Annotated in this window: 48 protein-coding genes (2 of these 48 running past the window's edge); 39 read left to right on the top strand and 9 right to left on the bottom strand. The window is 61.4% G+C overall.

The window, feature by feature from the left end; all coding sequences use genetic code 11:
* A protein-coding gene (locus tag D3P04_RS13120) for an ABC transporter permease (RefSeq protein ID WP_119749589.1) crosses the window boundary here: on the top strand, positions 1-915 show its 3' portion. It extends 186 nt beyond the left edge of the window; the window shows 915 of its 1,101 coding nt (coding positions 187-1,101); its start codon lies beyond the left edge, outside the window; its stop codon occupies positions 913-915.
* 180 nt (positions 916-1,095) lie between these two features.
* Here D3P04_RS13120 and D3P04_RS13115 read toward each other — a convergent pair whose 3' ends face one another.
* Positions 1,096-1,749, bottom strand: coding sequence for a hydrolase (locus tag D3P04_RS13115; RefSeq protein ID WP_119749587.1), 654 nt, complete (start codon positions 1,747-1,749; stop codon positions 1,096-1,098).
* A gap of 153 nt (positions 1,750-1,902) precedes the next feature.
* Here D3P04_RS13115 and D3P04_RS13110 point away from each other — a divergent pair, with 153 nt between their 5' ends.
* The 4 genes from D3P04_RS13110 to D3P04_RS13095 all read left to right on the top strand — a co-directional run bounded on the left by D3P04_RS13110 (position 1,903) and on the right by D3P04_RS13095 (position 5,635).
* On the top strand, positions 1,903-2,796 hold the full coding sequence (locus D3P04_RS13110; protein ID WP_119749585.1) for a LysR family transcriptional regulator: 894 nt from the start codon (positions 1,903-1,905) through the stop codon (positions 2,794-2,796).
* A gap of 115 nt (positions 2,797-2,911) precedes the next feature.
* Positions 2,912-3,253 (top strand): ArsR/SmtB family transcription factor, encoded by a 342-nt coding sequence (locus D3P04_RS13105; protein WP_119749583.1) that lies wholly within the window; start codon positions 2,912-2,914, stop codon positions 3,251-3,253.
* On the top strand, positions 3,250-4,176 hold the full coding sequence (locus D3P04_RS13100) for an SRPBCC family protein (RefSeq protein WP_119749581.1): 927 nt from the start codon (positions 3,250-3,252) through the stop codon (positions 4,174-4,176). The genes D3P04_RS13105 and D3P04_RS13100 overlap by 4 nt, the downstream gene beginning before the upstream one ends.
* Before the next feature lie 268 nt (positions 4,177-4,444).
* The gene (locus D3P04_RS13095) at positions 4,445-5,635 is read left to right on the top strand and encodes an OpgC family protein (RefSeq protein WP_119749579.1); all 1,191 of its coding nucleotides are present in this window, start codon (positions 4,445-4,447) and stop codon (positions 5,633-5,635) included.
* Between the two features lie 57 nt (positions 5,636-5,692).
* Here the strand turns inward: D3P04_RS13095 and D3P04_RS13090 are convergent, their stop codons facing one another.
* The 4 genes from D3P04_RS13090 to D3P04_RS13075 form a co-directional block, all read right to left on the bottom strand.
* Positions 5,693-7,210, bottom strand: a complete 1,518-nt coding sequence (locus D3P04_RS13090; RefSeq protein ID WP_119749577.1) for a tripartite tricarboxylate transporter permease — start codon at positions 7,208-7,210, stop codon at positions 5,693-5,695.
* A 3-nt stretch (positions 7,211-7,213) separates the two neighbouring features.
* Entirely contained in the window at positions 7,214-7,708 is a 495-nt protein-coding gene (locus D3P04_RS13085; protein ID WP_119749575.1) for a tripartite tricarboxylate transporter TctB family protein, read from the bottom strand.
* Complete coding sequence (locus tag D3P04_RS13080) at positions 7,705-8,646, bottom strand: Bug family tripartite tricarboxylate transporter substrate binding protein (protein WP_119749573.1); 942 nt, start codon at positions 8,644-8,646, stop codon at positions 7,705-7,707. The genes D3P04_RS13085 and D3P04_RS13080 overlap by 4 nt, the downstream gene beginning before the upstream one ends.
* A 205-nt stretch (positions 8,647-8,851) precedes the next feature.
* Positions 8,852-9,943 carry an ABC transporter substrate-binding protein gene (locus tag D3P04_RS13075; RefSeq protein WP_119749571.1) on the bottom strand — a complete coding sequence of 364 codons (1,092 nt, stop codon included), beginning with the start codon at positions 9,941-9,943 and terminating at the stop codon, positions 8,852-8,854.
* Between the two features lie 79 nt (positions 9,944-10,022).
* Between D3P04_RS13075 and D3P04_RS13070 the strand changes: the two genes are divergently transcribed.
* From D3P04_RS13070 to D3P04_RS12985, 18 genes are all read left to right on the top strand, one after another.
* Positions 10,023-10,694, top strand: a complete 672-nt coding sequence (locus D3P04_RS13070; RefSeq protein WP_119749569.1) for a response regulator transcription factor — start codon at positions 10,023-10,025, stop codon at positions 10,692-10,694.
* Positions 10,691-12,088 carry a sensor histidine kinase gene (locus D3P04_RS13065; protein WP_119749567.1) on the top strand — a complete coding sequence of 466 codons (1,398 nt, stop codon included), beginning with the start codon at positions 10,691-10,693 and terminating at the stop codon, positions 12,086-12,088. Before D3P04_RS13070 ends, D3P04_RS13065 begins: the two co-directional genes overlap by 4 nt.
* Before the next feature lie 261 nt (positions 12,089-12,349).
* Positions 12,350-13,603 carry a DUF4123 domain-containing protein gene (locus D3P04_RS13060; protein WP_119749565.1) on the top strand — a complete coding sequence of 418 codons (1,254 nt, stop codon included), beginning with the start codon at positions 12,350-12,352 and terminating at the stop codon, positions 13,601-13,603.
* The gene (locus tag D3P04_RS13055) at positions 13,596-16,268 is read left to right on the top strand and encodes a toxin VasX (protein ID WP_119749563.1); all 2,673 of its coding nucleotides are present in this window, start codon (positions 13,596-13,598) and stop codon (positions 16,266-16,268) included. The genes D3P04_RS13060 and D3P04_RS13055 overlap by 8 nt, the downstream gene beginning before the upstream one ends.
* Positions 16,268-17,107, top strand: a complete 840-nt coding sequence (locus D3P04_RS13050; protein WP_119749561.1) for a hypothetical protein — start codon at positions 16,268-16,270, stop codon at positions 17,105-17,107. The genes D3P04_RS13055 and D3P04_RS13050 overlap by 1 nt, the downstream gene beginning before the upstream one ends.
* Before the next feature lie 391 nt (positions 17,108-17,498).
* Positions 17,499-18,017: a hypothetical protein gene (locus tag D3P04_RS23365; RefSeq protein ID WP_182912843.1), complete on the top strand. Its 519-nt coding sequence runs from the start codon at positions 17,499-17,501 to the stop codon at positions 18,015-18,017.
* 154 nt (positions 18,018-18,171) lie between these two features.
* Entirely contained in the window at positions 18,172-19,677 is a 1,506-nt protein-coding gene (locus D3P04_RS13040; RefSeq protein ID WP_220475328.1) for a M81 family metallopeptidase, read from the top strand.
* A 121-nt stretch (positions 19,678-19,798) separates the two neighbouring features.
* The gene (locus D3P04_RS13035; protein WP_220475327.1) at positions 19,799-20,566 is read left to right on the top strand and encodes a 5'-nucleotidase, lipoprotein e(P4) family; all 768 of its coding nucleotides are present in this window, start codon (positions 19,799-19,801) and stop codon (positions 20,564-20,566) included.
* Positions 20,567-20,847: 281 nt separating this feature from the next.
* Complete coding sequence (gene pip, locus D3P04_RS13030; RefSeq protein WP_119749556.1) at positions 20,848-21,825, top strand: prolyl aminopeptidase; 978 nt, start codon at positions 20,848-20,850, stop codon at positions 21,823-21,825.
* The gene (locus D3P04_RS13025; protein WP_119749554.1) at positions 21,818-23,596 is read left to right on the top strand and encodes a S9 family peptidase; all 1,779 of its coding nucleotides are present in this window, start codon (positions 21,818-21,820) and stop codon (positions 23,594-23,596) included. The genes pip and D3P04_RS13025 overlap by 8 nt, the downstream gene beginning before the upstream one ends.
* A gap of 9 nt (positions 23,597-23,605) precedes the next feature.
* Positions 23,606-25,030, top strand: a complete 1,425-nt coding sequence (locus D3P04_RS13020) for a M20 family metallopeptidase (RefSeq protein WP_119749552.1) — start codon at positions 23,606-23,608, stop codon at positions 25,028-25,030.
* A gap of 35 nt (positions 25,031-25,065) precedes the next feature.
* Positions 25,066-26,670, top strand: coding sequence for an ABC transporter substrate-binding protein (locus D3P04_RS13015; protein ID WP_119749550.1), 1,605 nt, complete (start codon positions 25,066-25,068; stop codon positions 26,668-26,670).
* Between the two features lie 76 nt (positions 26,671-26,746).
* Positions 26,747-27,799: an ABC transporter permease gene (locus D3P04_RS13010; RefSeq protein WP_119749548.1), complete on the top strand. Its 1,053-nt coding sequence runs from the start codon at positions 26,747-26,749 to the stop codon at positions 27,797-27,799.
* A gap of 8 nt (positions 27,800-27,807) precedes the next feature.
* Positions 27,808-28,719 carry a nickel transporter permease gene (gene nikC / locus D3P04_RS13005; protein ID WP_119749546.1) on the top strand — a complete coding sequence of 304 codons (912 nt, stop codon included), beginning with the start codon at positions 27,808-27,810 and terminating at the stop codon, positions 28,717-28,719.
* The gene (locus tag D3P04_RS13000; RefSeq protein WP_119749672.1) at positions 28,712-29,578 is read left to right on the top strand and encodes an ABC transporter ATP-binding protein; all 867 of its coding nucleotides are present in this window, start codon (positions 28,712-28,714) and stop codon (positions 29,576-29,578) included. The genes nikC and D3P04_RS13000 overlap by 8 nt, the downstream gene beginning before the upstream one ends.
* Complete coding sequence (locus D3P04_RS12995; RefSeq protein ID WP_119749544.1) at positions 29,575-30,357, top strand: ABC transporter ATP-binding protein; 783 nt, start codon at positions 29,575-29,577, stop codon at positions 30,355-30,357. Before D3P04_RS13000 ends, D3P04_RS12995 begins: the two co-directional genes overlap by 4 nt.
* On the top strand, positions 30,354-31,268 hold the full coding sequence (locus D3P04_RS12990) for a serine hydrolase domain-containing protein (RefSeq protein ID WP_119749542.1): 915 nt from the start codon (positions 30,354-30,356) through the stop codon (positions 31,266-31,268). Before D3P04_RS12995 ends, D3P04_RS12990 begins: the two co-directional genes overlap by 4 nt.
* A 3-nt stretch (positions 31,269-31,271) precedes the next feature.
* On the top strand, positions 31,272-32,651 hold the full coding sequence (locus D3P04_RS12985; protein WP_232844997.1) for an MmgE/PrpD family protein: 1,380 nt from the start codon (positions 31,272-31,274) through the stop codon (positions 32,649-32,651).
* Here D3P04_RS12985 and D3P04_RS12980 read toward each other — a convergent pair.
* Both D3P04_RS12980 and pdxR read right to left on the bottom strand, forming a co-directional pair.
* Positions 32,605-33,528, bottom strand: coding sequence for a LysR family transcriptional regulator (locus tag D3P04_RS12980; RefSeq protein WP_119749540.1), 924 nt, complete (start codon positions 33,526-33,528; stop codon positions 32,605-32,607). The two genes, D3P04_RS12985 and D3P04_RS12980, sit on opposite strands and share 47 nt — an antisense overlap.
* A gap of 144 nt (positions 33,529-33,672) precedes the next feature.
* Complete coding sequence (gene pdxR, locus D3P04_RS12975) at positions 33,673-35,142, bottom strand: MocR-like pyridoxine biosynthesis transcription factor PdxR (protein ID WP_119749538.1); 1,470 nt, start codon at positions 35,140-35,142, stop codon at positions 33,673-33,675.
* 113 nt (positions 35,143-35,255) lie between these two features.
* On the opposite strand from pdxR, the gene D3P04_RS12970 reads away from it, so the two are divergent.
* The 7 genes from D3P04_RS12970 to D3P04_RS12940 all read left to right on the top strand — a co-directional run bounded on the left by D3P04_RS12970 (position 35,256) and on the right by D3P04_RS12940 (position 43,164).
* Entirely contained in the window at positions 35,256-36,266 is a 1,011-nt protein-coding gene (locus tag D3P04_RS12970) for a TRAP transporter substrate-binding protein (RefSeq protein ID WP_119749536.1), read from the top strand.
* A gap of 93 nt (positions 36,267-36,359) precedes the next feature.
* Positions 36,360-36,920, top strand: coding sequence for a TRAP transporter small permease (locus D3P04_RS12965; RefSeq protein ID WP_119749534.1), 561 nt, complete (start codon positions 36,360-36,362; stop codon positions 36,918-36,920).
* Positions 36,917-38,257 (top strand): TRAP transporter large permease, encoded by a 1,341-nt coding sequence (locus D3P04_RS12960; RefSeq protein ID WP_119749532.1) that lies wholly within the window; start codon positions 36,917-36,919, stop codon positions 38,255-38,257. The genes D3P04_RS12965 and D3P04_RS12960 overlap by 4 nt, the downstream gene beginning before the upstream one ends.
* Positions 38,258-38,272: 15 nt before the next feature.
* Complete coding sequence (locus D3P04_RS12955; protein WP_119749530.1) at positions 38,273-38,683, top strand: nuclear transport factor 2 family protein; 411 nt, start codon at positions 38,273-38,275, stop codon at positions 38,681-38,683.
* A 7-nt stretch (positions 38,684-38,690) separates the two neighbouring features.
* The gene (locus tag D3P04_RS12950) at positions 38,691-40,082 is read left to right on the top strand and encodes an NAD(P)/FAD-dependent oxidoreductase (protein WP_119749528.1); all 1,392 of its coding nucleotides are present in this window, start codon (positions 38,691-38,693) and stop codon (positions 40,080-40,082) included.
* Between the two features lie 12 nt (positions 40,083-40,094).
* Positions 40,095-41,876: a sulfoacetaldehyde acetyltransferase gene (xsc, locus tag D3P04_RS12945; protein WP_119749526.1), complete on the top strand. Its 1,782-nt coding sequence runs from the start codon at positions 40,095-40,097 to the stop codon at positions 41,874-41,876.
* Positions 41,877-42,147: 271 nt separating this feature from the next.
* Positions 42,148-43,164, top strand: coding sequence for a phosphate acetyltransferase (locus D3P04_RS12940; RefSeq protein ID WP_119749524.1), 1,017 nt, complete (start codon positions 42,148-42,150; stop codon positions 43,162-43,164).
* Positions 43,165-43,204: 40 nt separating this feature from the next.
* On the opposite strand, the gene D3P04_RS12935 is transcribed toward D3P04_RS12940, so the two are convergent.
* A complete protein-coding gene (locus tag D3P04_RS12935) occupies positions 43,205-44,005 on the bottom strand; it encodes an endonuclease/exonuclease/phosphatase family protein (RefSeq protein WP_119749522.1) in 801 nt (266 codons plus the stop codon).
* 228 nt (positions 44,006-44,233) lie between these two features.
* On the opposite strand from D3P04_RS12935, the gene D3P04_RS12930 reads away from it, so the two are divergent.
* Entirely contained in the window at positions 44,234-46,339 is a 2,106-nt protein-coding gene (locus D3P04_RS12930) for a TonB-dependent siderophore receptor (protein ID WP_119749520.1), read from the top strand.
* A gap of 26 nt (positions 46,340-46,365) precedes the next feature.
* Complete coding sequence (locus D3P04_RS12925) at positions 46,366-47,571, top strand: MFS transporter (protein ID WP_119749518.1); 1,206 nt, start codon at positions 46,366-46,368, stop codon at positions 47,569-47,571.
* Positions 47,572-47,666: 95 nt separating this feature from the next.
* Here the strand turns inward: D3P04_RS12925 and D3P04_RS12920 are convergent, their stop codons facing one another.
* Positions 47,667-48,698, bottom strand: a complete 1,032-nt coding sequence (locus D3P04_RS12920) for a LacI family DNA-binding transcriptional regulator (protein WP_119749516.1) — start codon at positions 48,696-48,698, stop codon at positions 47,667-47,669.
* 171 nt (positions 48,699-48,869) lie between these two features.
* On the opposite strand from D3P04_RS12920, the gene sauS reads away from it, so the two are divergent.
* The 7 genes from sauS to pta form a co-directional block, all read left to right on the top strand.
* Positions 48,870-50,279 (top strand): acylating sulfoacetaldehyde dehydrogenase, encoded by a 1,410-nt coding sequence (gene sauS / locus D3P04_RS12915; RefSeq protein WP_119749668.1) that lies wholly within the window; start codon positions 48,870-48,872, stop codon positions 50,277-50,279.
* Entirely contained in the window at positions 50,276-51,805 is a 1,530-nt protein-coding gene (locus tag D3P04_RS12910) for an AMP-binding protein (protein ID WP_119749514.1), read from the top strand. Before sauS ends, D3P04_RS12910 begins: the two co-directional genes overlap by 4 nt.
* 77 nt (positions 51,806-51,882) lie before the next feature.
* Positions 51,883-52,833 carry a tripartite tricarboxylate transporter substrate binding protein gene (locus D3P04_RS12905; RefSeq protein ID WP_119749512.1) on the top strand — a complete coding sequence of 317 codons (951 nt, stop codon included), beginning with the start codon at positions 51,883-51,885 and terminating at the stop codon, positions 52,831-52,833.
* A gap of 17 nt (positions 52,834-52,850) precedes the next feature.
* Positions 52,851-53,453 (top strand): tripartite tricarboxylate transporter TctB family protein, encoded by a 603-nt coding sequence (locus tag D3P04_RS12900; RefSeq protein ID WP_119749511.1) that lies wholly within the window; start codon positions 52,851-52,853, stop codon positions 53,451-53,453.
* A 16-nt stretch (positions 53,454-53,469) separates the two neighbouring features.
* On the top strand, positions 53,470-54,972 hold the full coding sequence (locus tag D3P04_RS12895; RefSeq protein WP_119749509.1) for a tripartite tricarboxylate transporter permease: 1,503 nt from the start codon (positions 53,470-53,472) through the stop codon (positions 54,970-54,972).
* 98 nt (positions 54,973-55,070) lie between these two features.
* A complete protein-coding gene (xsc, locus tag D3P04_RS12890) occupies positions 55,071-56,849 on the top strand; it encodes a sulfoacetaldehyde acetyltransferase (protein ID WP_119749507.1) in 1,779 nt (592 codons plus the stop codon).
* Positions 56,849-57,671, top strand: the 5' portion of a protein-coding gene (pta, locus tag D3P04_RS12885; protein WP_119749505.1) for a phosphate acetyltransferase. Its footprint extends 224 nt past the window's final position; the window shows 823 of its 1,047 coding nt (coding positions 1-823); the start codon lies at positions 56,849-56,851; its stop codon lies beyond the right edge, outside the window. The genes xsc (D3P04_RS12890) and pta overlap by 1 nt, the downstream gene beginning before the upstream one ends.

Here is a 57,671-nt window from a genome sequence, read left to right as displayed (position 1 = left end):
TCGACCGAGATCATTGCCCGGCTGGACGGTACTGGCGTGTTTCAGCGGATCGCAACGCTCGACAATACCAGCCAGATCGCCGAGCAGATCGAAAGCGGAGATGCGCTGCTGGTGCTGCAATTTCAGCCGGATTTTGCCGCCAGGTTGTCGGCTGGGGCCGAGGCGCCGGTGCAGGTTATCCTTGATGGGCGCAATTCGTCGACGGCGGGTCTGGCCTCGGCCTATGTGTCTTCCATTGTTGCGGCCTATAATGCCGATCAGGGGGCGACGACTCCGCTGACTATCGTCAGGCGGGCCTGGTTCAACCCGAATTTCGAATCCCGCTGGAACCTGATGCCCGCGTTGATCGCTTCGCTTTCCATGCTGCAGACGCTGATGCTGGCGGCCCTGTCGGTCGCGCGGGAACGCGAACAGGGCACCTTCGATCAGCTTCAGGTCACGCCACTGACGCCGACCCAGATCCTGATCGGAAAAGCGCTGCCCTCGATCCTTGTCGGGTTGCTGCAATCGACGATCATCTATCTGATCATCCGCTACTGGTTCGGCATTCCGATGAACGGTCAGGTCTGGCTGATGTATCTGGGGCTGATCACCTTCACCACGGCGGCGGTCGGGCTGGGGCTGTCGATTTCGGCCGTGGCGCTGACCATGCAGCAGGCGATGCTGTATACCTTCATCCTGATCATGCCGCTGATGCTGCTGTCCGGACTGCTGACCCCGGTGCGCAACATGCCCGACATTCTGCAATGGGTCACCTATGCCAATCCGCTGCGTTTCGGGATCGATCTGGTTCGCCGGGTCTATCTGGAGGGCGCGGGTTTTCGCGACGTGTCTTTCGACTTCGTGCCATTGCTTGCGGTCGCGGCCGTGACATTGCCGCTGGCGGCCTGGCTGTTCCGGAATAGGTTAAGCTGAGCCCCCGAAAGCCGCGACAACTCGCATATGATGGGATTCTGCCTCGTCATTCCGGTGCGCATGGCAGGATTTTAACAGCTTCCGGAAACACGAAGTCTTGCCTGCAAAATCGGAATGACGAGGCTTTATCAAGGCCAAGCTTTCGAAAGGCCCTTTCTCGCGCCGTCATCCCGACCCCGATCAGCCCTCGGCGCTTGGAACCGGCGTGTTAAGCAGCTGCTGTTCCCACAGGAATGCAATGCCGCTGCCACCGGCATGCTGTACAAGCAATTCCGCCAATTCGGCGGCATGCTCTGTCCGGGCCCAGTCACGCTGCCATTCGGACGCCACGGCCAGCCAGGTCAACATGTTTGCGCCAGCCGCGATCATGCGCTGGATGGCGACCTCATGGGCTTCAACCGACGTGCCGCCGGACGCATCGGTGACGACCGTTACGTCCCAGCCTTCGCCAAGCGCGTGGATCGTCGGCATCGCGACGCATACCTCGGTCCACAGACCGGCGATGATCAGCTGCTTGCGGCCTGTCGCCTTGACCGCGTCCACCACCTTCTGATCTTCCCAGGTGTTGATGAATGTCCTGTCGATCACCTCCTGGTCAGGGAAAACATCGGTGATCTGCGGGAAGATGAGACCGCCCCGGTCAGCGATTACGCTGGTCAGAATGGTGGGCACACCGAAAGCCTTGGCAGCCTTGGCCAAAGCCGTCGAGTTGTTGACCACCATATGCGGATCGTGGCTGTTCAGATTCGCGAGCTGGTAAGGCTGGTGGTCGATCAGAACGAGGACCGAGTCTTCGGGCCGAAGCAGTGACGAAAGTCCGTTACGAAGGGTCATGGATACATCCTTTGCTGCCGTTGTGAGCGGCATTGGTTTCTTTGCGAGGCAGGCGCGGTGGCGACACCGGCTGGAAACTGTATTGCCGTTCCCCTGCGCGATGCGATAGTGCCGCCTTGTGATAAGCTGTGTCGCGAAATGGGGAACGGGAAAGTGGATATCGAAGAGCTGCAGACATTCGTGGAAGTCGCCGATACCGGAGGGGTCTCGGCTGCCGCCCGCCGGCTTGGCGTCTCGAAATCGATCGTCAGCCGACGGCTTTTCAAGCTCGAGGCGGAACTCGACGTCCAGCTTCTTGTCCGGACGACCCGCGGTGCCGCTCTCACGGAAGCCGGAGCCACGTTCAGGGATCATGCAGCCCGGATCGGCGCCGAGATCGAAGCTGCGAGAGAGACGATACTTCCCACCGGCGACCTGCGCGGCCGCCTGAGAGTTGCCGTGCCGCTGACTTTCGGCCCGACCCACTTCGCCCCGGTGCTGACCGAGCTGGCGCAACGCCATCCGCAGCTTCGGGTCCATGCTTCCTACAGCGATCGCTTTGTCGATCTTATCGCCGAGGGCTTTGATTGTGCGATCCGGGTTGGCTATCTCGCGGATTCCAGCCTGATCGCGAAACGCATCGGGCCGATCGCTGGCAAGCTTGTCGCAAGTCCGGACTACATCAGGACCCACGGCTCCCCCGAGACTCCGGAAGAGCTCGTCACCCATCAGGCTCTCATGCAGGGAACCGAATCCTGGCAGCTTCTGGATGGCAACAAGATTATCACGGTTCAGCCGCAGGGGCGTTTCAAGGCCGACAACGGCACAGCCCTTACCGCTGCGGCGGCGGCAGGGTTGGGGATTGGCTATCTTCCGGATTGTCTTACCCATGAACTGGTGTCGACTGGCGTACTTGTTCCGGTCATGACGCGCTTTCCGCCCCCACCGGCGGGCGCATATGTCATCCGTCCCCCGGGCCAGCATCCTGCGCGGAAGGTGCGGATCCTGACCGAGATGCTGATCGAACATTTCAAGGAGAATCCGCAACTTTGGGGTCGCGATCCCTGAGTGACACATATTGAAAAGCGGTCCGCCTGCGACCGCCGCCCGGCTGAAGCGAAAACTTAGCAACTTGACGAAGTTTTCACTTGCGTCGCCGGTAAATTCGTGAATAGTTAGCGATATGGCTAAGCATGATCCTGATCTTTCGCTGCTCTTCCACGCGCTTGCCGATCCGACCCGCAGGTCGATCCTGACCCGGCTTGCCGAAACACCGGCGCGGGTAACGGATCTGGCCGGGCCTACGGGACTGCGGCTGCCCACGGTGATGCGGCATCTCTCCGTACTGGAGCAGGCAGGGTTGATCACCACGTCCAAGGACGGGCGGATACGCACCTGCGCCATCGTGCCCCAGGCTCTGGATCCGGTGCGGACATGGCTTGATGAGCAGCGGGCCATCTGGGATGCCCGACTCGACAGGCTGGATGCATTTGTGATGAATGTGATGAAGGAAAGCAAAGAATGACACGGAACCCCGCGACAAACATTGCGTCCCGCGTGATGTCTGATGACAGGAAGGGCCGCTTTGCGACGCTTACCTTTGACAGGGAGGTGGCCGCGCCATTGGCCGTGCTGTGGGAGGCATGGACGGCTCCGGCGGCGCGGGCGATCTGGGCTGCGCCATCGCCTTCGGTCACCGTGGAGTTCCTGGAGGCCGATACCAGAGTGGGTGGGCGCGAGCTGTCGCTTTGCAAGGTGGCGGGCCAGCCGGATATAAGCTGCGAGTGCGGCTGGCTGGAGTTGCAGCCCATGCTGCGCAGCGTGAATTACGAGGTGATCTCATCCGAAGGCGTGACGCAATCGGTCGCGCTGGTGACAGCGGATATTTCGGGAACGCAGGAACGTAGCCGGCTGGCCCTGACGGTGCAGCTTTCCTCGCTGGCAGAGGACATGGAGGCGGGCTATCAGGAAGGCTTCGGCGCCGGACTGGACAATCTCGCGGGCACGGCTGAACGGACCATGGTGCTGCAGCGGCGGATTCAGGCGCCGCGATCCGTCGTTTGGGGAGCGTGGATGAACGCTGAAACGCTGCCGCAATGGTGGGGGCCTGATGGCTTCTCTTGTCGGACGCAGAGGATCGATCTGCGAACGGGCGGTGATTGGGTGTTCGACATGATCGCGCCTGACGGCACGGTTTTCCCGAACCATCATCGCTATCACGAGATCCGTCCCGAGGAGAGGATCGGCTATACGTTGCATTGGGGCGAAAACGGGCCGAAACATGCCGACGCTTGGGTCTCGTTCGAGGAGCAGGATGGGGCGACGAAGGTAACGTTGGGCATGGTGTTCAGCACGGCTGCCGAGTTCCAGGAGGCGAAAGGATTCGGTGCGGTGGAACTGGGCCTGCAAACGCTGGGCAAGCTGGAGCGCTTCGTTACATCCGGTTGAAATATTGCGATTTCCCGTCAGCCTGAACAAGCGCCTGAATCAGCGGTTGCGGCTATCCACCTTTCGGTAACGAAGCCTGATGCGCTACCGGCCCAAGGCCCGGAATGCCGAGAGCTGCCGGTCCCTTGATGCAATGGAGACCGCGCGGGACCGGTCTGAGGATGACGGTGACCCACGGAAATGCGCTGTACAGATTGCCATGCAACTGATCCTGTGCGAGCTGCGTTGATCCCCAGATCACGAAACAACATAGCGCCGAAAGGGCATTATGCAGCGGCTGGAAATACTGGATGGCATGCGAGGGTATTTCCTCGTTTTCATGATGCTGAATCACCTGACCTTTGCCGGCGGCTATCTGCTGGTCAAGTTCAATCACGGCGAATTGGGCTATGTGCAGGACGCGCAGGGCTTCGTGTTCCTTTCCGGCATGCTGGTCGGCATGGTCTATGCGCGCCGCATGCTGAAAGCGGGCTACGAGACGGGTGCCCGCCAGATCCGCAAACGAGCCCTCGACATTTACCAATATGCGGCGGGTTCCCTGCTGCTGATCATGGTGCTTGGCCTGTTCCTGAAGGAATCCTCCGCCTATTGGGAGCCCTGGCTTTGGGATCTTGCGAACCATGATCCCGTTTATGCGGTGGCGTCCCTGCTGCTGATCTATCAGCCGACCTATATGGACATCCTGCCGCAATATATCGTTTACATGCTGGTATCGCCGCCGCTGGTGTGGCTGTGTGTCACCGGCCGCTGGTCCTGGGTCATTGCTTTCTCTGTCGTGACATGGGTCGCGGTGCAGCTTACCCTGCATTTTCCGCTGGCGGACGGGATCCGCATGATGCTTGACCAGCTTTACGATGGCAAATTGATGCGGGCCGCCTTCAACGTTCTTGCCTGGCAGATCGTCTTCATGACCGGTCTTGTGCTGGGCTCGGTGACAGCGACGCAGAAGATCGACTGGCGCGAGGTTTTCGCGCGGGACGGCGCGGTCGCTCTGGCATGGGCGGCTTTCGTCCTTGTGCTTTGCTTCCTGTCCATACGCATGGGCTTCACCTTCAAGTTCATGCCCGAGAACATGGCCGAGGCGATCAGAAGTCTGGATAACCGGACCCGGTTCAGCTTCATCTATCTCGTGAATTTCATGGCAACCGGATATCTGGTGTCCTGGATGGTCATCGCCGGTCCATATGCGCGCCCCCGGATCGTAAGGGCGCTGGGGAACGGGCTGCGCTGGATCTTCACCCTGTCCTTCCTGCGCCTGATCGGCCGGCATTCACTTCAGGTTTATGCATGGCATGTGGTCGTGATCTATCTGCTGAAGGGCTTCGAGCATCATAACGGCCCCTATAACGAACTGACCAAGACCGCGATCGCGCTTTCGGCGGTTGCCTCACTTGCCATCCCCGCCATTTACCGGGAACGGGCAAGGTTCTTCGGAAAATCCCCTTCTTCCGCAGCGTGAACAGGCAGCAAGGATAAAAGACAGATCCCGCCCCAGTCAGGGGGGCGGGATCTTCGTTCAGTCCTCGTCTCCGGCCATCTGCGACAGCATCTCGCCCTTGCCGCGTGCGCGCATGATCAGCGGCACGATAAAGGCCAGTGCCGCCAGGCCCAGCAGAACAGCGGCAATCGGCGACTGCACCAGCGTCGTCCAGTCGCCCTGGCTGATCGACAACGCCCGGCGCAATTGTTGCTCGGCCATCGGGCCAAGGATCAGGCCGACCACGATCGGTGCGATCGGATAACCGAAAAGACGCATCACATAGCCAAGAACACCGAAGGCCAGCAGCATGCCAAGCTCGAAGCTGGAAGGATTGGCGCCAATAGTGCCAAGCGTGGCGAATAGGAGGATCCCCGCATAAAGCCAATGGCGCGGAATGGTCAGCAGCTTCACCCACAACCCGATCAGTGGCAGGTTCAGCACAAGCAGCATCGCATTGGCGATCAACAGTGATGCAATCAATCCCCAGACCAATGTCGGGTTGGTCGCGAATAGCAGCGGACCGGGTTGCAGGCCGAATTGCTGGAACCCTGCCAGCATGATCGCCGCAGTGGCCGAAGTCGGCAGACCCAGCGTCAGAAGCGGCACCAATGTCCCCGCCGCGCTGGCGTTATTGGCAGCTTCGGGACCGGCGACTCCCTCAATCGCGCCCTCGCCGAACTCTTCGGGATGCCTGGTCAGCTTCTTTTCGGCGGCATAGGACAGGAAAGTGCCGATCTCGGCCCCGCCCGCGGGCATGGCGCCGATGGGAAATCCGATGGCGGTGCCGCGAAGCCACGGTTTCCACGACCTCATCCAGTCCAGCCGGTTCATCCAGACCGATCCCTTGACCGCCGTCACCTGATCATCGTGCTGTATGCTCTGTCCGGCGATATACAGGGCTTCGCCCACCGCGAACATGGCGACGGCCATCGTGGTGACCTCGATCCCGTCCAGCAGATCGGGCACTCCGAAAGACAGACGTGCCTGTCCGGTAAGCTGATCGATGCCGATACAGGCGAGGGCAAGGCCCAGAAACAGCGATGTCAGCCCCCGCAGCGCGGAATCTCCGAAGGCGGCGGATACCGTGACGAAGGCCAGCACCATCAGCGCGAAATATTCGCGGGGCCCGAAAACCAGTGCAATCTTGACGATCCACGGCGCAAGGAACGCCAGCAGAAGCGTCGCGATCAGCCCGGCGATGAACGAGCCGATGGCGGCGGTGGCCAGCGCCGGTCCCCCGCGCCCTTTGCGGGCCATCTTGTTGCCTTCGAGCGCAGTGATGATCGAGGCGCTTTCTCCCGGCGTATTCAGCAGGATCGAGGTGGTCGATCCGCCATACATGCCGCCGTAATAGATGCCCGCGAACATGATCAGCGAACCGGCCGGATCCAGCCGGTAGGTAACGGGCAGAAGCAGCGCCACGGTCAGCGCCGGGCCGATGCCGGGCAGCACGCCGACTGCCGTGCCAAGCGTCACCCCAATCAGCGCGTAAAACAGCATCATCGGATCCGACGCCGTCACAAGGCCCTGCAAAAGGAATGAATAAGCGTCCATGTGCTAACCTCTTGGGAAGATCAGCTGCTCGACCGGCCCGGCGGGCAGATGCAGCATCAGAAGTTGCGAGAAAACGCACCAGACCGCGAAGGACAGCACGATGCCGATCGGAATCGTCATTGCCAGGTTCCGCTTGCCGAAGCCTCTTGCGGTGAAGGCGAACAGAATTCCCGTTGCGATTGAAAAGCCGGCTGCGTGCAGCAGCAACAGCTGCGCGGCAAGCCCCGCGACGATCCACAGGACCGGCGCCGCTTGCTGCGGGGGGCGCTCGGGAAATTCGCCGCGCAGCGCCGCAGTCGCCGTCCACAATGCCAGCAAGATCAGGCAAAAGCCCACGACACGAGGCATGCTGGCCGGACCCAGCCCGGAATAGCCGCCCAGATCGGCAAGCCGCGCGCTGTCCCAGATTATCACCAATCCAAGGATGACAAGGCCGGCCGCGATGAAAAGCGCAGCCGTATCCCGGCTGCGCTTCCTGTTCTGCGTTGCGGGTCTCATTTGATCAGACCGATATCCCTGAGCACCGCATCGGTCGCGGTGGTGTCGCTTTCCAGCTGGGCGTCGAATTCCTCGCCGGCCAGATAAGTGTCGGCCCAGCCCTTGTCGGACAGTTGTTTCTGCCAGCTGTCAGAAGTCACCATCGCCTCGATATCGGCTGAAACCTTCGCTTTCTGCTCATCCGTCAGGTCCGGAGCGGCGGCCACCATGCGCCAGTTCTCCAGTACGACATCCAGCCCGGCCTCTTTCAGGGTCGGCGCATCCGCGCCCTCGATGGGTTCCGGGGCCGAGGTCGCCAGAAGCCGCAGCGTTCCCGCCTCGATTTGCGCCTCGAACTCACCCAGGGACGAGATTCCCGCTGTCACCTGATTGCCCAGAATCGCGGCAAGCGCTTCGCCGCCACCCGAATAGGCGATGTAGTTGATCGTCGTCGGATCGACTTCCGTGGCCTTGGCGATCAGCCCGACCGCGATATGGTCCGCCCCTCCGGCCGAACCCCCGGCCCAGCTGACCGAGCCGGGATCGGCCTTCAGCTGCTCGATCAGATCCTCGATCGATTCGATGGGCGAGGCGGCGGGAACGACGATGGCCTCATATTCCCCGGTGAGCCGTGCGATCGGGGTGACGTCCTGCAGGGTGACGGGTGAATTGTTGGTCAGGATCGCTCCGACCATGACATAACCGCCAACGATCAGCGCATCGGGATTGCCCCGGTTCTGGCTTGCGAATTGCGCGAGCCCGATGGTGCCCCCTGCGCCCGGTACGTTCTGGACCTGCGCCGAAGGCGAGATCCCTTCCTCCTGCATGACCGTCTGCATCGCACGCGCGGTCTGATCCCAGCCACCCCCGGGATTGGCGGGCGCGATAATTGTGTAATCGGCCGCCGCAGGCAGCGCCATGGCACCCGCAAACAGGCTGGCCAGTATAAAAGTCTTCATGATATTCCTCCGTCGAGTCCGGGATTGCAGCTCTGCCCCGGTTCTGATTGCTATTGTCGGTCTGAACGCCGCGCCTCTCCCAAAGCACTGCAACCTTAAGGAAGGGTTTATTGCTTCATGACCCGTTCCGCGCGTTATTCCAGCATAGAAAGCTGTCATCCACCTGACATCGGACCAGTTTTTTTCATGAATCGGGAGATTGCGGTCAATCGCCCCGCAGGGCCTCGTTCCATCGCTTCAGCAGACGTGCCCGCGTGGCCTGGTCAAGATATGCCAGCAGTCCCGGGCTGACCGGAACTGGCTTTAATCGCAGCCCCGCCAGATCCTGCATTCCCCCGGCTGGGCCGGTCTGGCCCGCGACCTCCAGGCTGACGGCGGATAGTCGCAAAGTGCGCGACAACAGCACCTGACCTTCGGGCGACATCAGGAAGGCAAGGAATGTCTCTCCTGCGCGGGGCGAGCGTGCCGCTGCGGGGACAAGTCCGATGCGCGAGACGACGACCGTGAAGTCGCGCGGCAGGATCAGACCGACTTTCTCGGGATGTTGGCGCGCGAATTCGGCCACATAGGAGCCCAGCAGATTATAGCCCAGGACCAGTTCGCCATCGGCGATGCGCTGCAGGATTTCGGCCGAGGTCGGGAATTGCTTTACGCCTGCCTTGCCCATTGCGGATACGACCGACCAGATATCCGGGTACAGATCCTGATCGCGGGCCATGAACAGGTAGCCCACGCCCGAACGCGCGACGTCATAGGTGCCGATCCGGCCTTGCGCCTGAGCGGGATGTTCGGCCATCCAGCGCAGCAGTCCCGCGCGGGTGGTCGGCAATTCCTGTCCGGCGAAACTGGGTTTGTGATAGGCAAAGACTGCGGGTTCATATGTCAGCGCATAAGCCGTGTCGCGCCAATTCGCCCAATTCGGCCAGCCAGCCGTGTCGGGCGTTCTGACAGGCCGGGCAAAACCGTCATTGGCCAGTTTTACCTGAAGGTCCATCGCCGAAGAGAAAGCGAAATCCGCCGTACCAGTGCCCGCCTCGCTTTCAGCGACGATGCGGTCATGCACCTCGTCTGTCAGCAGGGTTTCGTATTGCACGCTCATCCGGGGGTAGCGGACCTGAAATGCCTTGATCAGAGGCTGGGCAAGTTCGATATCGAGCGAGGAATAGATCCGCACCGATCCCTCGACCTGATCGGCGGGCGCGGGAAATTCCGCAAGCTCGGCCCGCGCAGTCCCGGACAGCGACAGGATGATGATAGCGATCATCGGGGCAAACAGGCGTGAAACGGGTAACTGCATGGTGAGGATATTGAAACAGCCATAACCCGTTCACAAGCCTGACGGCGAAGGTTAGATTCCATGCCGGGGAGAATGGGCCATGCGCATCTTGCTTGTGGAGGATAATCTGTCTTTGGCCGAAAGCCTGGCTGCGCTGCTGCGTCAGTCCGGCTATGCCGTGGACATGGTTCAGGACGGCGCCACGGCCGAGACGCTGGCGGCGGCGGTGGATTTCGATCTGGTCATTCTGGACCTGAACCTGCCGAAAATGGACGGGCTTGATGTGCTACGCAAAATGCGGGCGCGGCGAAATTCGGCGCCGGTGATGATCCTGACTGCCCGCGGCAGCCCTGAAGAACGGGTCCGGGGGCTGGATCTGGGCGCCGATGATTATCTGATCAAACCCTTCGATATCGGCGAATTCGAAGCGCGTATCAGGTCGATTCTTCGCAGGCAGGCCGGGCTGCGCAGTTCTGTCGTCAGTTTCGGCCCACTCGAATTCGACCTGATCGCGCGCAGCTTCTCGGCCTCGGGTCTGCCGCTGGAACTGCCGGCCCGCGAACGCGACCTGCTGGAACTGCTGATGCTGCGCGCAGGCAAGGTGGTGGCGCGCGAATCGATCATCGCCTCCTTGACGACGCTTGATGCGGATCTGTCTTCCAATGCGGTCGAACAATATGTCAGCCGATTGCGCAAGCGGTTGGCCGAACTGGGGCTGACTGTCCGCACGGCGCGGGGCATCGGCTATTTCCTTGACCGGGTTCACGAATGAAGCTGCGCTGGCCCGCAGGGGAATCCTTCTCGCTTCGGCGCAGGCTGCTGGTCTGGCTTCTGGTTGCGACCGCAGTTCTTGGCGTGGGCGCCTTGATCGATACCTGGCGCGAATCGGTCCGCATGGCGAATGCGCTGGCCGACCGTTTGCTGGTGGGGTCGGCCATGATCATCGCCGAGCGCGTCTCATTGGACGAGGAGGGGACGATCGCGATCGAAATCCCTTATGGGGCGCTCGAAATGCTCAGTTCGGCCGCGCAGGATCGGGTGTTCTACCGGGTCGACGGTCCGCCCGGTCATCTGGTCACGGGTTATGACGATCTGCCCGTGGCGCATGCCGAAGGTCAGGGGCCGGCCTTCGCGGACGCCACATTTCGCAGCGCGCCCGTTCGCGTGGCCAGCGTTTCCGGCGCGGCCTCGACCGGCATCGATGAGATCCCCTTTACCGTTACCCTTGCGGAAACCACCATTGCCCGGCAGGAACTGACGCGGGCCATCATGATCCGTTCCGCGCTTCGGCTTCTGGCCATGATATTGGGCGCAGCTGCTATCGTCTGGATCGCCGTCACCGTGTCGCTGCGGCCGCTTTACCGTCTAAGCGATGCCATCGCAGAACGTAACCCGGCCGATATGAGCCCGATCGAAACACATGTTCCGTCAGAGGTCCGCAACCTGGTTCAAACGATCAATTCTTTCATGCGGCGACTGAAATCGTCGATGGACGGGTTGCGTAATTTCACCGGCAATGCCGGACATCAGTTGCGTACGCCGCTTTCCGTGGTGCGCACCCAGCTTGCCTTGATGGCGCGCGCATCGAGCTTGTCCGAGGCGCAACTGGCCGCGCAGAAAGGCGATGCCGCGGTCGGCCATGCCGAGCGCGTGCTGGCGCAGCTTCTTCTGCTGGCAAGGGTGGACGCGGCTGCCGGAGCAGGGCCCGACAGCGCGATCGTCGACCTGACCGCGCTGGCGCGCGACCTGACGGCCGAGCATATCCCCGCCGCCGCCGAAGCCGGCATCGATCTGGGCTTCGAAGGTGTCGAAGCCCTGTCGGTCCATGCCAATCCCATCCTGCTGGGCGAAGCGCTGCGCAATCTGATCTCGAACGCCATTCTGCATGGCGGCCGCGATACGGTCGTGACCATACGTGTGCGGCGCGACGATAATCTGGTCCTGCTGGAGGTCGAGGATAATGGCCCCGGTATTCCTGCCGACGCGCATGCGGCCGCTATCAGCCGCTTTTCCCGGGGCCGGGCCATCGGCGCAGGCATGGGGCTGGGCCTGCCGGTGGTCGAGGAAATCGCAAATCTGTTCGGCGGCCGGCTGACATTGTCCGAGGGCGCGGAAGGCCGCGGTCTTCTGGCGGTTGTCGCGTTACCTATGCTGCCGGAACGCTGATCGGATGATCTTGCTGAAACCTTCGGGCGTCAGGTGGCGCGGCAGGGGGCGGTCGCGACGCGGATGGATATGAGCGTCGGCTATGGCGCCCCGCTAACCCTATCATGGCATCTTCGCGTTTGAGTTGTGCCGTTGCAAAATACTGAACGAAGCAGTACGGGTTTCAGGGACCATGTGGTCATAGACGGGATCGACGTCCTCCGATCCCTATTTTCAGGGTGAACGCCACCATATTTCTTCATTATCCTATGAGCCACAATCATGAAGGATATCTTCCTTGGTCCGGTCAGGCTGCAGTCAGACCAGATTTCCGTTCCCATCGACTGCTCGGTCGCGATACTGGCATCAAGGCCAGCCGCGATCGAAGCGCAATTGGCCGATGCGTTTCCCGGATTGGGCCGGATCGTTTCTTCCGGACGCCTCATGTCCGCCGACATGGTGCTGGACAACAGGACAGACATTCCTGCGGAGCTGACGGAGCCCCTGCTGCGGCTTTCGCCGGAGCATCCGGTTGCCCTGGTCAGGCACGATACGGGAGAGGTTTTTTCACACGATCCCCAGGGGGCGGTGAGCGCCCGCGATCTGGGCAGGATCCCACCCTTCGGCGGCAAAGGAAGCATCCGCAATGACGCAACCGTTCCTGCCGGACTGGAAGAGGCATTCCTTGCCGGGTTGAAAACAAAGACCGGGCAGGGGGAAAGCCTTTATGCCGTGATCGATGCTGCCGCTTGTCCGGGCCTGCCCGAGCGGCTTGCCTCATCCGGCCTGCGCCACAACAATCTGTTCAAGGGAGAGGCGGCCAAGTCTCTGGCAGATGTCTCGCCATATCTTGTTGAGTTTTCCGGGCATGAAAGCTTCCTGCGCAGATTGTTCAGCACGCGCCGGACCGAGGCGGACTGGATCAATCTGTATGATCTGGACGCGTGTCTTTTCCTGCGCAGCACTGCCGATTTCGACAGTATTCGAAGCCATTTCCGCCGTTATACAAAGTTCAGGGACGAGACAGGGCGCTGGATGTTCCTGCGTTTCTGGTCGTCGTATTTCCGGGCCTATCTCTGCTCGACGGATCTGCGGGCTTTGCCGCGCGGTTTCCTGAGCCCTTTCAGCGCCGTATTGTGCCGCCTTCAGCAAGACCGATGGCAGATGGCCGCACTGCGCCCCGATCGGACAGTTCCCCCCGACGGGTTTACGCAAGAGTTCCGCTGGTTCTGTCGTACGCGGATTCGCCTGCGGTTCCTGGCGAAGGTTCGTGATCATTTGCAGGAAATCCATGGACAGGCACCGGGGCAGGAACGGCTTGCACTTTTCTATCTGCGCGCCCGTACCCGTGGCTATCGCAGTGAGCGGGCGGTTGCACGCTACATGGAAACCTTGTGGCTGAACGAACGGCGCGGGTGGAAAGAGGTGGATTTGCTTGCACTGGATGCGGCGCGTGCGACCCATAGCCTAAGCGATACGCATCGTGCGGCGGAACTGTTGAAACTGGTGCAAAATGAGGGGGAACGTCATGTCTGAACACGGTAATTTTTCCGCCAATGCGGATGCCGAGGCCGATGCCTGGCATTGTACGCCCGGCCTGATCCCGATCTTTCCGGTGCGGTTCTCCCAGCAGCCCTTCGATCTTGGCAATGTCGTCCCGCCCAGTTCGATCAGCAATCCGGGCAGTTCAATCATCAGAACGCTGCGTCAGGGCTATGTCTATATCTTCATCGAATCCCCCGAGGATCGGGAAGATGCCACGGCGCGCGACGGCAGATGGTACGTGTTCCGGCACAGCACCGCGTCCGAGGACGTCAATTCCGATGTCGCCCCCGAAGGAACGGACACGCGAAATGCCGGCCAGTTCATGTTTTCCAAATATGAATGGACCGATAATTACGGGCGCGGGGACTGGACTTATAGCGGCGAGCGGCATCCCTATTGCTGGGTTCCCCGATGGGCCAGCACGATCTGGATCGCCTATAGCGAATATCGCTGGCCCCCGGCCTTTTTCGAAAAGGGTCACGGTCAGGCGTTCCGTTCGCAGATCATGCAGAAGATCGACCTGCGCGGCCAGAATCAATGGGCGGCATATATCGGCGAAGCCCCTGAGCTGGTGGAAGAATTCAAACCGGAATCGGCGCGCAATATGGTCGTGAAGGCGCGGCTCAACCTGTCGCAGACCGGCTTCGAGCCACGTCAGAACTTTCCCATCAGCCAGAACGCCCAGTCCGAGCAATGCGTGGCGATGGCGGCCCTGTTCGATCCGATGGGCGATATCGCCGAGCTGCGCTACCGGCTTGAATTGCTGAATGATCACCAGACGCGTTTCAGCTCGGAGAACACCTATCCGCTGACGATCGGCGCCTTTTGCGAGCAATTGGAGACGGTTCTGCCCAAGCGTGACGGATTGCTGAATGTGTTCAACAAATTCGCCCTGCGCGAAGGTTGGCAGGCATCTTATCTGGGATTACGCAGCATTCTGGATGCTCTGGTCATTCAAACGAGGGATACTGTGCGGGCCGCGCAGAACATGATCGGCAACGAGGCCGATCACCAGCTTGGCAAACATCTTGCGCTGGCCAGCCAGGAAGCCGAAGCCGGTGATCTCGATGCGCTTGAATATTATAGCGTGCTTCTTGGACGTGCGGTCGAGACGCTTTGCTTCACCGCTCAGGGATCGGGCGCGATACGCGAAGGTCTTGGCGGCGATGTCGGGACTGCGGGCCAGTCACTCCGGGCATGGCTTGGAAAGTTCCGGAGCCTTTGGAACGGTGTCAGCAAGCGACCCTTCGAGCTGTACAAGCAAAAGCAATACTCCTTCCAGATCGTCTTCGAGGCCATCGGGGTAGAACTTGCACAGGAATTGTCCGCGGGCACCCAGTCAATCGAAAGCTGGGAAGCCGCGCTCGACGCGGGATACAAGCGCAACGGATCAGAGGCGCTAAGATTCTCGCGAAGATCCATGAACCTTGAAGATGCCGTCAAATTCGTCACCGGCAATCTTGATCAGACCTCCTACCGGGCAAGCAGCGTCTCCGGCGCGCTTGACCACGGCGGAAACGTATTGGCCACCCGAAGAGTCATCGATGCAGGCCAGACCGCCGATATTCCGTTCATCGAGACGAATACGACGGCAAGTTTCGTCGGAGGAATTGACGCCCATCGCCGGATCGCGATGGCCGATATGACCAGCGCGGGCTTCGGGTTGTTTCTGGCCACCTGGGCATTGGTAGAGACGACGAAGGCAAGCGCCAAGGCCCAGACCCCCGAACTGATCGAGCGGGGTATGTTCACGAGCTTTGCCGCAAGAAACGATTTCAAGCTTGGTGTGGCTGCGGTCGGCATGGCAGAGGCGCTCAACTCGACCTACACCAAGTTTCGCGCGACCCGGCATACGGTGTCCCAGATCTCTTCGGAAGCATTGTCGACCCTATACGAAGGGGTGGCCAACAGAAATGCGCTTGTCGACATCGCCAAACCGACGCAAGGCGCAATCGGGCGCGCAGTCGGCTATTGGCTGCCACGGGTGAGCGTGGCGGTCGGATCCGTGGTTGCGGTCGCCGGTATTACGCGGGGCTACGAAAGGCAGGATAATAACGAGATCGTCGGGAACATCGCCATGCTGATCGGCGGCCTGCTGCTGTTTCCGGGGCTTGGCTGGGTCGCCGCATTGGTGGGGGGTGTTCTGCTGTTCATCGGCTTCCTGTTCACGCTGGGAACCTATACACCGATGGAAGATGTCGTCCGGTTGAGTTTCTGGGGGTGGGCTGTGCCGTATTGGGAGGAGCCGCAAAGATCTGACTTAGACGTGCAGATCATGCGATCTCGAGGCTTGCCGGGTCAGATCAAGGACTATTTCACAGAAGAAGTTGCCCGTTTCGCCGAATTCGGCTGGGCACCCGAGATTGTTAACCTTGAAAGCGGAGACGGCAGTTTCCTTGTGCGCAGCGAAGCCATCACCGAAATGGGCGCGGATGCGATATCCATCAAGGTCGAACAGGAAATGTCGGGGCCGCAGTTCAGCACCTATTGGCGTGATTTACGCACGGCCAAAACCGCAATACCTGGGGCGAACACCATACGCATTACCTTGACGGATCAAATCGCGACGGCAAAACCGATCAGGGTAACCGCGACTGTCACAGGAAAACGAACCGGAATGGAGCTGAAAACCGTCGAAATGCTGGAGAACCCCTGATGTCAACCAATCGGGACGACGATCCTCGTTATCATGTGGAAGGCTCGGCATGGTCTGGGCCGGATAGTGTGGATTTGAAGCCCTATTTCGGCAAGATGAAGATCGTCCTTGGTTTCCTTGTCTTGGTCATGATCGGGGTTCAGGCTTGGCAACTTTGGAGTAATCCGGTTTATCGGGAAATCCAATTTGGTCTGTTCGGACAGGGTATTCTCTGGGGAGAAAATGCAATGTGGGAGAAGTCATACCAAACGTGTCTCGAATGGTATGATCCTTCTCGTGGCTGTACAGCCGATATCACTCCATGGAGATTTATGCTTACGATCGTTGATTCCTATTGGATGAATTATCTTCTCTATTTAGTGACATTAATTATATTGCCCTCGATATTCCTGTTCTGGCGTCGCCCCGCCCCGATACGTTGCAACAAAGCGCTTAAGGCGATCTACTCCTGGCGTCGGCGCAGGCTGTTCATTCATTCGGGCCACTATATCGAATTCAAACAGAAGAATTTTTACGACGCGATCGCGCAAAGTTCACGTCGCGGCCCTGCGGTGATCGAACTGACTGACAGCCGGAATCCTGCGCGGAAAGGAAAATTCAAGGTCGGTCCCTATGTCAGCCGACTGGAATCCCAGCCCGCGCGATTGCTGGGGCAGATGCGGAATTTTCTGCTGGGCTACGAAGGCCCGACGCTGTCAGAGGCGCGGCCCCGGCGGCTGAGCTATCCGTTCTGGGAATGGTCGCTGCTGCCTCCCCGTCGCCTGCCGGCCGATATCGACGCGCAGGCGGAACGCTGGCTTCGTGAGCATGGCCTGCATCCGGACGATGCTGAAGGTTAGCTGAGCGGGTTCGGTAGCAGGGAAGCGGGCCTGCATGTGTTTGGAATGGTGAAATGTTGGAGAACCCCTGATGTCAACCAATCGGGACGACGATCCTCGTTATCTTGTAGAAGGCTCGGCCTGGTCTGGTCCGGATAGTGTCGATCTGAAATATTATTTCGGCAAGATGAAGATCGTCTTCGGCTCTTTGGCAATCATAATGATTGGGGTCTGGATCTGGTTTATCATGACCAGCCCCCTGACTCATGATCGTTTTTGGGGATTATTAGGAGAGGGGGTCTTATGGGGTGAAAATGAATTAATGAGCAATACCTATAAAGGCTGTCAAACATGGGCAGATTTCTTTCCGGTATGCGGCCCGGATGTAACTCCGCAAGAATTTATGCTTGCCATGGCCACGGAAAGAATTTGGCATTATGTATTCTACATGGGCGTTTTTCTTGGCCTGCCCTCGATATTCCTGTTCTGGCGCCGCCCCGCTCCGATACGTTGCAACAAAGCGCTTAAGGCGATCTATTCCTGGCGTAGGGGCAGGCTGTTTATTCATTCTGGCCACTATATCGAATTCAAACAGAAGAACTTTTACGACGCGATAGCGCAAAGTTCACGCCGCGGCCCGGCGGTGATCGAACTGACGGACAGCCGGAATCCTGCGCGGAAAGGAAAATTCAAGGTTGGTCCCTATGTCAGCCGTCTGGAATCCCAGCCCGCGCGATTGCTGGGGCAGATGCGGAATTTTCTGCTGGGCTACGAAGGCCCGGCGCTGTCAGAGGCGCGGCCCAGACGGCTGAGCTATCCGTTCTGGGAATGGTCGCTGCTGCCTCCCCGTCGCCTGCCGGCCGATATCGATGCGCAGGCGGAACGCTGGCTTCGTGAACATGGCCTGCATCCGGACGACGCTGACGGCTAGCTGAGCGGGCTTGGTCGCAAGTCTTGGCGCGAAAGGAAGCCTGTCGCCTGCGCCGGATTATGCGGCCATCCGCTTCGACCCTTGCCGGCATCGAGATCACAGGCATAATCTGCGCAGGCCGGACCATGACGGCCGGCAGATCAGAGAAGCTCGAATGCCTATGAACCCTACTGTCCTCAGCGCCGAATTCATGCATGAAAGCAACACGTTTTCGCGCTACCGCACCGACCTGCCGCAATTCGGTGCGGATACGTTGCTTTACGGAGAGGACGCGATACGCGCGCGGCGGCAGGCGAATACCGAGCTGGCCGGTTTCATGGATGTGGCGGATGCGTCCGGCTGGTCCTTGCTGCACAGTATCTCGGCCCATGCGGTCCCGGGGGGGCAGGTGGCGCGGGCGGCGTTCGATCACATCGCCGACGTCATTCTAAAGACCGCGCGGCGGCATCGCGAAGAAATCGACGGGGTGCTTCTGGGCCTGCATGGCGCGATGGTGCCCGAGTTCTGTCAGGATGGCGAAGGTCATCTGCTTGGACTGCTGCGGGCAGAGCTGGGTTCGGAAATCCCCATCGCCGTCACGCTGGATCTGCACGCGATGGTATCCGCGGATATGGTGCGCGATGCGCAGATCCTGGTTTCGTACAAGACCTATCCGCATGTGGATATGCGCGAGACCGGCGCACATGCCGCCCGGCTTCTCGACAGGGCGATGAAAGGCCAGATCGCGCCGCGGACGCTACGCAGCCATGTTCCGATGCTGGACGAGGCGAATTCCGGCCGGACGGATATTCCCGAAACCCTTGCGCTGTATAAGCGTGCGCGCGAAGCAGAGGCCGACGGGCTGCTGGCGGTGTCCGTCAATGCCGCGTTCACCGGGGCGGATGTCTTTTGCGTCGGGCCGACCGTGCTGGCCACCTATGACAGCGGCGATCCCGCGGCGGAAGCGGCGGCGCAGGCGATAACCGAAGAACTTGCCACGGCGATCTGGAACGGCCGTAACCGGAATGACCGTGATTTCCTGGAGGTGCGTGATGCCTGCGCCGAGGCGCTGGCCCATGATGGGGCGAACGGTCCACTGGTCATTGCGGATTATGCCGACAATCCCGGCGCGGGCGCCTATGGCGATGCGACCGCGCTGTTGAAGGGCCTGCTGGATGCCGGTGTCGAAGCTGCCGTTTTCGCGCCGATGATCGATCCCGGGGCGGCGGCGGAACTTCATTCCCATCGCGAAGGGGAGACCGTGACCGTCACCATCGGAGGCAAGGGCGATCCGCAATTCGGAGGCGCGCCGCTGAAGGTAACCGGGACGATCCGCAGGCTGTCGGATGGGAATTATATAGGCGACGGGCCAATTCAGGGCGGGCTTGCGCATACATTCGGTCCGGTTGCGGTGATCGATCTTGGTGGCGTCGAGGTTCTGATCGTGTCCGAGGCACAACAGATGGTCGATCTGCAGCAATTGCGCGCCTTTGGGATCGAACCGACGGAGCGGCGCGTATTGGCGTTGAAATCAATGCAACATTTCCGCGCCGCCTTTGAGCCGATCGCGGACCGGGTCATCATATGCGATTCGGGCGCACTCGCGACGCCTTGCGTGGATCGTCGTTCCTATACCCGCGTTCCACGGCCTCTCTGGCCCCTGGATCGCGATTTCGAATAGCTCTTCCTGACGGCGCCCCGTGTCGCGAAGAAGCGAATTATTTCGGCAAGCAATATTGATTGACTAGTCAATCAATATTTACAATGGTTATATGAAAATCATTACCAGCAGGGGGAACAACATGAAGAAACTTATGCTGACCTGTGCCTTTCTGGCATTCACCGCCCAGGGCGCTTTCGCGCAAGACGCCGGGGCGGAACCCGCGGATTGCCCGGTGGCCGAATTCACCATGGGCCTGCGTTATCAGCAGCAATCGGCCGAGGTGCGGGCATTGCAATTGCAGGCCTATAATATCGCGACTGAACGGCTGAATTCCGCGGTCGAGGGCGCCGAGGATCCATCGAAACTGGCCGTGGTGACCGATCTGGATGAAACGGTGATCGACAACACCCCGCTACTGGCCCGCGACTTGGGCAATTGCCATATGTACGACGCCTGGGACACCTGGCTTCCGTGGGAGCGCGACGGCAAGCCGACGCTGATTCCCGGCGCCAAGGAATTTCTGGATCATGCGGATAGTCTTGGCGTGACGATCCGCTATGTCTCGGACCGGTCGGATGAGCAGAAAGAGCATACGATCGCCACATTGACCGAGCTTGGCCTGCCGCAGGTCGGCCCGGAATCGGTGCTGCTTCTTGGCCCGCCCAAGGTCGAGCGGCGCGATATCGTCAGTGCGGATCACCAGATCGTCCTGCTGATCGGAGATACGCTGCATGATTTCGACGGACGCTTCCGCAAGACGCCACTGGAAGACCAGAAGGCGACCGTGGCCGAGGAAGCGGCGAAATGGGGCGCCGAATGGATCGTCCTGCCCAATGCCAGCTACGGCCCCTGGTCCGAGGCGCCGCTGACCGCATGGGATGCCGAACCCGTCATCGAAGAATGGTGAATCCGTAAGGCCGGGAATAGCTCTTCCGGAAGAGGTGACCCTGTTCGCGGGTGGCTTCTGCCCGCGCAGGAAGCTTTGCGCTTTGCGAGGGTTTTCGACGTGATGCTCAATTCGTAATCATGTGTCCGGTGCCGCGGCATCTGTCGAAATTCCGGAAAGCAAGCCGGGCGGCAGCAAAACATGGGCCTGGGCGGGCCGGTGCGCGGTGCCATCCTTAAAACGGATAGTCCATGCGAATTTCGCATTTGACGGGCCAGACTTCAGGTCCCTAGAAATTTCATATGGAATCCACAAGTTCTTTGCCGGCCGGCACCGATGCGGACAGTTTTTCTGCGCATCGTCTTAAGGTCGATGACCAGCATGATCTGTACCTTGAGCGGCATGGCACACGCGGCGCTATCCCGACAGTGATCCTGCATGGAGGGCCGGGTGGCGGGCTGAATCGGGCGGCGCTGCGCAGCTTTGCTTTGGCACGCCACGACATCGTGCTGTTCGATCAGCGTGGTGCGGGCCGTTCGACTCCTCTGGCAGAGATCCGGGGCAATACCACGGTGGATCTGGTGCATGATCTGGAAAGGATCCGGGCACATTTCGGCTTCGAGCGCTGGATGGTCGCTGGCGGGTCATGGGGAAGCTGCCTCGCATTGGCCTATGCGCAGGCGCATCCCGAACGGGTATCGGCATTGCGGCTGCATGGCATCTTTCTTGGCGGACAGGCAGAAATCCAGTGGTGGTTTCACGGCGTCCGGCAGGTCTTTCCCGATCACTGGGAGCGTTTCGCGAATTTTGTCGCCGCCGAGGAACGGGGCGATCTGCTGCAGGCATATTACCGGCGGCTGATATCCACGGATATGACAGTCGCGCAAGAGGCCGCGTGGCATTTAAGGAACTTCTCGGCCCGGACCCAGACGCTTTGCCCGGATGAGGCGCATGTCGCCCAGCTTCTGGAAAGCCCCCGCAAATACCTGCCCGTCGCGCGGCTGTTCACCCATTACTGCATCAACCATGCCTTCATGGCGGAAGGCGCATTGCTGGCCGGTATCGACCGGATTCGCCATATCCCGGCAGAGATCCTGCAGGGGCGCTATGACATGGTGACGCCGATGGCATCGGCCTGGGCGCTGCATCGGGCCTGGCCCGAGGCCCGGTTCGAAACCGTTACCCTTGCAAATCATACCAGCTCCCCGGCGATGCTGGCGGCGCAGCGCGCGGCCTCGGACCGGCTGGCGGACAGGATCGGGAACCTTGCCGATGATTGACCCGCAGACCATTCTTCCACTGCTGGAAATCCCGTCCTATTGCGCCCCCTCCCGATCACCGGGCGACGGAAGATTGGCCTTCATCCATGATGCCAGCGGGATGCCGCAGCTTTGGATCGAGAACACGACCGGCATCCGCCAGCTGACCGATCATGCCGAACCGGTCAACAGTTTTACCTGGCATCCGGCAGGGCATTCCATCCTGTTCACCGCTGATTGCGGAGGGGACGAGCGATGGCAGTTTCACCTGCTGGACGTGAAGACGGGCGCGATCCACGCGCTGACGAACGATCCGATGACGGTCCATATGTGGGGGGCGTTTTCCCCGGATGGCAACCGGATTGCCTATTCCGCGAACCATCGGCAAAAGGACCGGCTGGATCTTTGCGTGATGGATATCCCGACCGGAGCCGTGACCTCGGTCGCCGATCCTTCGGGTTATCAGGAAGTGCTGGGTTTTGCCGCCGATGGCGCCAGTTTGCTGGTGCGCCGCACCCTGGGCGCCGCAAGCGACCAGAAGCTGGAACTGGTCGAAATCGCCTCGGGGCGGCGGGTGCCGGTGCTGGATGCTGCCCATCGCGTCAAGTTCGTGGCGGCGCGGTTGCTGAAAGCGGGTGGCGGGCTGGCATTATGCGATCTGGAAGGCGACCGGATCGCGCTTTGGCGCTTTGCTGCTGATGGCGGTTCCTCGGGCTGTCTTCATCAGGTTGCGGGCCGCGATCTGGATGCCTTTGCACTGGCGCCGGATCAGCAAAGCGCGGTGATTGCCGTGAACGAGGACGGTTATAGCCGTCTTGCAGGTCTTGATCTGGCCTCCGGGCAGGTCTCATCCATTGAAATGCCTGTGCCGGGTGTCGTCAGCGGGGTAAGCGTTCCGGGTGGTGGGAACGCCGTGCTTTGTTCGGTAAGTTCGGCCGGTTCCGCCCCCGCGATATGGGAAATTCCGTTCGGCGGTCAGGCAGCTGCCTGCCTTCATGGATCGCCTGCGCTGGGCGAGGGGGTGGCGCCTTCAATCGCGACATTCGACAGCTTTGACGGGCTGAAGGTCCCCTATTTTCTTTATACGCCCCGGGGGCCGCGCCCACCGGAAGGCTGGCCGGCGGTGTTCATCATCCATGGCGGCCCCGAGATGCAGTGGCGGCCGGAATGGCGTGCCGATGTGCAATGGATGCTGTCGCAGGGCGTGATGGTCGTGGCGCCGAACATACGCGGCTCGACCGGCTATGGACGGGTCTTTCATTCGCTGGACGATCACGAGAAAAGGCTGGACAGTCTGGCGGACCTGACCGCTTTGCGCGCCTCGCTGACCGATCGGCATCTGGTGGATGCCGGCCGCTGTGCGGTCTTCGGACGATCCTATGGCGGCTATATGGTCATGGCCGCGTTGACCGAGAATCCCGAATTGTGGCGATGCGGCGTCAATTTCTACGGAATCGGGAATTTCTTCACCCATCTGATGGCAACCGGCCCCTGGGCGCGGTTGATCCGGGTGGCGGAATACGGGGATCCCGACACGCAGGCGGATTTGCTGCGGCGCATTTCGCCGATCAACCGGATCGACAGGGTGCGGGCGCCTTTGATGATGGTCCATGCCGACCGCGACCCCCGCGTTCCGCCCTGCGAAAGCGAGATTATCCACTCGCTGATGTTCGGACTGGGGAAGCGCTGCGATTTCATGCGCATCTCGCATGAGGGGCATGGCTTCAAACGTATCGAGAACATTCGCCGCGTGTTTCAGGCGCTGGCCGGCTTCATCGCAAAAGAACTTTGAGGAAAAACCATGAAGAACGAACCCGATATCTGGAACAGCGTCGACCAGCACGCATCCGACCTGATCGGTCTGTCCGACCGCGTCTGGGGAATGCCCGAGATCTGCTATACCGAATACCGCTCGGTTGCCGAACATACGGCAATGCTGAAGGAAAAGGGGTTCCGCGTCACCGAGAACGTCGCGGGCATTCCCACGGCAGTCATCGGCGAAGCGGGCGAGGGCGGTCCGATCATCGCCTTTCTTGGGGAATATGACGCATTGCCCGGCCTTAGTCAGGAGGCCGGCGTGGCTGAACCACGTCCCTTGCCGGGCAACGGGCAGGGGCATGGTTGCGGGCATAATCTGCTGGGCTCGGCCGCGATGCTGGCGGCCTGCGCTCTCAAGGACTGGCTGGCCGAAACGGGAACGCCGGGGCGGGTGCGCTATTACGGCTGCCCGGCCGAGGAAGGCGGCGCTGCCAAATCCTTCATGGCCCGCGAAGGGGCTTTCGACGGCGTGGCCGCCGCGATCACCTGGCATCCGCATTGTTTCAACGAAGTGGCGCCCGCAAAGTCGCTTGCCAATACGCGGATGGATTTCGAATTCACCGGACGGGCCAGCCATGCGGCGGCGGCTCCGCATCTGGGCCGTTCCGCGCTGGACGCCGCGCAACTGATGTGCACCGGGGTGCAATATCTGCGGGAACATGTGCCGCAGGAAAGCCGCATCCATTATTCGTTCCTGGATGCAGGCGGCGTCGCCCCGAATGTCGTGCAGGCCAAGGCCAAGCTGCGCTTTGCCATCCGCGCGCCCGATCTGCCGGGCATGTTCGAACTGAACGAGCGGGTCAAGCGGATTGCCCAGGGGGCCGCGATGATGACCGATACCAGCGTCGACATTTCCATCATGAGCGCCGTGTCGAACCTGCTGCCGAACGACTCGCTTGAAGAGGCGATGCAGGCCAATTTCGAACGCCTTGGCCCGCCGCCATTCGATGAGAGGGACCGCGCATTCGCCGCTGAGATACAGGCGACCCTGTCCCCCACCGATATCGCCAGCGCCTATCGTGGCATCGGGATGGCGCCCCGGAACACGCCGCTTTGCGATTTCATCGTGCCGCGGGACACCACGCGTGACCTGATGATCGGTTCTACCGATGTCGGCGATGTCAGCTGGATCGTGCCCACCGTTCAGGCTCATGCGGCCACCTTGGCGATCGGGACGCCCGGACATAGCTGGCAGGTGACCGCGCAGGGCAAGACGCCTTCGGCACATAAGGCCATGACCCATGTGGCCAAGGTGATGGCGGCGACCGCGCAGGACTGCCTGACGGATCCCGACCTGATCGCCCGTGCGCGTGCCGATCTTGATCGCAGGCTGGCGGATGCGCCCTATATCTGCCCCATCCCGTCCGAGGTCACGCCGCCGCTTCAGCCCCGCCCGGAACCGGCCTGATACACCATCAAAAAAACAACAGGGAAACCAAAGAGATGAAACTGAAACACATGATGCTGTCCTCGGCGTTTGCGGCGGCTGTGGCTGCGGCTGTTCCGCTGCAAACCGCCGCCGAGACACCGCCCGACGTCATGGCGATGGCCTGGAATATCGACGCCATATCGACCTTCGATCCGGCTCAGGTGGGCGAGGTCGTCACAATCGAGTTGCTGGCCAATACCTGTGACCGGCTGATGGAATATGATCCCGAGGACGAGACCAATATCGTCCCCGGCCTTGCTGAAAGCTATGAGGTTTCCGAGGATGGCACCACCATCACCTTCAAGATTCGCGAGGGCCTGACCTTTCCTTCCGGCAACCCGGCCACCGCGCAGGAGATGGCATGGTCGCTGCATCGCGTTCTGAAAATCGGCCTGGGCGCCGCGGCCGCGTTGACCGAATACGGGTTCACCGCCGAAAACGCGGAAGAGCGGATCACCGCGCCCGATGACACCACACTGGTGATGCAGTTCGATCAGGCCTATCCGATCTCGTTGGTATTGCAGGCCATCGCGGCTTATCCGGTGGCGACGCTTATGGACCGCGATACGATCATGGCCAATGAGGTCGATGGCGATATGGGCAACAAATATCTGGCCACGCGGACCGAATGCGTGGGCCCCTATCATCTGGCGCGCTGGAACCCCGGCGAGGTCGTCATCCTCGAACGCAACGAGGAATATTGGGGCGAGCAGCCGGCGATGAAGACAATCCTGATCCGCCATGTGGCAGAGGCCGCCACGCAGCGCCTGATGCTGACCAGTGGCGATATCGACGTCGCCCGCGACCTGACCCCCGAGGATATTGCGGATGTGTCGCAGATCGAGGGCATCGAGATCGCCACGGCCCTGAAGCCGCAATTGACCTATCTTGCCCTGAACAACGAATTCGGGCCTTTCACTGATCCCCGGGCACGTCTCGCGCTGCGCTATCTGCTGGACTATGATGCGATGGGCCAGTCGTTCCTGCGCGATATCGGCGTGATCCGGCAAAGCCCTGTGCAACTCGGCGCCTTCGGGGCGCTGAGCGAGGAAGAGGGGCGGGCATTCTCTCTGGATGTCGAGCGTGCCCGCGAATTGCTGGCCGAGGCCGGCGTCGAACCGGGAACGAAGTTCTCGCTGATTCTGGGAACGCATCCCTATTCGATGCCTATCGGCCAGCACTTTCAGGAAAATGCAGCCGAAGCGGGGCTGGATGTCACGGTCGAGCGGATGGCCAACGCCCAGCTGTTCGCGCGCGTGCGCGGCCGCGAATTCGAGATGGCGGTGATGAGCTGGCAGACCTCGGTCGGTGACGCGCATGGAATGGCCTCGCGCCAGATCTACAATCCCGACAATGCCGCCGAAGCCAAGCTGACCCAATATCCAAGCTGGCGTTCGGCCTATTTCTCGGAAGAATACAATCAGCGTGTCATGGACGCCTTGCTGGAGCCCGACACCGCCAAGCGCGAAGAACTCTATCACCAATTGCAACTGGACCAGATGCAAGAGGGTCCGCAGGTCTTCATCTTCCAGACAAGCCAGAACGTCGCCTATCGGACAGCGCTGAAGGGCTGGACCTTCCACGGATTCAGGACCTTCTACAACATGGTCTCGAAATAGGCCTCCATGCGCATGATGCCCGCCTGCGGTTTCAGGCGGGCATCGGACAACTTTCAGCAAGACGGAGGACCGGACCATGCGAGTGGCAGCGCAAGGAGGATATCTGACGCCCCGGCGCAGGCGGCGATTGAGGGAGGCGCTGGTCGCCATCGCCTCGATCGGCGTGACGCTTCTGGGCCTTGTGGCGCTGACCTTCTTCATCGGCAGGATGCTTCCGCTGGATCCGGTCATCAAGATCGTGGGCGAGAACGCCCCGCAGGCGGCCTATGACCGGGTCTATCGCGAATTGGGGCTGGACCAGCCGCTGATCGTCCAGTTCCTTGGCTATCTCAAAAGCGCCGTGACTCTGGATCTCGGTAACTCCCTGACCTCGGGGCGCCCCGTTCTGGAGGATATCGGCCGCGTCTTTCCCGCCACGATCGAGCTTGCGACCGTGGCGATGGTCATCGGCACCGGGCTTGGCGTGCCGCTGGGCGTGTTGTCGGCTATGTATGCCAACAGCTGGATCGACCATGTCGTGCGCACCGTCTGCCTGATCGGGTATTCGGCACCGAACTTCTGGCTGGGACTGATGGGGCTGATGATCTTCTACGCGGGTCTGGGCTGGGTGTCCGGCCCGGGGCGGATCGATTTTGTCTACGAATACGGATTCGAGCAGCGCACGGGCCTTTTGCTGATCGACACGATCATGGCGGGCAATTGGGACGCCTTTCGCAATGCGGTGTCGCATATCGTGCTGCCGGCGGCGATCCTTGCCTTCAGCGCGATGACCTATATCAGCCGGATGACGCGCAGTTTCATGGCCGCGCAACTGACGCAGGAATATATCATCACCGCGCGGGTCAAGGGCCTGTCCTGGCGCCGCACCGTCTGGCGCCATGCGTTCCGCAACATTGCGGTGCAGGTGCTGACCGTCATCGCGCTGTCCTATGCCTTCCTGCTGGAAGGGGCCGTGCTGACCGAAACGGTTTTCGCATGGCCGGGTTTTGGCCGCTATCTGACCAGCGCGCTGCTGGCGGGCGACATGAATGCCGTGGTGGGCTGCACGCTGATCATCGGCCTCATCTTCGTGACGATCAACCTGATCTGCGACGTGCTCTATCGCGTCCTTGATCCCAGAACCCGGTAGGTGCGGCGATGGATGATATGTATCAGCACGGTGTTCGCGGCTGGCTTGCTGCGCCGGTCCCGGCCTCGGCGGCGCAAGCGAGGGCGCAGCAGATCTGGTTGGGCTGCAAACGGTTCGCGGCCAACCGTTCGGCGCTGGCGGGCCTTGTTTTCCTGTTGCTGCTGGTGATCGTGGCCTGGCTGGCGCCGCTTATCGCGCCCTACAATCCCTTTCAGCAATCACTGGCCGCACGGCTCATGCCACCCTCGGCCGCGCATTGGTTCGGCACTGACGAATTGGGGCGCGACATCCTTTCGCGGATCATCTACGGGACGCGGATCACTCTTTATATCGCTGTCCTGACGGCCGGGATCGTTGCCCCCGTCGGGCTGATCGTCGGCACCATTGCAGGCTATTTCGGCGGCTGGATCGATCTGGTGCTGATGCGGATCGTGGATGTCTTTCTGGCCTTCCCTTCGCTGATCCTTGCCCTGGCCTTCGTCACCGCATTGGGTCCGGGAATCGAGAATGCCGTGATCGCATTGTCGCTTGCCGCCTGGCCGCCAATCGCGCGTCTTGCCCGGGCGGAAACCCTGACCATCCGCAAATCCGACTATGTGGCAGCCATGCGCATGCAGGGCGCATCGCATCTGCGGATCATCTGGTCGGATGTGATCCCGATGTGCCTGCCCTCGGTCGTCGTTCGGGTGACGCTGAACATGGCCATCGTGATCCTGACGGCTGCGGGTCTGGGCTTTCTGGGTCTGGGCGCGCAACCGCCCAGCCCGGAATGGGGCGCGATGCTGTCCACAGGCCGGGAATTCATGATGAACGCATGGTGGGTTGCCGCCATGCCGGGCATCGCCATCCTTCTGACCAGCCTTGCCGTCAATCTGGCCGGCGATGGGCTTCGCGATGTATTGGATCCCCGCCATGACTGAACCATTGCTGGAGGTTGAAAACCTGCGCGTCCGCTTTGCGGGCAACCGCACCGGGCGGGACGCGGTTCGCGGCGTGTCCTTTCGGGTCGGGCGCGAAAAGCTGGGAATCGTGGGCGAATCCGGTTCCGGCAAGTCGCAGACCGGGCGCGCGCTTTTGAAGCTGACGCCACGATCGGCGCAGGTTACCGCCACCCGGATGCGATTTCGCGGAGAGGATCTGCTGACCGCGTCCGAGCGGCGGATGCGCGAGATCCGCGGTCGCTCGATCTCGATGATCCTGCAGGATCCGAAATTCTCGCTGAACCCCCTGATGAAAGTGGGCGAGCAGATCGTCGAAGCCTATCGCGTGCATCATCAGGCGGATCAGAAAACCGCAAGGGAACGGGCCCTGAAGATGCTGGAGGCGGTGCATATCCGCGATGCCGAGCGGGTGTTTTCGCTGCTTCCGCATGAAGTGTCGGGCGGGATGGGCCAACGTATCATGATCGCGATGATGCTGATCCCCGAACCCGACATCATCATCGCGGACGAGCCGACCTCGGCACTGGACGTCACGGTGCGCAGACAGGTGCTTTCCGTGCTGAACGAGTTGGTCGAGGCGCGGGATACGGGGTTGATTCTGATCAGTCACGACCTGAACCTTGTCGCCAGCTTCTGCGACCGCATTCTGGTGATGTATGCAGGGCGCGTGCTGGAAGAGATCGAGGCCAGGAATCTGCGAAATGCGCGCCATCCCTATACGCGCGCGCTTCTGGACAGCCTGCCGCGCCTTGACCGGCATGTCGATCCGCTGCATGTGCCGCAACGCGATCCAGGCTGGCTGGATGGCCCGGTTTTCGGTCCGGAGGAAAGATCATGAGGCAATCGCTGTTGGAGGTGGCGGATCTCAATGTGTCCTTCGGAGAAGAGGACGAGCGTCATCATGTCGTGAAGGATGTCGGCTTTCACATCGGGCGCGGCGAATGCTATGGGCTGATCGGAGAATCCGGCTGCGGCAAAACCACGGTGCTGCGCGCAATCGCCGGTTTGAATTCCGATTATGACGGCTCGATTTTGCTGGACGCTCAAAAGCAGCCAAAGGCAAGACGCGGCGCCGGTTTCCTGCGCCGTGTGCAGATGGTGTTCCAGGATCCCTATGCGTCGCTGCATCCCCGAAAAATGGTCGAGAAAGTGCTGCGCGAACCGTTGCAGATCCATGGGTTCGACCGCCAGCGGCAACGGATCGATGAAGTGCTGGTGCAGGTAGGACTGGATCCCTCGTTCCGCTACCGTTACCCGCATGAGCTGTCAGGTGGGCAGCGTCAGCGGGTCGTCGTCGCCCGCGCCCTGATCATGGAGCCCGAGATTCTGCTGCTGGACGAGCCGACCTCGGCACTGGATGTCTCGGTGCAGGCCGAGATCCTGAATCTGCTGACCCGGGTGCAGCGCGAGCGGGGTCTGACCTATCTTCTGGTGTCGCATGACATGGCGGTGATCGCGCATGTCTGCCAGCGCATCGGTATGATGCAGCACGGCCGTATCATCGAAGAGATGACATCCGAAGCCGTTCGCAACGGACAGGCGCAAGAGCAATATACACGCGAATTTCTGGACGCCAGCGCGGCCTTTGCCGCTGCGCTGGAAGGGGACGCCACATGATCGAGCATTTGACACCGCATATCGAAAGACAGCCAACCGCCGCGCTTCTGGTTTGGCAGAACGGCCGATTGGCCGGTCAGTTCGGTCCTCAGGATCGCAAGTTTCTGTGCCATTCAATCCGCAAAAGCATTCTGGCCGCCCTGATCGGGATCGAAGTCGATGCCGGACGTCTGGATCTGGCCGCGACGATGGAGCAGTTGGGTATCGACGATCACGATCCCCTGTCGGCCGTCGAGCGTCAGGCGACGGTCTATGACCTGCTGACTGCCCGATCGGGCATTTATCATCCGGCCGGCTATGAAACCGAATGGATGCGGATGATCAAGGAAAAGCGCCATTCCCACGCGCCCGGCACATTCTGGTGCTATAATAACTGGGATTTCAACGCGCTCGGGACGATCTATGTCCAGTCCAGCGGTCACAGCGTGGCCGAAGGCTTTACCCGCCATCTTGCCGATCCTTTGGGCATGCAGGATTTCCAGCCGGAAGGTCCCACGCCCGACGCCTGGGTCGAGCCCTTTACCGAATCCCGGCACGCCGCCTATCCGTTCCGGCTGTCCAATCGCGACCTTCTCCGGTTCTGTCAGCTTTATCTGCAAGGTGGCGTCTGGGAAAAGCGCCAGCTTCTGCCGGCAGGCTGGACACGGCTTTGCACCTTGCGCAACAGCGAGGCCGGGACGCATGGCGCCTATGGGTATATGTGGTGGCTGGAGCGTGCAGGCTGCGGAATTCCCAATGTGGTGCTGCCCGAAGGCAGCTATTTCGCGATGGGGGCGGGCGGGCATTATGCGCTGGTCATGCCTGCCCGGAATGCCATCGTCCTGCATCGAGTGGATACCGAAAAGGGCGACAGGGTATCGGATTTTCAATTCGGCGCATTGCTGGCCGCAATCCTTCAACATCTGGACTGATCCGTGAAACATGAAGAGACGATTGCCGGCCGGATGGCGCGCTGGTTCCATGCATCCCATGACCGAGGCCCCTTTGCGGCCGGACCGCAGGGGCGCGCGCTGGCGCAGATGGCCGTCGCCGACACCTTGGGCTGCATGTATGCCAGTCGCAATGATAACGTTGTCCGTGCCGTTGCAAGCGTTGCCGGGGCGCCGGGCGATGCCTGGCTGGTGACCGGCGGCACTGCCGATTCGGCCATGGCGGCGATGGTCAACGGCACCGCCGCGCATGCGTTGGATTACGACGACAATTTCGGACCGGGAATGTCCCATGCTTCCGCCGTGATCCTTCCCGCGCTGCTGGCGGTCTGCGACATCTCGCGACCCGGGCGCGATCTGATCGATGCCTATCTGGTGGCGCTGCAGGCGCAGGCATTCGTGGGGGCAGGGATGGGCCCCGGGCATTATGCCGCGGGTTGGCACGGCACATCCACGGTCGGATCGGTCGGCACAGCCGCCGGGGTTGCGCATCTTCTGGGCGCAGATACCGACGGTCTGCGCCGCGCCCTGACTTTGGCCTGCAGCTTCGCCTGTGGGACCAAGGGGCAGTTCGGCACGCCGGCCAAGCCTTTTCACGCGGGTCTTGCCGCGCGCAACGCTGTCGAGGCCGCCCGGCTTGCGCTTGCCGGGATCGAGGGAAGCCCCATAGCCCTCGAAGGCCCACAGGGCTTTTCCCACATGTTCCGCGGCCCGAATATGCCCGGCTATGACCCGCATGAAATCGAGGCGACCGATCGCAATGTCATCGAGACCGACGGGGTGGTGCCCAAGCTGCATCCCTGTTGCGGTTCGACCCATCTGATCATCGATGCCATCGCCGATCTGCGCGGGCAACATGACTTCTGCGCCGACGCGGTGCGTTCCATCGATGTCAGGGTCGGGATCGCGAATTTGCGCAACCTGCCATATACCCTTCCCGAAAACGAAATGCAGGCCCGCTTTTCAATGAATTATTGCGTTGCTGTGGCATTGCGGGAAGGGCATCTGACCTTGCAGGATTTCACGCCCGAGGCCGTGCGCGCCCGTCGCGGCGATCCTTTGCTGTCCTGTTTGACCATGACCTCCTGGACCGCCGAGGAGGAAGCCGCCGCCGATGGCGCGCGGCTGCCCCATCAGGTCACGCTGCGTCTGGCATCCGGCCAGACATATCGGGCCGAACGCCTTTTTGCCCGCGGGGACCTGCGCGATCCGTTCCCGGATGACGCGATGCGTGCCAAATTCATGGCCTGTTGCGACGAAGCGCCCTGGGCCAAAGGATTGCATGACTGGCTGATGGTGCTGGATCTGGCTCCCGATCTCAGGCAATTCGCACTGCTTTTCGGCAGATCTGATGGCCCTCGCTGACCGCGTTCCAGACGCTTTGGGCATAGCGGTCCATGTTGTGGCTTCGATAAAGGCGTATCTCGGTTTCAAGGTCGAATTCCGTTCCGCCGGCTCTGACGAGAATGCCGGATTTCAGGTCGTCGCCGATCATCATGCGGGGCAGCCAGCACATTCCGTGCCCCTGCCGGACCAAACCGTGGATCACCGCCGCCATCGAGTTGTCGCGGACCTTGCGGAGCCGGGGTCCAAGCCTGTCGAAGAACGGTGACAGGGCCTGCTGAAAAAAACTGCCCTTGGTATAGCCGCAATAGGCGATCTCGTCTTTGCTTTCAAATGACCACAGTGGCCCCCCATACCCGTCGGAACGGGTGACCGGCACCGCGGTTTCATGTCCCAGAACGATATACCGGTGGTGGCGCAGCGCCTGCAGGTCGGGCACGCGGTCATGGGCGAAGGTCAGCAGGAATTCGGCCTGTCCTCTCAGGAAGTTCCTGATATTGGCCGCCAGCAACGGTTCCGTGTTCAGCAGGTCTACCTGCCAGACCCGATCGGTTTCGTATTGCGCAAGCCAGCCCGGAAAGAAATGCAGCGCCAATGTGCTGAGCGCGATGAGATGGCATTTTTGGTCGGGGCGCCGGGCGTTGGGATGGCCGATGCCGTGAACCGTATCCATCTTTTCCAGAATGTCCTGCGCCAGTGGCAACAGCGCTTCGCCTGCCTCGGTCAGCGAGACTGGCTGGATGGCCCGGTCGAACAGGGCGGAGCCGACAAAGGCTTCCAAAGTGGCGATGCGGCGCGACAGAGTGGATTGTGACATGCTACGATCCCGTGCCGTGGTCGAGAAGTTACGGCTTTGCACGAGATGCAGAAAGTCCTTGAACAGGTCGGTATTTATCATTCTCCCGCCTTCGGTCTGACCCGGCGTTACCGCATTAAGGGCTCTGTCGGGCTTTGGTATCGATCAAGGCGGTGTTCGGCAAGAAGAGCGTTCCGGGAAGCCTTGCGCAGCAGGATGAACGTCGCCGCCCTGCTCGCGCAGGCGTCATATGTCCAGCGCGCGGCGAGCGATAATCCCGATACCCGCTTCGATATTGGCATCCTGGATCGAGGAATAGCCGAGACGGAAGAATGGGCAGGGATCGGGCGGGGTTTCGAAGAACACGTCCCCCGGCTCGATCAGCACGCCGTCTTCCTGCAGCCGCAGCGCCAGAAGGCGACTATCGATGCCGGACGGAGCCTCGATCCACATGCTGGATCCGCCGGACCGCGATGCCCCGGCGATCCGCAGTGATGTGCGCGCAAGAGCGGTCTTCATCAGTTCGCGCCGGTGTTTCAATGCGCCGCGCAGTCGCACGATATGCGCGTCGTAATGCCCCAGTGCCAGAAAATAGGCGGTGATGCGCTGCAAATGGTTCGGCGGATGGCGCAGCATGATCGAGCGCAGGCTGCGCGCCCGCGTGATCAGCGGGGCAGGCGCGACCATGTAGCCGATGCGCAACCCCGGGAACAGCGATTTCGAAAAGCTGCCGATATAGATGACCCGCCCCGCCTGATCCAGCGATTTCAACGCCGGGGCAGGTGGCGCCAGATAGGACATTTCGAAATCATAATCGTCCTCGACGATCAGGAAATCATGGCTGGCGGCGCGGGCCAGCAAATCGTGCCGCCTCTCCAGCGGCATGGTGGCGCCGGTCGGGATGTTGTGGCTGGGGGTGACGATGACCAGCCGGGTCCTCTCGGGCAGCATCTCGGGGTTCAGGCCGCCCTCATCCACGTTCAGGAAGGTGGTCGGGCTTTGCGCCCGGCGCAGGGTTTCGGCGAAGTCGGGATAGCCGGGTTCCTCGGTCACCGCCAGCCGGTCGCGGCGGGCCAGCAATTCGATGGCCAGAAACAATGCGTTCTGCGCCCCAAGCGTCACCAGAACCTCGTCTGGCTGCGCATGAATACCCCGGCGCGGCAAAGTGTTGGAGCAGATGAAATCGATCAGCAGAGGATCGTCGATTCCGTATTGATCCACCGCCAGATCGGAAAAATCCCGCGTCCCCCAGGCCCGCCGCGCGCAGTCGCGCCAGGCGTTGTGATCGAACAGGCTGGGATCGGGCTGCCCGTAGATGAACGGGTAGCGGTATTCGCGCCAGTTCGCGGGCTTGCGGATGACCCGTTGCTGCGGGTGATGATCCGCCAGCCAGCTTTCCCAGTCCAGCGTGGTGCCACCCCGCTGCGGCCGCTGAACCCGAAGCCTTCGATGCGGTACCGTTCCCGCCACCATGATCCCCGACCGGGCGCGGGTTTCCAGATAGCCCTGTCCGACAAGCTCTTGATAGACCAGCGTGACCGTCATCCGCGATAAGCCCAGCGCGGCGGCCAGACTGCGGCTTGACGGCAGCCGCATGCCGGGCCGGGCGCGGGTTTCCAGGATCGCGCGCACGATCGCGGCGGCCAGCCGGCCCTGCAGAGTCGGCGCATCCTTGTCGCGCAGGAAGATCATCTCGACGGGAATGCGAGCGCTCATCTGGACCTATCTTTGTTTCCAACTGGACCTATCCTGACGCGCCGTCACCTGCAACATCTTGCCACATCGGCGACCGCGAATAATGCGGCGCGACACACAACAAGGAGGTCTTCATGTCATTCATCACCCGGATCCTCGGTGGAACCGTGCTTGCCCTGTCTTTGGGCCTGCCTGCTCTTCCCGCCGCAGCGACCGAATACCGCATCGCCGTCGGTGACGGCGCCGGCGGTACGCAAGAGGCGCTTGGCAAGGCCTTTGCCGAAGCGCTTCAGGAAAAATCCGGCGGCGAGATGACCGGCCGATTGTTCCTCAACGGTCAGCTGGGTGACGAACAGGACACCGTCACCGCCGCTGCGACCGGCACGCTGGATTTCTCGATCCTCGCGATCAACAACGTCATGCCGTTTTCCCCCAGTGTCGGCACGCTGACCCTGCCTTATGTCATCCTGAGCCAGGACGATGCCGAGACCCTGACCCAGGGCGAGATCGGCCAGCAGATGATCGAGCAGACCATCAATGACGCCGGGGTGCGTATCATTGCCTGGGGCTATTCGGGCTTTCGCGTGCTGACTAATTCCAAGCGCCCGGTGGCAAGCGTGGCCGATATGCAGGGGCTGGTGGTCCGTGTGCCGCGCAACGAGATCATGATCGAAAGCTACAAGTCATGGGGTATCAACCCGACCCCGATGGCATGGGGCGAAACCTTTGCCGCGCTGCAACAGGGCGTCGTGGACGGGCAGGACAACCCCTACATGACCATCAATGCGATGAAATTCGACGAGGTTCAGAAGCATATCACGAACCTGCGCTATATCTTCTCGATCGAGCCGCTGATCGTCTCGGAAAGCCTGTTCCAAAGCCTGTCGCCGGAACAGCAGCAGCAGGTATTGGAGGCCGGGCAGGAGGCGACGCAGTTCTCGGCGTCGTTCCTGCGCGAGGAAGAAGACAAGATCAAGGCCGATCTGGTCGAGCGCGGCATGGAAATCACCGAGCCCGCAGATGACGAACAGGAATTCATCGAGCTGGCCACAACGACCGTATGGCCGAAATTCTATGACCAGATCGGCGGCAAGGACGTGCTGAATGGTGTGCTGGCCGCGCTGGGACGCGATCCGGTCGAATAGGAACAGGCCGGCAGCAGCAGCGGGCGCCGCCATGTCGCCCGTCGCTGCCATTTCCCGCCCGTCACTCTTTTGAACCTTCAGCGGAGGGCAGTCATGTCTACGCTCTGGACACATCTGGACAAGCTTGAAAGCTATATATGCCGTGCTTTGCTGGCGGTTTTCGTGACGCTGTTATTCGCGCAGATCGTTGCCCGGCAACTGTTCGGCTTCTCGGTCACCTGGATCGAGGAACTCTCGGTGATCCTGTTCGTCTGGTTCGCCTATTTCGGCGCTTCCTACGCCGCGCGGGTATCGGCGCATAACCGGGTCCTGTTTCATCTGAAGGCCATGCCGCGCCGGACCGCCCGGATCATCGAGGCGATCGGCGACCTGATCTGGGTCGGCTTCAACATTGTCTTCATCTGGCAGGCCACCATCTTCATCAGCCGGTTGCGGCCCTTCGTGAAGGCCCAGACCCTGGGCTGGGAGATGCGCTATGTCTATCTGGTGCTGCCCATCGCATTCGCGTTGATGACCATCCGTATCCTGCAGGTGAATTATCTCAAGCTTGTCATGGGGAAGGATCCGCATGACCCGGACAAGGTCGAGATCGAGGAAATGCTTGAACTGGCCGAGGACGAGCAGAGAGCCTACGAGCGGGAGCGCAGGAAATGAACGACTACCTTCTAGAGGTCCTGTTCGGCGCCTTCGTCCTGCTGATGGCGCTGGGCGCGCCGATTACCGTGGCCCTGGGCGTCGCGGCGCTGGCCGCCATGCTTTATCTGGGCGACAGTCCGATCAAGATGGTGCAGATGGCCTGGTCCTCGGTGGGGACCTTCCCGCTGATGGCGCTGCCCTCCTTCATCCTTGCCGGCGCATTGATGGAGGCCGCGGGCCTGTCGCGGCGGCTGATCAACGTGGCCGAAAGCCTTGCGGGGCCCTTTACCGGCGGTCTTTCCGCCGCCACGGTCCTGGCCTGCCTTTTCTTCGGCGCGATTTCGGGTTCGGGCCCCGCGACAACGGCCGCCGTCGGGATGCTGATGATCCCGGCCATGGTCCGTTCCGGCTACGGCAAGGATTACGCCGGGTCGGTGACCGCGGCGGCGGGCGGTCTGGGCATCGTCATCCCGCCCTCGATCCCGATGGTCATCTTCGGCATCTCGGCCATGGGCATCGCGCCCGCACCCGAAGCGGTCGAGGCGCATGGCCAGTTCCAGTCCGTCTCGATCTCGAAACTGTTCATCGCCGGATTTCTGCCGGGCGTGGTGATGGCGGGCGGATTGCTGATCATGAACTATATCCGTTGCCGGATGCAGGGCTTCCGCGGCTCGGCCGAGCCCTTGTCGCTGCGCAAGTTCTTTTGCGCGTGCTATCAGGGCTTCTGGGCGCTGCTTGCCCCGGTGATTATCCTGGGCGGCATCTATGGCGGTTTCTTCACCCCGACCGAGGCCGCGATCATCGCCATTTTCTACACGCTGTTCATCGGCGCGGTGATCTATCGTGAGCTTGACCTGCACGAGATCGGCAAGGCGCTGGAGGCAACCACATGGCTTTCCGGCCGTGTGCTGCTGGTGCTGTTCTCGGCGACGATCTTCGGCCGGGTCCTGGTCGAGAACGGCGTTCCCGACATGATCGCCGGAAGCGTGCTTGCCCTGACGACAAATATCTATGCCATCTGGGCATTGATCATCGGGTTGCTGCTGATCGTCGGTATGTTCATGGAGACGCTGGCCGCAATCATGATCCTTGTGCCGGTGATGTTGCCGGTCGCCTATATGGTCGGCATCGATCCGATCCATTTCGGCATCGTCATGATCTGCACGCTGTCGGTCGGATTCCAGACCCCCCCGCTGGGCGAGAACCTGTTCATCGCCTCGGGCATTTCCGGGGCCTCGATCGAGCGGCTCAGCATGCGCGCACTGCCCTTCGCCCTCGCCTCTACCGGCGCGATCTTCGTCATTGCCTGTTTCCCCCAGATTGCCCTGTGGCTGCCACGGGTGCTGGGCTACTGACCCAAGGAGAATTTCATGTCCCATAAACTGACAGCCAAGGATTTGCAGGCCACCTTCGATGCCTTCAACCGCCATGACATCACCGGGGTGATGACCCATTTTGCCGAGGATTGCGTGTTCTATACCGTCGCGGGCGACCACGAATACGGCAACCGGATCGAGGGCAGGGATGCCATTGCAAAGGCTTTCGAAGGCGTCTGGACCGCGATGCCGGACGTGCAATGGGCCGATCACAGCCATTTCCTGTCCGAGGACGGCACGCGCGGCGTCAGCCAATGGACATTCCGCGCCACCAATCCGGATGGCACCCGGACCGAGGTGCAGGGCGTGGATTTGTTCCGGATCAGGGATGGCAGGATTATCGAGAAACAGGCCATCCGCAAGCAGCGCCCGGCGATTCCGGTCCCGGCTGCTCCGGCAGGGTGAGGCCGCCATGCAGGCAATCCCGAAACGCGCGGGTTCGATCGATTTCGACCCGTTCTACGATCCGATGACCGCACCCGCACTGGGTCCGCGCAGCGACTATGCGCCAAGCTACTGGATCGGCACCGCCGGTCCTGCGCCCGAGGATGACGGCCCGGTCACGGGCGATATGGATGCCGATGTGGTGGTGATCGGATCGGGCTATACTGGCCTGTCCTGCGCGATCCATCTGGCCAAGATGCACGGCATCAAGGCCACGGTATTAGAGGCGAACGGCGTCGCCTATGGCTGCTCGACCCGCAATGGCGGACAGGCGCAGATCAGTTCCGGCCGGCTGAAGCGCAGCCAGTGGATCGACCGCTGGGGTCTGGACGTGGCCAGGGGGCTTCATACAGAGATCAGCGAAGCCTTCGACCTGTTCCGGGGGCTGATCCGCGACCACGCGATCGATTGCGATCCTCAGGATGGCGGGCATTATTACATCGCCCACAAGGAATCGGTCCTGCCGTCGCTGGAAACGGAAGCCGCATTGCTGCGCAACAGCTTCGGCTATGATGCCCGGATCCTGACCCGCGATGAGCTGCACCAGACCGTCGCCCGCGACATGGAGGCTCATGGCGCGATGTGGGAACCCGACGGCCTTGGCGTCCATGCCGCCAGACTGGCCTTCGGCTATCTGCGGGTGGCGCGGGAACTTGGGGCGAAGGTCCATACCGACAGCCCCGTGCAGGGTTGGGACTATCGCGACGGGATTCATCATCTGCGCATACCGGGCGGCACCGTCCGCGCCCGCCGGGTAGCGGTGGCGACGGCGGCCTATGCGCCGCGGGGGCTGCATCCGCAACTGAAGGACCGGCTGATGCCTATCATGTCGAACAGCATCGTCACCCGCGTGCTGGACGCCGGTGAACTGGAAGCCATCGGCATCCGGAAGCTTTCGCCGCTGACGGATACGCGGACGCTGCGCCATTATTACCGCCTGCTGCCCGACAACCGGCTGCAAATCGGTTCACGCGCCGCGATTACCGGGCGTGATGCGGCAAATCCTACGCATCTGGACGCTTTGCGTGAGGGCATGGCCCGCAAATTCCCCGCCCTGCGCGGGATCGAACTGGATTACAGTTGGTGGGGCTGGGTGGATGTCAGCCATGACATGATGCCCCGCATCACCGGCCTGCCCGACCTGCCGGGCGCGTTCTATGCGCTTGGCTATGGCGGTAACGGCGTGATGTATTCCGCAATGGCCGGACGCCGCATGGCGCAGCTTGTCGCGGGGGAAACCCTGCCCGACCTGCCGATCTTCAACAACGAATTGCCGCATGAGGGCTGGAAGACGCCGTTCCGGCGGCTTGGTCAATGGGGCCTCTATAAACTCTACCACTTCCGCGATGAGCGCAGATAAGGAGCGATTTTGATGCGAATGACGACTGAGGAGTCTTTTGTTAAGGTATTGCAGCTTCACGGTATCGAGCATGCGTTCGGGATCATCGGTTCTGCGATGATGCCTGTGAGCGATCTTTTTCCGCGTGCGGGGATCCGTTTCTGGGACTGCGCGCATGAGACGAATGCGGGTCTGATGGCGGATGGTTTCACGCGCTCGACGGGAAAGATGTCGATGGCGATCGCGCAGAACGGGCCGGGGGTGACGGGTTTCGTGACGCCGGTCAAGACGGCCTATTGGAACCATACGCCGCTTTTGCTGGTGACGCCGCAGGCGGCGAACAGGACGATCGGTCAGGGCGGGTTCCAGGAGATGGAGCAGATGCGGCTTTTCGCGGATTGCGTCTGCTATCAGGAAGAGGTGCGCGACCCTTCGCGCATTCCCGAGGTGCTGAACCGGGTGATCATGCAGGCCTGGCGCAACTCGGCGCCGGCGCAGATCAATATCCCGCGGGATATGTGGACGCAGGTGATCGATGTGGATCTGCCGCAGGTGGTGGCGTTTGAGCGGCCCTCGGGCGGCGAGCAGGCGGTGGCCGAGGCGGCAAGGCTGCTGTCGGAGGCCGATTTCCCGGTGATCCTGTCGGGGGCGGGCGTGGTGCTGTCGGGGGCGATCCCCGATCTGGTCGGGCTGGCCGAGCGTCTGGATGCGCCGGTCTGCAGCAATTATCAGCATAATGACAGCTTCCCCGGCGCGCATCCGCTGGCCATGGGCCCTCTGGGCTATAACGGCTCGAAGGCGGCGATGGAGATCATCGCGCAGGCCGATGTGGTGCTGGCGCTGGGCACGCGGCTCAATCCGTTCTCGACCCTGCCGGGCTATGGGATCGACTACTGGCCGAAGGAGGCGAAGATCATCCAGGTCGATATCAATGCCGACCGGATCGGGCTGACCAAGAAGGTGACGGTGGGTATCCAGGGCGATGCGGGCAAGGTGGCGCGGAGCGTTCTGGCGCAGCTTTCGGAGAGCGCCGGCGATCAGGGGCGCCAGGAGCGGCGCGATCTGGTGGCGCAGACCAAATCGCGCTGGGCGCAGGAACTGTCGAGCCTGGATCACGAGGATGACGATCCGGGCACCGAATGGAATGCCGGCGCGCGCATCCGCGATGCCGGGCTGATGTCGCCCCGTCAGGCCTGGCGGGCGATCATGCAGGCGGTGCCGAAAGACGCGATCATCAGCAGCGATATCGGCAATAACTGCGCCATCGGCAACGCCTATCCCAGCTTCGGGGCGGGGCGCAAATATCTGGCTCCCGGCCTGTTCGGCCCCTGCGGCTATGGCTTCCCGGCGATCCTGGGCGCCAAGCTTGGCAATCCCGGCACGCCGGTGATCGGCTTCGCGGGGGATGGCGCTTTCGGGATCTCGATGAACGAGATGACCGCCTGCGGGCGCGACGACTGGCCGGCGATCACCATGGTGATCTTCCGCAATTATCAATGGGGCGCGGAGAAGCGGAACACGACGCTGTGGTACGACAACAATTTCGTCGGCACGGAACTGGACCGCGGCACCTCTTATGCCGGGATCGCGCAGGCCTGCGGGGCGCGGGGCGTGCAGGTGAGCTCGCAGGAAGAGCTGACTTCGGCGCTGCATGAGGCGGTCGAACGGCAGATGGCGGCGCGGGAGACCACCTTTATCGAGGTGCTGCTGAACCAGGAGCTGGGCGAGCCTTTCCGCCGCGACGCGATGACGAAGCCGGTGGTTGTGGCGGGGATCGATCCCGCCGATATGCGCCCGCAGCAGGGCGCTGCATGAGCCCCCCCGCATGACGCTCCCCGCATGAGCGGCGCCGGCGGGATGTCCGCTGGCTCTCTTTCCGCGGGCTGGCGATCATGAGGAGAACGGCCCCGCTCCCCTCGCGGCCCGCTTCTTTCGCGGCATGTGCCGGGGGTCGTCTGTCCCGGATTTGCCGCTCTGGTTCCGGTGGCGGTGACGGCGCAATGCCTGCCCGGAGATTCCGGCGCGCCCGCTGCGGTGACCGTCTTTCACCGTCACTGGCCCGCATGTCACAGCATGAGGAAGATCCATGAAACCGCTGGAACGCATCCTGTCCGATGCCCGCGCCACTCCGCGCCATATCATCCTGCCCGAGGGCGGGGACCCGCGCGTGGCCGGGGCCGCGCTGCGGCTGACGCAGGAGGGGCTGGCGCGGATCACATTGATGGACGGGCCGGATTTGCCGGGGGTGAGGGGCCTGCGCGCGGCGGATGCGCCCGATCTGGCCGAGCTTGCCGGTCACTGGCATCGCCTGCGGGCGCCGAAGGGCATGACGGCGGCCCGGGCGCTGGAGGAGATGCGCGACCCGATCCGTCAGGCGGCGATGCGGGTGCGGCTGGGTCAGGCCGACGGCACGGTGGGCGGGGCGGTGGCCACCACGGCCGAGACCGTGCGCGCGGCCCTGCAGGTCATCGGCCGGGCGCCGGATGCGGGGATCGTCAGCAGCTTCTTCCTGATGCTGTCCTGCGCGAAGGAGGCGCCGGTCCGGGGCGGGATGATCTTCGCCGATTGCGGTCTGGTGGTCGCGCCCGATGCGGATGAGCTGGCCGCCATCGCGCTTTCGGCGGCCGGAAGCTGCCGGCAGGTGCTGGCCGAGACGCCGCGGATCGCGCTGCTGAGCTTCTCGACCGCCGGCTCGGCCGAGCATCCCAGCCTGATCAGGCTTCACGAGGCGCTGGCCCTGATCCGCGCCGCCGATCCCGATCTGGAGGTGGATGGCGAGATTCAGTTCGACGCGGCGCTTGACGGGGCGATCCGGGCCCGCAAGGCCCCCGGCAGCCGGTTGACCGGGCGCCCGAACGTGTTCATCTTCCCCGATCTGGCCGCCGGCAATATCGGCTACAAGATCGCCCAGCGCCTGGGCGGACTGACCGCCATCGGCCCGATCCTCCAGGGCCTGGACAAGCCCGCAAACGATCTGTCGAGAGGATGCACGACCGAGGACATCATATACGCCGCCGCGATCACCGCAGTGCAGGCCGGTAAACATCAACAACACAGCCCCGATCCCGCAAAAGCACAGGCAGCACACAACCGGACAATGTGAGAGGCGAGGTCCCGCAACAAAGGGCAGCGGGAGGAAGGTGCTACAAATCCAGGACAAGCGGGCAGTGATCCGAGACCTCGGGGTCATGGACCACATCGAATGCCCGCACCGCCCCCGGCTGATTGATCAGCATGTAATCGGCGAATTTTCCGGGCTTCCTGTAATGAGAGGTCCGGGTGCTTTCGAAGCCGCCGCTTCTTACGAGTTCGGTCATTCCCGATTGTTCCAGAAGGGCGATGGTTTCGCTGTCCGGCTCTACATTGAAATCGCCGCAGATCACGGCAAGATCGTCGGACCGCGATACCTGCCGCGAGATTTCCAGCAGCCGGCGGGCCTGTGCCGCGCGTTCGGCCGTATCCATCTTTCCCTTGAGATCGCGCAGGCCGTGCATATGGGTGACGCTGATCGTCCGGTCGGCGCTGTCATCATGGATACGAACGCCATGCGCATTTCTTGAACGCGGATGTTCGCCAAAGCCATCGGGCGAGAAATCCTTGTGCACGAATCCCTGAACCTGTCCTATGATGGTATGCGATCTGTGAACGAAGGTCGCCAGCCCCCATTGCGAGGGAACAGGCTTGTCATCATCCCACAGAACCCCTTGGGCCGCGGGGCAGAAGATTGCGATGTGGTCGGGCAGAACTTCGCAGATATCCCTGAAGAAATTCGCCCTTTGCGCAAGCACGTGATCACCATCCCTGTATGTCAGCCATTCCTTTTCACTGCCGGGGCTGTGGATGACTTCCTGAAGGCATAAAAGATCCGGGCTGTTCACGGACAGATAGGCGGCCAATTCGACGTGCAGCTTTCCTCCCCAGCCGTTGAGACATGTGATCCGCAATGTGTCCCCCTCGGGTTAATGGGCCATGCCGGGTTACATATCGAAAGCCGGTTACGGTATCCATCGGGCAGAGCCATGCGATGCCGTAACCCCGCAACAAGGTTACTGTGGCAGGAAAGTCGCAATTTCCGATAAAAACACTCAATCAATTTTCTCTGGTAACGGGCATCGCTATGGTGCCGCACACGCGCCAGCTGCGCAACATGTTGCCCTGACAGGAGATCTGAATTGCTTAATCGCTTTCTGGGAGTGCTGCTTGCCGGCACGGTTCTGCCTTCATTCGTCCTTGCGCAGGAAACCGTGGTGCTGGACGAGATCGTGCTGAATGCCGAAAGTGGCGATACGCTGGATCAATATGGCTATCTTGCCCGGTCAGGTCGTCAGGCGATGCGGATCGATACCGAAATCAAGCGCCTGCCGCAGTCGGTCAGTGTCATCACGCAGGATCAGCTTGAAGATCAGGCCCCGCGCACCATGCTTGAGGCGCTTAGCTATACGTCGTCGGCAACGCCGGGCGTGTTTGGCTTCGACACCCGCTACGACGCCTTTTACCTGCGCGGTTTCCCTGCCTATCAGACCGGGGTGTTCCGCGACGGGTTGCGCAGCTTCAACGGGCTTTCATCGTGGTACCGGAACGATCCCTATACGCTGGAAGGCATCGCGGTGCTGAAAGGCCCGGCATCCTCGATGTTCGGAGTCAGTACGCCGGGCGGGGTGGTGAATCTTGTCAGCAAGCGGCCCAAGGATACACCTTTCCACGAAACCAGCCTTAGTTATGGCAGCAATGCGCGGACGCAGGCATCGGTGGATTTTACCGGGCCGCTGGATGAGGACGGGAACCTGCTTTACCGCTTTACCGTGGTGGCGCGCGATGCCGATACGCATCTGGACGGTTATGCCGACGACCATGTGTTGATTGCGCCTTCGGTTTCCTATCAGATTTCCGACACCCAGAAGCTGCTGGTCATGGGCGAATATGCCAAAAGCCGCACCGGCGCGATGGCATATAACTGGTTCGACAGCAGTCTTCCCGCATCGGACTGGAAGGTGACGGATGAGCCTGCGGGCGATCCTGATTACAATATCTACGATCAGGAACAATTCCTGCTGGGTTATGAATATACGCAGGATCTGGGCAGTAGCACACAGTTCCGCCAAAGCTATCGCTATACGAAAGTGCGCAGCGACATGCGCTATGCCGCCCGGGCGGGCACATCGGCAGAGGATCTGGTTCCGGTCAAGTGGACGCGCTACCATGAAGTTGCCAGCACGCATGTGATCGACGCCATGCTTGAGCATCGGTTCGAGACCGGCAGCTTCGCCCATACCCTGGCCTTCGGTGCGGATTACACGCTGGCGAAATATGACGCGCATACCGGCAGCACGGTGTTGGGGCAGGCGGCAAACGATGCCATGGATGTGCCGTTTTCTGCCTGGCGGAAGCAGACGCAAAAAGGTATCTACCTTGCCGACCAGATCGAGAGGGACGCACTGACCATCTCGGCCTCGGCGCGATATGACTGGGTGACGACGGATTATGCCGACGTGGATTCTGAGACTGGTGAACTCGCTTCAGGTCAGCAGAAGGATGAAGCCTTTACCGGCCGTTTGGGCGTTTCCTATGAATTCGCCAATGGCCTGACGCCATTTGCCAATATATCCACCTCATTCGCGCCGAATATCAGTCAGGTCTATGAAAACACCTCGGATAGCAGAGGCGCTCCGGCCGAGGCGACCGAGGCGTTGCAAAAGGAAATCGGCCTGAAATACGAATTGCCGGACGGCAATACGATGATTACCGCTTCCGTGTTCGATATCCGACAGGATCATGGCATGGTGCTGGTCGTGGGGGATGACGAGCGCAATCGCGGCATAGATTACAACCTGACCTCGCGCGGGTTCGAGCTGGAGGCGAACAGCACCCTGGACAATGGCCTGAATCTTGTCGCCTCCTATACGCATATGAAAGTGACGATCGACAAGGGAACCAAGGGGACCAAGGGCAAGGAATTGTCGGGCACGCCCAATAACACGCTGTCGCTGTTTGCCAAATACGCCATCCCCTCGGGTGCGATGGAGAATCTCTCAGTGATGGGCGGCATTCGGTATGTCGGCAAAAGCTTCGGGAACGATACCAACACAATGCGCAACTCCAGCCGTACCTATGTCGATCTTGGCCTTTCCTATGATTTTGCGAAGCAAGGCCATGCGGGAACGCTGCTGCAACTGAACGTGCGCAATCTGCTGGACCGCAGGGAACAGACCTGCACCGCCGGCTGGTGTTACCAGGATGAGGGTCGCACCATCGACCTGAATCTGTCGCGCCGCTTCTGACAGCGCTGCGGATACGGACCCGAGCGATGAGAAACGCCCTTCCGGTTGCCCTGATCTCGTTGGGCGGGCTTTATGTCGCGCAAAGCGTCATCGGCGGTTTCATGTGGACGGCCCTGCCTGCCTATCTGCGCAGTCAGGGTATGGCGCTGGACCATCTTGGCCTGCTGTCGCTGCTGGTGCTGCCATGGGCTTTGAAAATGCTGTGGAGCCCTCAGGTCGAAAGCTGGCGCCGTCCCGCTCCGGGCAGGACCCGGACGCGCGGCGTCATCATGTTCGGCTGGGCCGCAACCGTGCTGATCGGGATCATGCTGATCCGGGCGGAGACCGCGCCTTTCGCGGTCATGCTGACCGGGCTGATGCTGATCGCCACGGCGACCGCCACGGTCGATATCGCCTGCGATGGTCATGCGGTCGAAGCGTTTTCGCCCAAGGATTACGGCTGGGCCAATGCGATGCAGGTGGGCGGCGCCTATGTCGGCGCGGCCCTTGGCGGAGGGTTGGTGCTGGTGGCGCTTGGCTGCTGGGGCTGGGGGCCGGGCATGGTGACGATGCTTGCCCTGATGCTTGCCTGCAGCATGCCCTTTGTGCTGCTTCGCCAGCCCCGCCCTTTGGGGCCGCCCGCACCCGCCGGACCCAGCCTGCGGGCGGCATTGGTACGGCCCACGACCTTGCAGGGGCTTGCGGTTACCGCGCTTTACGTTTCGGCCATGAAATCCTCGACCGGGTATTTCGGGCCATTTCTGGTGGATAACGGCTTCAGCCTGACCGATATCGGCGTTTTCGGCGCGACCGGAGCGATGATCACCGGGCTGGCAGGGGCATTGCTGGGCGGGGTGATCGTATCCGCCCTTGGCGCGCCTTTCGTGCTTCTGGCGGCGCTTGGGGCGCAGGCGGTGGTGCTGATCTATTGCCTGCTTGCCGCTTCGGGTGTGGCAATGCTGGTACCGGGATTGCCGTGGATGGTGCAGATCGTTTCGCCCGCCTTCATGGCGGTCGGGTTCGTGGCGCTATATGCGCGGTTCATGGCATGGTCCGATCCCGCGCAGGCCGGCGTCGACTTCACCATATTCCAATGCGCCGACGCTTTGATAAGCATGGCATTCGGAATGCTTGCGGGACAGATCATCCATTGGCTGGGCTATCCCGCACAATTCGGGCTGTCGCTGCTTCTGTCAGCAGTCTGTTTCGCGAAGCTGAAAGCCTTGCTGCCCGCGCCGATACAGGCAGGCTGATCGAGACGTGTTTCCGGGCGGTTCCGTTTGACGCGGGCTTTGATCAACAAACGTCACGCCCCTGACGCTGCGGCGCATATCCAGATTTCCGAGCGTCACTTCGCGCGAGCCACGGCTGTGGTCGCGCGCATGATCAATTCGGCCTCGAAGCGGGTGCGGACAAGGAAATCTTCCTCGGTCCGGTCAACGGCGGCGGCCAGATGCTCTGCCGCAATCGCGCCGATCCGCCGCGCCGGGATGCGCACGGTCGTCAGGGCAGGCTCCAGTTCCGCAGAGCCCGCGAAATCGCCTATGCCGATGATCGAGATATCCTTCGGCACCGACAGACCAAGCTTCAACGCCGCGTAGATCGCCCCTTGCGCGATGACATCATTGCCGCATAACAGCGCCGTCGGCCGATCCTGCCGTGCCAGCAGATCGAGGCAGGCATCTTTCGCCTGTGCGATGCTGTAGGGGGTCTGTATCTGCCAAATTTCGTCAAGGTCGGCTTGGGCGGCGCGGAAACGCTCGAAGGCAGCCGATTTCCGGGAACGGGCGCGGTCGTTCTCGCCGGTCGAGGGGAAGATCGTGCCGATACGGCGATGCCCCAGCATGATGAGATGATCGGCCGCGATATTCCCGATCTCGGCATTGTTCACGCCGACGCAGGAGACCGGTGAAGCCGCGTCGAAATTCCAGATTGCCAGGGTGGGCACGTTCTGCTCGCGCAGTACCCGATAGGTGTCCGCGCTGTGATCCAGGCCGATCAATGCCAAAGCATCGACCCGATGTTCCAGCAATTTGCGCACCAGCCCGTATTCCGTATCCAGATCATAGCCATGTGACGCGAGAAGCAGGGTGAAACCGCGTTCGCTGACCGCGTCGTTGAATGCCTGAACCAGTTCGGCAAAGATCGCATAGGCCACCGTTGGCACCACGAGTCCGATGGTGCCGCTGCGCCGCCCGTGGATCGTCTGCGCGGCGCGATTGCGGATATATCCGGATTTGCGAATCGCCTGATCGATCTTTTTGCGGGTCGCCGGTTGCACCAGATCGGGATGATTCAGTGCCCGCGAGACCGTCGCGGCAGAGACGCCAGCAAGGTTTGCAACGGAAACGATATCTGTTTTATGCTTTTGTTTTTTCATTATTTATATGACCTCTATACAAAATTAATGAAAACATTTGCATAACTATTTTCATCCCTTATCGTCAGATTCGCAAGTCGGTAACCGCTTTTTTGCAAACGACAAGGCGGCGGATCCGGCAGCCGGTTTCCGGCCGGCTTCATCGTTCAGAAGCAAAGGTATGTGGCGCATATGAATGTTCCCGATGATTTGTTGGCGGTAGATTCCATGATGGCGCAGGCACGCGCCGCGCAGGCCGGGTATGAGGCGGGCGGAAGTCAGCAACGCTATGACCGGGCGGCGCAGGCTGCCGGATGGGCGATCATGGAGCCGGGACGCAACCGGCAACTGGCCGAACTGGCGGTGCAGACGACCGGGCTTGGCAATGTCGCCGACAAGATCATCAAGAACCATCGCAAGACGCTTGGCCTGATGCGGGATATCCGCGGGGCGCAGACCTTTGGCATCCTGTCGGACGATCCTGCGACCGGCATCGTGGAAATTGCGCGTCCCATCGGGGTGATCGGCGCTGTGGTCCCTTCGACCAATCCAGCCGCCACGCCGGCGAACAATGTCATCAATGCGTTGAAATGCGGGAATGCGATCATCCTGTCGCCCTCGCCCAAAGGGGTCGCGTGCTGCGAATTGTTGCTGGAATTCATCCATGCGGAGTTCGACAGGATCGGCGAGGACAGGCGGCTGGTGCAGATGCTGCCTGCGCCGGGATCCAAGGCCAAGACGCAGCGCCTGCTGGAAACCGCCGATCTGGTCGTCGTCACCGGCAGTCAGGACAATGTGCGCCGGGCTTACGAAAGCGGCACACCGGCAATCGGGGTGGGCGCGGGGAATGTCGCCGTGATCGTGGATGAAACCGCGGATCTGGCGAGCGCGGCGGGCAAGATCGCTGCGTCCAAGACGTTCGACAACGCGACCTCCTGTTCCTCGGAGAACGCCCTGATCGTGCCGGATAGCGTCTTCGATGATTTCCGTGCCGCGCTTGAGGCCGAAGGCGGCGCCGTCATTCCGCCCTCTGAAGAGCAGGAGATCGTTTCGCGGCTGTGGCCCGATGGCCATCTGAACCGCGAGATCATTGCCAGCGATGCCGATGTGCTTCTGGAAAAGCTGGGGCTGTCGGACCGGTTGCCGGCCAGCACCCGTTTCATTGCTGTCGAGACCGCGGGCATCGGCCCCGATCACCCGCTATCCGGCGAAAAGCTTAGCCGCGTCGCGGCGCTGTACCGGGCGCGGGATTTCGAGGATGCGGTGGATATCGCCCACCGTATCCTTGCCCATCAGGGGACGGGACATTCCATCGGCCTGCATACGCAGGACGATGAACGCGCGATCAGCATGGGCCAGAGCCTTCCGGTCTGCCGCGTCATCGTCAATCAGGCACATTGTTTCGCGACAGGCGGCGCTTTCGACAACGGATTGCCGTTCTCGCTGTCGATGGGTTGCGGAAGCTGGGGCGGCAACTCTATCGATTCCAACCTGCATTGGCGGAATTTCATGCAGCGTACCCGTATCGTGCGGCAGATCCCGCCACGCGAACCGACCGTGGAAGAGATTTTCGGCGAATACTGGGCGGAGGCCGGAGAATGAGGTTCGATCCCGACCTGCCGCCCGCGGGAACGGTGCGCGACTGGCTGGATTTCCGCGCCGGTAACGATCCGGACGGGATCAGCCATATCTTTGCCGATGACGATACCCGCATGAGCTGGTCCGAATTGCGCGATGCCGCCCGGGATATCGCCGTGCGGCTTGCGGGACTGGGAGTGGCGCCGGGTGAAAGCGTTGCACTGATGCTGCCGAACGGGCGCAACGCGGTCGCGGGCCTGTTCGGCGCGCTTTACGGCGGGTTCAGGGCGACGATGATCAACCTTGTCGCGGGCGCGGATGCGATAGGCTATGCGCTTGGCCATTCCGGCGCGCGGATCGTGCTGGTTGCGGCGTCGCAGCACGAATTGCTGGAACAGGCGCTTGACGGAAACGGCGGGCCATTGGTGATCGTCGCATCCGATGAGAGCGGATTCTCCTGGCCCGCAGATGCCGTGCCCGGTGAGTTGTGCCTTCATGATGCCTCGGACCATGCCCTGCTGATGTACACTTCGGGGACGACCGGGCGTCCCAAAGGGGTGCTGCACAGCCATTCGAGCCTTCTTGCAGGCGGATGGACCTCGGCGAAAGCGCATGAACTGACGCGTGCGGACCGGGCGATGTGCGTCCTGCCGATCTATCACATCAACGGGTTATGCGTGACGATCATGGCGCCGCTTGTCTCAGGCGGTGCGGCGATCGTTTGCGAACGTTTTTCGGCCAGCCGGTTCTGGCAGGTTTGTGCGCAGCACGGGGCAACATGGTTTTCGGTCGTCCCGACGATCATTTCACATCTCCTGCATGGCACACAGATGCCCGATAAGGCCGTGCGCGAGCGTATCCGGTTCGGCCGCTCGGCTTCCGCGGCCCTGGCCGTCGAGGTGCAGAACGCCTTCGAAGAGCGGTTCGGCATTCCCATCATCGAAACGATGGGGCTGACGGAAACGGCGGCGCAGATCCTGTCGAACCCCTTGCCGCCGGGGCTGCGCAAGATCGGCTCGCCCGGTATGGGCATCGGCGTCGAGGTCGCGATCATGTCCGGCGACATGGCGCCCCTGCCTGCCGGAGCCGAGGGAGAGATATGCGTGCGGGGGCCGAATATCATGCGGGGCTATCTGAATAATCCCGAGGCGACCGCCGTCGCACTAACGCCGGATGGCTGGCTGCGAACCGGCGATCTGGGCCGGATCGACGAGGATGGTTATGTTTTCGTCACAGGCCGTCTGAAAGAGCTGATCATCAAGGGCGGCGAGAACATCGCCCCGCGCGAGATCGACGAGGCGCTTTATGCGCTGCCGGATGTGATCGAAGCCGCGGCCTTCGCGCGCAAATGCACCACCTATGGCGAACGCGTCGAGGCCGCCGTGGTCCTGTGCGAGGGATCGATGCTCAGGGCCGAGGACATCTCGCTTCTATGCGAGAAGCGCCTGGGCAAGTTCAAGACGCCGGATGTCATTCATCTGCTGCGCGAATTACCGAAAGGACCATCCGGCAAGATTCAACGCCTGCGGCTGGCACAAATGACCGAGTGACGCCGCGCCTGCCCATGGGAGGGAATGGGGCGGGGGAGCCCCATGAGGGATGTCGGTCACAAAGGGAGGAGACATAAATGACGCTGTATCATTCACTTAAAACGGTGCTGGCCGGCGCTGTCACGGCGGGGCTGATCACGCCGGCGACGATGGCGCAGGACTATCCCCAGCGGCCCATTCAGATGGTGGTGGCCTTTGGTCCCGGCGGTGGCACGGATATCATGGGCCGCCAGATCGGGAAGATGCTGGAGGCAGAGCTTGGGGTGTCCATCCCGGCCTCCAATGTCGCGGGCGCTTCGGGTAATGCCGGGCTGACGCAGATGCGCACCGATCCTGCTGACGGCTATACGATCGGTACCTTGATCTCGCTGACGGTCGCTTCTTGGGCGGCAGGGCTGGGCGACAGCAAGCCCGAGGATTTCCATGTGCTTTCGGTCGTGCAGAACTCTCCGTCATTTCTGTTCGTCGCGGCCAATAGTCCACATCAGACCGCCGAAGATCTCTTTGCATATGCCAAGGCCAATCCCGGGGAATTGACCGTCGCGACCTCGGGCTATGGCACGCAGGACGATGTCACGCTCAAGTTGCTGGCCAGGGATGGCATCCAGATGGAGAATGTGCCCTTCCAGGCCCCGGGCGAACGTTATGCCTCGCCTATCGGTGGGCATACGGCGGTACTGTATGAAGAACCGGGCGATATCGCGCAATTTATCGAGGCCGGGCAGCTGAAGCCGATCGTGGCCTTCTCGGCGGAGCGTCATCCGGCATTTCCCGATGTGCCGACGGCGACCGAGCTGGGGCACGACATTTCGGGGCTGGATAATTTCCGTGCGATTGCCGTGCGCGCCGGTACCGACCCGGCCATCGTTGAGAAACTTGAAGCTGCGCTGGGAAATGTTCTTGCCAGCGAGGAATGGCAGAATTTTTGCACGGAAACCTACAGTTGCATCGAGCCGGTGACCGGCGATGCAGCGCAGAGCATGGTCACGGATTTCCTGCAACTGATCACCGAGCAGCTTGAAAGCTAAGGCGGGGCGAGGCAGCAATGACAGATTCTTACGCAGATGGAGCGCCCGAAAGGGATAGCCAAAGCAATACGAGCGAAAATCAGCAGGGCGAAGGAATAACGGCGCGGTTGATCCCGGTGCTGGTTCCGGCCTTGCTGCTGTTGGCGTCATTGATTTTGCCTGGTTTCATGTTTCATGCCGGCCAGCGAGGCAGCCTTCCGGGCCTTGGCCCCGGTGCCTGGCCCGGTGCGGTTCTTGCGGCGCTTGCTGTTTTTTCGGCGATCTGGCTGGCGATCGAGATCTGGGGCTTTGCCAAGTCGAGGAAATCGGCCAGCCTCTCCGCCCCGCATGACGAGGACGTTTATCACTATGGCAAGGCGATTATCGGCATCGTGCTGGTGATTGCCTTTGGCTGGTTGCTGCCCGTCCTGGGCTTCCCGCTCGCGACGATGCTGTTCCTGTTCATCTGGTGCCTCTACGGGGGGCTGCGCAATCCGCTGGTAATGCTGCTGGTTCCGGGTATCGGCACGGTTGCGCTTCTATGGGTGTTCATGGGTCTGGCGTTGATGCCGCTAAGCCGTGGCATGGGGCCGTTCGAGGGTTTCACCATCGCGCTATTGCAGCTTATCGGGATCTATTGAGAGAAGGACGCATGTGATGCAGACCCTTGAATTCATCTTGGGCGGCTTTCAGTCCGTCTTCCAGATCGCCGCCTTCCTGACCGTTGTCATCGGTTTGCTCGTTGGCGTGATCGCGGGCGCGCTGCCGGGGATTTCCTTTGTCAACGCAATGGCGATGGCGCTGCCCTTCACCTATACGATGGATGTCACCCACGCGATGCTGTTTCTGGGTGGCATCTATGTCGGAGGCGTCTTCGGAGGCTCGATCTCGGCGATCATGATCAACGTGCCGGGAACTCCGGCGTCATTGCCCGCCACATGGGACGGCTATGCGATGACCAAGAAGGGGCAGGTCAAGCGGGCACTGACCATCGCCGTCACCGCCTCGGCCGTCGGGGGGCTGATCAGTGCCCTGATGCTGACATTTCTTTCTGCGCCCTTCGCCAGTTTCGCGATGAAATTTTCGCAACCCGAATTCTTTGCCGCGACGGTATTGGGGCTGGTCAGCGTGATCGCTATTGCGAAGGACAAGCCGGTCATCACCATGATCTCGCTATTGATAGGCATGGCCATCGGTACGGTCGGAGTCGATCCGCTTTTCGGACAGGCCCGTTTCAGTTTCGGTGTGCCTGAAATCGAAAGCGGCATTCGCTTCGTTGTCGTCATGATCGGCCTTTTCGCCATCGGCGAGGTCATCGATCTGGTCGCCACGGATCGCGATCTGCGCCCCAAGAAAACCGAGGGCAAGGCGGTCGGCGCCAGTTTCCACGACATACTTGGCGTCAAGGGCGCGATCCTGCGCGGCTCGGGGCTGGGCTGCATCATCGGTATCATTCCGGGCGCGGGCGCGACGCCGGGGGCTGTCATAGCCTACGGGGTCGAAAAGCAGGTCAATCCGCGCGGAGCCGAGTTCGGCACCGGCGTCGAGGGCGGTCTGGCTGCGCCGGAAGCCGCCAAGAATGCCACCACCGGGGCTGCGATGATACCGCTTCTGACACTGGGAATTCCGGGCAGTGCGGCAACCGCGATCATGCTTGCCGCGATGATGTTGCAGGGCGTCAATCCCGGTCCGCTCTTGTTCGTTATGGACCCGTCCATGGTCTATACCATCTTTGCGGCGATGATCATCGCCAATATCCTGATGATCGGGGCTGGCGTCGGCGTCGCGCAGATATTTTCGTTTCTGATGCGAACGCCGCCGGCAATTCTGGCCGGCTTCATCGTGATCCTGAGCCTGATCGGCGCCTATGGGGTCAGGAACAATATCTTCGACGTTTATGTCTGCCTCGTCTTCGGGGTTATCGGCTGGGTGATGAAGCGGGTGGGCTTCCCCTCGGCGCCGCTGGTTCTGGGCGTGATCCTCGGGCCGCTGGCAGAGCGCTATTTCCTGACATCGGTCGCCAATTCGCATCAGGATTATACCGTGTTCTTCAGCCGGCCGATCAGTGGGTCGATCCTGTTTATCGCCGCCCTTTTCGTGCTGTGGTCGCTATGGCCGTCGGTCAGGGCGCGGATCGGGCGCCGCTCCGCAGCCTCCTGAACGGGAAGGCTTCAGTTGAACCCACGCAAGGCAAATCAAATCCGCTTGCCGGATCGGATCGACCGCTTCTGGCCAGAGACCGAAGAAGGAAATCACCCATGAAAATGACTACCGAGGAAGCATTCGTCAAAACCCTGCAAATGCACGGCATCCAGCATGCATTCGGGATTATCGGCTCGGCCATGATGCCGATCTCGGACCTGTTTCCCAAAGCGGGCATCACCTTCTGGGACTGCGCGCATGAATGCAATGCGGGGATGATGGCGGATGGATACAGCCGCGCGACCGGCCGCATGTCGATGCTGGTTGCGCAGAACGGGCCGGGCATTACGTCGCTGGTGACGCCTGTGAAGACCGCCTACTGGAATCATACTCCGTTGCTGGTCGTGACCCCGCAAGCGGCCAACAAGACCATCGGGCAGGGCGGCTTTCAGGAGGTCGAACAAATGGCCCTGATGGAGGATATGGTCGCCTATCAGGAGGAGGTCCGCGATCCCTCGCGCATGGCCGAGGTGCTGAACCGGGTGATCCTGCAGGCCAGGCGGGCTTCGGCTCCGGCACAGATCAACGTGCCTCGCGATTTCTGGACGCAGGTCATCGATATCGATCTGCCGCAGATCGTCGAGTTCGAGCGCCCCGGTGGCGGCGAGGAAGCCATTTCGAAAGCGGCCAGCCTGTTGTCCAAGGCGCGTTTCCCCGTGATCCTGAACGGTGCCGGTGTGGTGCTGGCCAATGGCATCGGCGATTCCCGTGCCTTGGCCGAGCGGCTCGATGCGCCGGTGTGCTGCGGCTATCAGCATAACGACGCCTTCCCGCAGTCGCATCCGCTGGCTGTCGGGCCACTTGGCTATAATGGCAGCAAGGCGGCGATGGAGCTGATTTCCAAAGCTGATGTGGTGCTGGCGCTTGGCACGCGGCTCAATCCGTTCTCGACCCTGCCGGGCTACGGGATCGACTACTGGCCGAAGGATGCGAAGATCATCCAGGTCGATATCAATGCCGACCGGATCGGGCTGACAAAGCCGGTATCCGTCGGGATCGTCGGCGATGCGGGCAAGGTGGCGCGGCGGATCCTGTCGCAGCTATCGGGGACCGCCGGTGATCAGGGTCGCCAGGAGCGGCGCGAACTGATTTCGACGACCAAATCCCGCTGGGCACAGGAATTGTCCAGCCTCGATCACGAGGACGACGATCCCGGCACCGACTGGAACGCGCGTGCCCGCAAACGGGATTCCGACCGGATGTCTCCGCGCATGGCATGGCGCGCCATCCAGTCCGCGATGCCGAAAGATGCGATCATCAGCAGCGATATCGGCAATAACTGCGCCATAGGCAACGCCTATCCCGGTTTCGAGGCGGGGCGGAAATATCTCGCTCCGGGCCTGTTCGGTCCTTGCGGTTACGGTTTTCCGGCGATCCTGGGGGCCAAGATCGGCTGTCCGGATATTCCGGTGATCGGTTTCGCGGGGGATGGCGCATTCGGGATATCGATGAACGAGATGGTCTCGCTTGCCCGGGATGGCTGGCCGGCGATCACCATGGTGGTCTTTCGCAATTATCAGTGGGGCGCGGAAAAGCGGAACACAACCCTTTGGTTCGACGATAACTTCGTTGGCACCGAATTGTCGCAGAATGTCCGCTATGCCGATATTGCGCGGGCTTGCGGCGTCGAGGGCGTGCAGGTGCGTGATATGACGGATCTGACCGCCGCGTTGCATGACGCTGTCGAGGCGCAGATGAAGGACAGGAAAACCACCTTCATCGAGGTGCTGCTGAATCAGGAGCTGGGCGAGCCCTTCCGTCGTGACGCCATGAAGAAACCGGTTGTCGTGGCCGGAATAGATGCCGCCGACATGCGATTGCCCGAAATCGTCTGATGAAGCTGCTGGCCGATATTCTGCTGCGTGCCCAGGATGCCCGCCGCCATATCGTCCTGCCCGAGGGTGACGATTCACGGATCGCACAGGGCGCGGCGCTGGCGGTGGAGCGGGGGGTGGCGGATGTCACCCTGCTGGGCGCGCCCGATGCCGTGGCCGCGCGTCTGGCCGAGGCGGGGAGCGGCGAGAGTGATCGCTTGCGCATCCTCGATCCTGCGGCCACTCCGTTTTCGGAAGAACTGGCGATGCTGTTCCATCATCTTCGCCGCGGCAAGGGCGTTACGCCTGACGAGGCCGAACGGACAGCCCGTCTGCCGCATGTCCATGCGGCGCTTATGGTTCGTGCGGGTTATGCAGATGGCACGGTGGGCGGCGCGGTCTTGTCGACCGCCCAGATCGTCCGGACCGCGTTGCAGGTTATTGGTCCGGCGCCGGGCAGCAGGCTTGTCTCGAGCTATTTCCTGATGATGTTCTGCGACCGTGCCGATGGCAGGAATCATGGTTGCATATTTTCCGACGCGGGTCTGGTGATAGATCCGGACGCTGAACAACTGGCGCAGATCGCCCTGGATTCGGCATCTTCCTATACTAGCCTGACGGGCAAGGCGGCGCGGGTCGCCATGTTGTCATTCTCGACTCATGGCAGCGCATCGCATAGCTTGTCGGAAAAGGTTTCCGAAGCTACGCGACTGGCGCGGCAGCGGGCGCCGAAGCTGCTGATCGACGGTGAATTGCAGTTCGATGCCGCGCTTCTGCCCGAGGTGGCACAGAGGAAAGCCCCGGATTCGCCCATCGCCGGAAACGCGAATGTGTTTATCTTTC

It is taken from the genome of Paracoccus onubensis (assembly GCF_003591515.1).
Lineage (GTDB): Bacteria > Pseudomonadota > Alphaproteobacteria > Rhodobacterales > Rhodobacteraceae > Paracoccus > Paracoccus onubensis.
The sequence above is the reverse complement of the archived record's forward strand: the minus strand, read 5'-3'. Positions and strand labels throughout refer to the sequence as shown.

Bases quoted from the DNA above. Each gene is read 5' to 3' on its own strand.
- D3P04_RS12905 (WP_119749512.1), top strand. From the start codon at position 51,883: ATGACGCTGTATCATTCACTTAAAACGGTGCTGGCCGGCGCTGTCACG.
- D3P04_RS12970 (WP_119749536.1), top strand. From the start codon at position 35,256: ATGTCATTCATCACCCGGATCCTCGGTGGAACCGTGCTTGCCCTGTCT.
- D3P04_RS13010 (WP_119749548.1), top strand. From the start codon at position 26,747: ATGCGAGTGGCAGCGCAAGGAGGATATCTGACGCCCCGGCGCAGGCGG.
- D3P04_RS13115 (WP_119749587.1), bottom strand. From the start codon at position 1,749: ATGACCCTTCGTAACGGACTTTCGTCACTGCTTCGGCCCGAAGACTCG.
- pip (WP_119749556.1), top strand. From the start codon at position 20,848: ATGGAATCCACAAGTTCTTTGCCGGCCGGCACCGATGCGGACAGTTTT.
- D3P04_RS13105 (WP_119749583.1), top strand. From the start codon at position 2,912: ATGGCTAAGCATGATCCTGATCTTTCGCTGCTCTTCCACGCGCTTGCC.
- D3P04_RS13015 (WP_119749550.1), top strand. From the start codon at position 25,066: ATGAAACTGAAACACATGATGCTGTCCTCGGCGTTTGCGGCGGCTGTG.
- D3P04_RS23365 (WP_182912843.1), top strand. From the start codon at position 17,499: ATGGCCACGGAAAGAATTTGGCATTATGTATTCTACATGGGCGTTTTT.
- D3P04_RS13040 (WP_220475328.1), top strand. From the start codon at position 18,172: ATGCCTATGAACCCTACTGTCCTCAGCGCCGAATTCATGCATGAAAGC.
- D3P04_RS13020 (WP_119749552.1), top strand. From the start codon at position 23,606: ATGAAGAACGAACCCGATATCTGGAACAGCGTCGACCAGCACGCATCC.
- nikC (WP_119749546.1), top strand. From the start codon at position 27,808: ATGGATGATATGTATCAGCACGGTGTTCGCGGCTGGCTTGCTGCGCCG.
- D3P04_RS13060 (WP_119749565.1), top strand. From the start codon at position 12,350: ATGAAGGATATCTTCCTTGGTCCGGTCAGGCTGCAGTCAGACCAGATT.
- D3P04_RS12965 (WP_119749534.1), top strand. From the start codon at position 36,360: ATGTCTACGCTCTGGACACATCTGGACAAGCTTGAAAGCTATATATGC.
- D3P04_RS12980 (WP_119749540.1), bottom strand. From the start codon at position 33,528: ATGATAAATACCGACCTGTTCAAGGACTTTCTGCATCTCGTGCAAAGC.
- xsc (WP_119749526.1), top strand. From the start codon at position 40,095: ATGCGAATGACGACTGAGGAGTCTTTTGTTAAGGTATTGCAGCTTCAC.
- D3P04_RS13000 (WP_119749672.1), top strand. From the start codon at position 28,712: ATGACTGAACCATTGCTGGAGGTTGAAAACCTGCGCGTCCGCTTTGCG.
- D3P04_RS12955 (WP_119749530.1), top strand. From the start codon at position 38,273: ATGTCCCATAAACTGACAGCCAAGGATTTGCAGGCCACCTTCGATGCC.
- D3P04_RS12940 (WP_119749524.1), top strand. From the start codon at position 42,148: ATGAAACCGCTGGAACGCATCCTGTCCGATGCCCGCGCCACTCCGCGC.
- D3P04_RS13100 (WP_119749581.1), top strand. From the start codon at position 3,250: ATGACACGGAACCCCGCGACAAACATTGCGTCCCGCGTGATGTCTGAT.
- D3P04_RS13070 (WP_119749569.1), top strand. From the start codon at position 10,023: ATGCGCATCTTGCTTGTGGAGGATAATCTGTCTTTGGCCGAAAGCCTG.
- D3P04_RS13085 (WP_119749575.1), bottom strand. From the start codon at position 7,708: ATGAGACCCGCAACGCAGAACAGGAAGCGCAGCCGGGATACGGCTGCG.
- D3P04_RS12920 (WP_119749516.1), bottom strand. From the start codon at position 48,698: ATGAAAAAACAAAAGCATAAAACAGATATCGTTTCCGTTGCAAACCTT.
- D3P04_RS12925 (WP_119749518.1), top strand. From the start codon at position 46,366: ATGAGAAACGCCCTTCCGGTTGCCCTGATCTCGTTGGGCGGGCTTTAT.
- D3P04_RS12950 (WP_119749528.1), top strand. From the start codon at position 38,691: ATGCAGGCAATCCCGAAACGCGCGGGTTCGATCGATTTCGACCCGTTC.
- D3P04_RS13095 (WP_119749579.1), top strand. From the start codon at position 4,445: ATGCAGCGGCTGGAAATACTGGATGGCATGCGAGGGTATTTCCTCGTT.
- sauS (WP_119749668.1), top strand. From the start codon at position 48,870: ATGAATGTTCCCGATGATTTGTTGGCGGTAGATTCCATGATGGCGCAG.
- D3P04_RS12995 (WP_119749544.1), top strand. From the start codon at position 29,575: ATGAGGCAATCGCTGTTGGAGGTGGCGGATCTCAATGTGTCCTTCGGA.
- D3P04_RS13075 (WP_119749571.1), bottom strand. From the start codon at position 9,943: ATGCAGTTACCCGTTTCACGCCTGTTTGCCCCGATGATCGCTATCATC.
- D3P04_RS13080 (WP_119749573.1), bottom strand. From the start codon at position 8,646: ATGAAGACTTTTATACTGGCCAGCCTGTTTGCGGGTGCCATGGCGCTG.
- D3P04_RS12900 (WP_119749511.1), top strand. From the start codon at position 52,851: ATGACAGATTCTTACGCAGATGGAGCGCCCGAAAGGGATAGCCAAAGC.
- D3P04_RS13055 (WP_119749563.1), top strand. From the start codon at position 13,596: ATGTCTGAACACGGTAATTTTTCCGCCAATGCGGATGCCGAGGCCGAT.
- xsc (WP_119749507.1), top strand. From the start codon at position 55,071: ATGAAAATGACTACCGAGGAAGCATTCGTCAAAACCCTGCAAATGCAC.
- D3P04_RS12960 (WP_119749532.1), top strand. From the start codon at position 36,917: ATGAACGACTACCTTCTAGAGGTCCTGTTCGGCGCCTTCGTCCTGCTG.
- pdxR (WP_119749538.1), bottom strand. From the start codon at position 35,142: ATGAGCGCTCGCATTCCCGTCGAGATGATCTTCCTGCGCGACAAGGAT.
- D3P04_RS12895 (WP_119749509.1), top strand. From the start codon at position 53,470: ATGCAGACCCTTGAATTCATCTTGGGCGGCTTTCAGTCCGTCTTCCAG.
- D3P04_RS13065 (WP_119749567.1), top strand. From the start codon at position 10,691: ATGAAGCTGCGCTGGCCCGCAGGGGAATCCTTCTCGCTTCGGCGCAGG.
- D3P04_RS12910 (WP_119749514.1), top strand. From the start codon at position 50,276: ATGAGGTTCGATCCCGACCTGCCGCCCGCGGGAACGGTGCGCGACTGG.
- D3P04_RS13050 (WP_119749561.1), top strand. From the start codon at position 16,268: ATGTCAACCAATCGGGACGACGATCCTCGTTATCATGTGGAAGGCTCG.
- D3P04_RS13025 (WP_119749554.1), top strand. From the start codon at position 21,818: ATGATTGACCCGCAGACCATTCTTCCACTGCTGGAAATCCCGTCCTAT.
- D3P04_RS13090 (WP_119749577.1), bottom strand. From the start codon at position 7,210: ATGGACGCTTATTCATTCCTTTTGCAGGGCCTTGTGACGGCGTCGGAT.
- D3P04_RS13035 (WP_220475327.1), top strand. From the start codon at position 19,799: ATGAAGAAACTTATGCTGACCTGTGCCTTTCTGGCATTCACCGCCCAG.
- D3P04_RS12990 (WP_119749542.1), top strand. From the start codon at position 30,354: ATGATCGAGCATTTGACACCGCATATCGAAAGACAGCCAACCGCCGCG.